The organism is Rahnella bruchi, from assembly GCF_003614975.1.
GTDB classification, from domain to species: domain Bacteria; phylum Pseudomonadota; class Gammaproteobacteria; order Enterobacterales; family Enterobacteriaceae; genus Rahnella; species Rahnella bruchi.
The window spans coordinates 1-57,671 of record NZ_QZWI01000022.1; the positions used below are offsets into that span (position 1 = coordinate 1).

34 protein-coding genes and 1 tRNA gene (1 of these 35 running past the window's edge) are annotated in these 57,671 nt (G+C 48.8%); 14 read left to right on the forward strand and 21 right to left on the reverse strand.

What is annotated here, in order from left to right; all coding sequences use genetic code 11:
* Positions 1 to 747 precede the first annotated feature (747 nt).
* The 3 genes from D5398_RS23450 (at position 748) to D5398_RS23460 (ending at position 3,297) form a co-directional block, all read left to right on the forward strand.
* Positions 748 to 1,809: a DUF4331 family protein gene (locus D5398_RS23450; protein ID WP_120509769.1), complete on the forward strand. Its 1,062-nt coding sequence runs from the start codon at positions 748 to 750 to the stop codon at positions 1,807 to 1,809.
* A gap of 70 nt (positions 1,810 to 1,879) precedes the next feature.
* Positions 1,880 to 2,716: a DUF4198 domain-containing protein gene (locus D5398_RS23455; RefSeq protein WP_120509770.1), complete on the forward strand. Its 837-nt coding sequence runs from the start codon at positions 1,880 to 1,882 to the stop codon at positions 2,714 to 2,716.
* On the forward strand, positions 2,713 to 3,297 hold the full coding sequence (locus D5398_RS23460; RefSeq protein ID WP_120509771.1) for a HupE/UreJ family protein: 585 nt from the start codon (positions 2,713 to 2,715) through the stop codon (positions 3,295 to 3,297). The genes D5398_RS23455 and D5398_RS23460 overlap by 4 nt, the downstream gene beginning before the upstream one ends.
* Positions 3,298 to 4,137: 840 nt before the next feature.
* Here D5398_RS23460 and D5398_RS23465 read toward each other — a convergent pair.
* A tRNA-Thr gene (locus D5398_RS23465) sits at positions 4,138 to 4,213 on the reverse strand.
* Between the two features lie 60 nt (positions 4,214 to 4,273).
* Entirely contained in the window at positions 4,274 to 4,522 is a 249-nt protein-coding gene (locus D5398_RS23470; RefSeq protein WP_120509772.1) for a GlsB/YeaQ/YmgE family stress response membrane protein, read from the reverse strand.
* Positions 4,523 to 4,764: 242 nt separating this feature from the next.
* On the opposite strand from D5398_RS23470, the gene lysM reads away from it, so the two are divergent.
* The 5 genes from lysM to D5398_RS23500 all read left to right on the forward strand — a co-directional run bounded on the left by lysM (position 4,765) and on the right by D5398_RS23500 (position 14,763).
* Positions 4,765 to 5,217 (forward strand): peptidoglycan-binding protein LysM, encoded by a 453-nt coding sequence (gene lysM, locus D5398_RS23480; protein WP_162940829.1) that lies wholly within the window; start codon positions 4,765 to 4,767, stop codon positions 5,215 to 5,217.
* 19 nt (positions 5,218 to 5,236) lie between these two features.
* Positions 5,237 to 5,638 (forward strand): YidB family protein, encoded by a 402-nt coding sequence (locus tag D5398_RS23485; RefSeq protein ID WP_120509775.1) that lies wholly within the window; start codon positions 5,237 to 5,239, stop codon positions 5,636 to 5,638.
* Positions 5,639 to 5,740: 102 nt separating this feature from the next.
* Positions 5,741 to 6,121, forward strand: a complete 381-nt coding sequence (locus tag D5398_RS23490) for a hypothetical protein (RefSeq protein ID WP_120509776.1) — start codon at positions 5,741 to 5,743, stop codon at positions 6,119 to 6,121.
* Positions 6,122 to 6,708: 587 nt separating this feature from the next.
* Entirely contained in the window at positions 6,709 to 9,834 is a 3,126-nt protein-coding gene (locus D5398_RS23495; protein ID WP_120509777.1) for an Ig-like domain-containing protein, read from the forward strand.
* A gap of 399 nt (positions 9,835 to 10,233) precedes the next feature.
* A complete protein-coding gene (locus tag D5398_RS23500) occupies positions 10,234 to 14,763 on the forward strand; it encodes an Ig-like domain-containing protein (protein ID WP_120509778.1) in 4,530 nt (1,509 codons plus the stop codon).
* 191 nt (positions 14,764 to 14,954) lie between these two features.
* Here the strand turns inward: D5398_RS23500 and murP are convergent, their stop codons facing one another.
* The 4 genes from murP to D5398_RS23520 are packed head-to-tail and all read right to left on the reverse strand — an operon-like array spanning position 14,955 to position 19,066.
* Positions 14,955 to 16,403, reverse strand: coding sequence for a PTS N-acetylmuramic acid transporter subunit IIBC (gene murP / locus D5398_RS23505; RefSeq protein WP_120509779.1), 1,449 nt, complete (start codon positions 16,401 to 16,403; stop codon positions 14,955 to 14,957).
* A 2-nt stretch (positions 16,404 to 16,405) separates the two neighbouring features.
* The gene (gene murQ / locus D5398_RS23510; RefSeq protein ID WP_120509809.1) at positions 16,406 to 17,314 is read right to left on the reverse strand and encodes an N-acetylmuramic acid 6-phosphate etherase; all 909 of its coding nucleotides are present in this window, start codon (positions 17,312 to 17,314) and stop codon (positions 16,406 to 16,408) included.
* A gap of 36 nt (positions 17,315 to 17,350) precedes the next feature.
* The gene (locus D5398_RS23515; RefSeq protein WP_120509780.1) at positions 17,351 to 17,938 is read right to left on the reverse strand and encodes a DUF2057 family protein; all 588 of its coding nucleotides are present in this window, start codon (positions 17,936 to 17,938) and stop codon (positions 17,351 to 17,353) included.
* 51 nt (positions 17,939 to 17,989) lie between these two features.
* The gene (locus tag D5398_RS23520) at positions 17,990 to 19,066 is read right to left on the reverse strand and encodes a porin (RefSeq protein ID WP_120509781.1); all 1,077 of its coding nucleotides are present in this window, start codon (positions 19,064 to 19,066) and stop codon (positions 17,990 to 17,992) included.
* A 235-nt stretch (positions 19,067 to 19,301) separates the two neighbouring features.
* Here D5398_RS23520 and D5398_RS23525 point away from each other — a divergent pair, with 235 nt between their 5' ends.
* Positions 19,302 to 20,159, forward strand: coding sequence for an SIS domain-containing protein (locus tag D5398_RS23525; protein WP_244216830.1), 858 nt, complete (start codon positions 19,302 to 19,304; stop codon positions 20,157 to 20,159).
* Between the two features lie 433 nt (positions 20,160 to 20,592).
* Here D5398_RS23525 and D5398_RS23530 read toward each other — a convergent pair whose 3' ends face one another.
* Both D5398_RS23530 and D5398_RS23535 read right to left on the reverse strand, forming a co-directional pair.
* Positions 20,593 to 21,489: a hypothetical protein gene (locus tag D5398_RS23530; protein ID WP_162940830.1), complete on the reverse strand. Its 897-nt coding sequence runs from the start codon at positions 21,487 to 21,489 to the stop codon at positions 20,593 to 20,595.
* Positions 21,490 to 21,711: 222 nt separating this feature from the next.
* Positions 21,712 to 31,161, reverse strand: a complete 9,450-nt coding sequence (locus tag D5398_RS23535; protein ID WP_162940831.1) for an Ig-like domain-containing protein — start codon at positions 31,159 to 31,161, stop codon at positions 21,712 to 21,714.
* Positions 31,162 to 32,237: 1,076 nt separating this feature from the next.
* Here D5398_RS23535 and D5398_RS23540 point away from each other — a divergent pair.
* On the forward strand, positions 32,238 to 33,269 hold the full coding sequence (locus D5398_RS23540; RefSeq protein WP_120509784.1) for a tyrosine-type recombinase/integrase: 1,032 nt from the start codon (positions 32,238 to 32,240) through the stop codon (positions 33,267 to 33,269).
* Between the two features lie 115 nt (positions 33,270 to 33,384).
* Here D5398_RS23540 and D5398_RS23545 read toward each other — a convergent pair whose 3' ends face one another.
* The 10 genes from D5398_RS23545 to D5398_RS23590 form a co-directional block, all read right to left on the reverse strand.
* A complete protein-coding gene (locus tag D5398_RS23545; RefSeq protein WP_120509785.1) occupies positions 33,385 to 34,347 on the reverse strand; it encodes a lysylphosphatidylglycerol synthase domain-containing protein in 963 nt (320 codons plus the stop codon).
* Positions 34,347 to 35,594: a cardiolipin synthase ClsB gene (gene clsB, locus D5398_RS23550; RefSeq protein ID WP_120509786.1), complete on the reverse strand. Its 1,248-nt coding sequence runs from the start codon at positions 35,592 to 35,594 to the stop codon at positions 34,347 to 34,349. Before clsB ends, D5398_RS23545 begins: the two co-directional genes overlap by 1 nt.
* A complete protein-coding gene (locus tag D5398_RS23555; protein ID WP_120509787.1) occupies positions 35,591 to 36,352 on the reverse strand; it encodes an endonuclease/exonuclease/phosphatase family protein in 762 nt (253 codons plus the stop codon). Before D5398_RS23555 ends, clsB begins: the two co-directional genes overlap by 4 nt.
* A 243-nt stretch (positions 36,353 to 36,595) precedes the next feature.
* Positions 36,596 to 37,861 carry a type II toxin-antitoxin system HipA family toxin gene (locus D5398_RS23560; RefSeq protein ID WP_120509788.1) on the reverse strand — a complete coding sequence of 422 codons (1,266 nt, stop codon included), beginning with the start codon at positions 37,859 to 37,861 and terminating at the stop codon, positions 36,596 to 36,598.
* Positions 37,851 to 38,171, reverse strand: a complete 321-nt coding sequence (locus D5398_RS23565) for a helix-turn-helix domain-containing protein (protein WP_120509789.1) — start codon at positions 38,169 to 38,171, stop codon at positions 37,851 to 37,853. The genes D5398_RS23560 and D5398_RS23565 overlap by 11 nt, the downstream gene beginning before the upstream one ends.
* Before the next feature lie 251 nt (positions 38,172 to 38,422).
* Complete coding sequence (locus D5398_RS23570) at positions 38,423 to 40,531, reverse strand: fimbria/pilus outer membrane usher protein (protein WP_244216831.1); 2,109 nt, start codon at positions 40,529 to 40,531, stop codon at positions 38,423 to 38,425.
* Positions 40,532 to 40,596: 65 nt separating this feature from the next.
* Positions 40,597 to 41,058: a DUF1090 domain-containing protein gene (locus D5398_RS23575; RefSeq protein ID WP_120509790.1), complete on the reverse strand. Its 462-nt coding sequence runs from the start codon at positions 41,056 to 41,058 to the stop codon at positions 40,597 to 40,599.
* 79 nt (positions 41,059 to 41,137) lie between these two features.
* Entirely contained in the window at positions 41,138 to 44,290 is a 3,153-nt protein-coding gene (locus D5398_RS23580; RefSeq protein WP_162940832.1) for an ATP-binding protein, read from the reverse strand.
* Positions 44,291 to 44,292: 2 nt separating this feature from the next.
* On the reverse strand, positions 44,293 to 44,910 hold the full coding sequence (locus tag D5398_RS23585) for a response regulator transcription factor (RefSeq protein ID WP_120509792.1): 618 nt from the start codon (positions 44,908 to 44,910) through the stop codon (positions 44,293 to 44,295).
* Positions 44,911 to 45,330: 420 nt separating this feature from the next.
* Positions 45,331 to 45,633: a hypothetical protein gene (locus tag D5398_RS23590; RefSeq protein WP_120509793.1), complete on the reverse strand. Its 303-nt coding sequence runs from the start codon at positions 45,631 to 45,633 to the stop codon at positions 45,331 to 45,333.
* A gap of 699 nt (positions 45,634 to 46,332) precedes the next feature.
* Here D5398_RS23590 and D5398_RS23595 point away from each other — a divergent pair.
* The 4 genes from D5398_RS23595 (at position 46,333) to D5398_RS23610 (ending at position 53,874) form a co-directional block, all read left to right on the forward strand.
* Positions 46,333 to 47,862: a catalase gene (locus D5398_RS23595; protein ID WP_120509794.1), complete on the forward strand. Its 1,530-nt coding sequence runs from the start codon at positions 46,333 to 46,335 to the stop codon at positions 47,860 to 47,862.
* Between the two features lie 38 nt (positions 47,863 to 47,900).
* Positions 47,901 to 48,443: an ankyrin repeat domain-containing protein gene (locus D5398_RS23600; RefSeq protein ID WP_120509795.1), complete on the forward strand. Its 543-nt coding sequence runs from the start codon at positions 47,901 to 47,903 to the stop codon at positions 48,441 to 48,443.
* A 403-nt stretch (positions 48,444 to 48,846) separates the two neighbouring features.
* Entirely contained in the window at positions 48,847 to 50,595 is a 1,749-nt protein-coding gene (locus tag D5398_RS23605) for an Ig-like domain-containing protein (RefSeq protein WP_120509796.1), read from the forward strand.
* A 363-nt stretch (positions 50,596 to 50,958) separates the two neighbouring features.
* The gene (locus D5398_RS23610; protein ID WP_120509797.1) at positions 50,959 to 53,874 is read left to right on the forward strand and encodes an Ig-like domain-containing protein; all 2,916 of its coding nucleotides are present in this window, start codon (positions 50,959 to 50,961) and stop codon (positions 53,872 to 53,874) included.
* Between the two features lie 186 nt (positions 53,875 to 54,060).
* On the opposite strand, the gene D5398_RS23615 is transcribed toward D5398_RS23610, so the two are convergent.
* The 3 genes from D5398_RS23615 to D5398_RS23625 form a co-directional block, all read right to left on the reverse strand.
* Complete coding sequence (locus D5398_RS23615; RefSeq protein ID WP_120509798.1) at positions 54,061 to 54,927, reverse strand: hypothetical protein; 867 nt, start codon at positions 54,925 to 54,927, stop codon at positions 54,061 to 54,063.
* A gap of 309 nt (positions 54,928 to 55,236) precedes the next feature.
* Positions 55,237 to 56,772 carry a DHA2 family efflux MFS transporter permease subunit gene (locus D5398_RS23620; protein ID WP_120509799.1) on the reverse strand — a complete coding sequence of 512 codons (1,536 nt, stop codon included), beginning with the start codon at positions 56,770 to 56,772 and terminating at the stop codon, positions 55,237 to 55,239.
* Positions 56,773 to 56,782: 10 nt separating this feature from the next.
* On the reverse strand, positions 56,783 to 57,671 hold the 3' portion of the coding sequence (locus tag D5398_RS23625) for an HlyD/EmrA/EmrK family protein (protein ID WP_120509800.1). 290 nt of this gene lie beyond the right edge of the window; 889 of the gene's 1,179 nt are visible here — the last part of the coding sequence; the start codon falls outside the window, past its right edge; it ends in the stop codon at positions 56,783 to 56,785.

Below are 57,671 nucleotides of genomic sequence, written 5' to 3' on the forward strand. Positions count from 1 at the left end.
GAATTCCAGTGTGTAATTGGGCTTGCCCATAAATTGCACCTTACTCAGTTAGTGTCCAACTTTTGGGGTGCAGTTCATTAGGGCGGGGAAGTTGCGCTTACTCTTTGCTAGCAAATGTCGAGCAGCGCGCTAGTCGTACCCACATTCACAGCAATTCTTAATGCCAACATCAATCATATTGCTTAATGAGACTGATGAAGCACATATTTGTTACCGAAAATCCAAAGAGAAATTGTTACCAACTTGGAAGGGATCAGGAAGTCAAATCAGTTTATTTAAAAGCACAATTCGAATTGTTTTCAGATACACAATTCACAGGTCGTTTCAGTGAAATATAAAAGCGTGCGAAACGAAACTGGTTTTTACATCTGGAGGCTGGGAGCTAAACATAAAATAACGAAGTATTATGCCAGGTTCATGGCGTTTGCAAAATAATTTACATCAGTTACTATCGATATGGCCTGCTTCCTGAGATATAAATAATCATACATGGATAATATTTTATATGAAGTATAACTCGATAAATCTACTCTTATAGAATTTTGGTGATTTCAATCGGAAATAACTTGCATATAAAAATGGCCTAATCCGTTCTGGCAATAGCATCGTTATATACGTAAATACGTTATTAACTATCCATATATACTCTATTTACACCTTTCCAGTTCAAGCAGGCGGGAATGTTATTTTCATTCATTTTGGTAGTCAAATAAACAGTTGAGCAAAACTTTAGGGATCGGAATATTTATGATTAACAGAAAGTTATACGTTAAAACAATGTTTTATGGCACTTTACTCGCTTGCTCTGGGAACGCTTTTGCCAGCCATCATTTTGAATCAGCCGCTGTGCTTCAGGATGCCACCATAAATCAGCTTGATAACTATGTATTCCAATCATCTCGGGCAGATTCAACATCATTTATTATGGATATTAACCCTTCGCCCAATGATCTCCCCGGTGGCGTTTTCAAGCCCGGCGCATTATACAATATCCATATTTCTGATGATGCCAAATTTAAAACCGGTCATACCTTTTCACTGATCTTTGATGATAAAGGCGGTTATACCGTCTATGAAGTTTCATCGCCCAATGCGCCGGTCGGCACAAAAGGTGAGGAGATCGGTAAGGGAGGAATGAGTCAATCATCCCAATTGAGCAATGGCGTTAAGGTTTGGGCTGGCGTTGTAAAAGATCCGTTTTTTGGTAACTCACCAGGTCTGCATATTTTGCGTCAGCAGCTAGCTAAGGGGACTTACGATCCAAATCTCTGGACCTCAGTTAAAGGCAAGAATATTTTTACCGGCCGTAAATGCGGAGCTATTGTTCTGGATATTCCTAACAAGATGCTGGGTAAAAGAATAGAAGTCTTTATGACCACGGCTGTTGAAAACGATAAAAACTGGAGGCAGGTACAATATTCAGCGCTTCCTTTATTCTCACATTCTATGCTGTTCGAAAATGAAGCGCTGAAAAAGGAGCATAATAAAAGCCGTCCTGACAACTCTGAAGATATGAAAAACTTCGTTTCAGCCCGTACAGCGCGCGCCAGTAGCTTTGCACACTCTCAGAAAGAACCTCAGGTCTATGGTGACAAGGTGGCTAATATGCTTGTTCCTGACGTTATTACCTATAACGTCGGAACACCGGCAAAGTTCTCTGCGTCATCAATTAACGGGCGTAGTCTGAGTGATGATGCCATGAGTGAAATGTTAACACTGCTTTTGGGTCAACCCACCGATCAGCACATAAAAAATCAAAAATTATATATGAAGGATTTTCCTTACCTGATCCCCTCCTCCCTTAAATAATCCCTAAGATATACATCAGCCATGTAACGTACATGGCTGATATTCTCTCTCTCATATGAAGGTTTGAAATGTGAAAACATTTATTTTCAACTTCTGCAATAAGATTAAAAAAAGATATAACCTCTTTGCGGCAATTATTTTTATTTTTAGTGGTAATGCTTTTGCTCATGATTTTTGGATCCTGCCTCATGACGCAATGACAACGACTAATAATGAGGTTTTTTTTGAATTACGTATTGGATCGGGTGTGCCTGGAAAGCAAACTCCTCGCCTTCCAGGTCTGATAGCCACATTCAATGCCTGGGATGCTCTTGGGCAGCAAAAAATTGAAGGACACGAGGGTGCTCTTGTCATCGGACACCTGAAAACACGTGTTTCAGGGGCTACGATTGCCTCCCTTACGACTAACGGAGCAAAGATTACTTTGCCTTCGGATGAATTTGAAGACTATTTAAAAGAAGAGGGATTAGATAAAATTATCGCCGCTCGCCAGGAAAATGGTGAATCCGGATTGCCCGGTATTGAATTGTTTTATCGCTGTGCCAAGGCCATCATTTTTGTAAATAACAAAAGTGATGGTTATGATAAAATTATTGGCCTTGAGCATGAGCTGGTCCCCATCACCGAACCACTGAATTATAAACCGGGTACGCCATATATCGTTAAGTTGTTGTCGGCTTCTAAACCATTAGCACATCTGCAAGTTAAGGCAGAATTAAACACCTCCCCTCCGACGATCCTGCGATCAATCACCGACGAGAAAGGTTATGCCAGTTTCATTTTGCCGGAAAAAGGGGAATGGCTGTTTAGCTCAGTTGATATGGATGTATCACCTTTAGAAGATGCTGATTGGAAAAGTATCTGGGCATCCGTGACACTTCCTATCGCTGAAGGAAAATCCCTATGAAAATTAACCATTCTTTGAAAGATTTTATATTCATATTGGGACCTTTATTCATCATGAACAGTGCTTATGCACATAGCAATGGTGAATCCTCAGGGTGGATGCACCCTCTGTCGGGTATGGATCATTTGCTGGCAATGGTTTCCGTCGGCGCCTGGAGCAGTCAAATTGGCGGTAAAGCTATCTGGATAGTGCCTGCCGCATTTGTTTGCTTTATGTTTACCGGGGGATTACTTGGCTTCGAACATATCGAAATTCCCGGCACCGAGGTGGGCGTTTCCCTCTCGGTTGTACTGCTCGGTTTGGCGATTAGTGTCAAAAAAATCCTTCGGATTTATCTGGCAGCTACAGTCACTGCACTCTTCGGTATTTTTCATGGTTATGCCCACGGCTATGAAATGCCATTGATGCAGAATAAATTGACGTATACCGCCGGATTTCTCGCGACTACGGCCATGCTACATGCTGTTGGCGCCATCGGGGCACACTATCTTTTGAAAACCGCTAACGGTGATAAGTTATTGCGGTTACTGGGATTAGTCAGCACCCTCTGCGGTTTATATCTGGTGGCAACGGTGACTTAACTATAACGTCATGCCAATTATGGCAAGCGATAGTTACATCGCCCCTCCCCCGGTAACCTCTGGAATACGACAGAATTGGCAGGACCCTCTGGGCTGGTTACTCAATGACTCAGAAATGCCTGTTAAGCCCTGGATGGCAGGCATTAACAACATTAAAATTATAACTTACTGATTTTAAATCATTTATAAACCCTCTCGTTCAATTTCGCCGTTCGTTTTTATGAGGGTGGTTTGTCACACTCGCTGCTACATCGCTCCTGTATCATGGAAAAAATGAGGGCAGCTTGTCACAGTTGGCTTTGAAAAGTACTCCGCTACAGCCCCGCCGCGCATTGAAATTCACCGAATATCGATTTTAAAAATTCAAAATACCGTCACTGAACTTGTGATGAGGGTGATTTGTCACATTTGGGCGCTTCAGGTCAACCAACTCGCATTGAGGGTAGTTTGTCACAGTTGATTGTGGTCATTCAGCAGGACGAGAACAGGCAGTAATTATGCCCTGTAAACTGAGGGCAATTTGTCACACTCAGTGCCAGATAGATGAATTCTGCACGGTCGCCTGATCGAAAACGTGAAGGGTTCTTCCCTGTAATCACCGGAGAAGAAGAGTAAGCCTCGTCAAGTCAATGCGCGGGATGGCACATGGACAGATGCGAAATAGGGAAGATACAAAGAGGGATAAAAAATCAGGCCGCAATGATACGGCCTGATTTACAAAGTTCTAGAGTGGTTGTATCCGGCAATGAACCCTGACGGATTCCCGGTTCAACATTTTCGCCCCCTGCCCCGGTTTTGGAGCATCGTAAGCAGAAGGGAAATACTGTCGCGTTAATTCAATGGTGCCGGCTACCGGAATCGAACTGGTGACCTACTGATTACAAGTCAGTTGCTCTGCCTGCTGAGCTAAGCCGGCGGAAATTATCATTCGTCAGGCGAACATTTTATATATGATATAGCGTGATTCAACGAACAATTATCTGGCGATTTTGCGGTAAATGAAAAGGACGATAATTGCGCCAACAACTGCTATAACCATGCTTTGAACATTAAACCCAGAAATATTACCGATACCAACCAGAGAGGCTAAATAACCACCAACTACCGCACCAATGATACCCAGAACGATCGTCATAACGAAACCACTATTTTCTCTTCCAGGCATAATAAACTTAGCAATAACACCTGCAATGAGACCAAAAACAATCCAGATCAAAATACCCATTAAACTCTCCCGATAATTATATTAACTTCCTCAAGGGGCAGTACACTATATAAATAAATCAACACGAGCAACGCAATAGTAATTTTTAATTTTACAAATACACCCAGAAAGTCATTTTTCCTTAGTGTAATTATGTGTTTTTTTCTCATCAGATTATCGAAATACTTATTTTTAATATCTTGCACCCATTAGGCGTCTTAACTTGTTAAAATAAAGAATGTAAATTTTATTCGGAGATGTGTATGAGTTTGTTTGATTTAATTAAAAACGTGGGTGGCAAAGTTTGGAGTAACGGCAAAAAAACCACTGGTGATAAAAACTCTTTATTACAAAAACATATTGCATCATTGGGGTTGCCTGGCACTAAAAATATTGAGTTTACGCTTGATAAGCAAGACAATATTACTGCATCTGGAACTGTCGTCGACCAGAAAACAAAAAATATAATTATTGCAGAACTTGGCAATATTGAGGGCGTCAGTGGTGTAAATGATAATCTACATATCGAACCATCATCTGTGGGTACACACTTTTACATCGTGGCCAGTGGTGATTCGCTGAGTACTATCGCAAGGCATATCTATGCGGATTCGAGTAAATATATGGTTATCTTTGAAGCTAATCAGCCAATGCTATCGCATCCTGACAAAATATATCCCGGCCAAAAATTGATTATTCCCGCTATTCAGGATTGAAAGAAGAGGAGCTTTTCGTATGTCTATTATGGATAAAATTTCAGGGTTAATTTCTGGACAAAAATCAAAAAATAACGAAATTGAAGCAGTATTATCATGGTTCGAATCACAAAACGGAATATCAAATATTCTGGATAAGATGAAAGAACATGGCCTGGGTTTTATTGTTGAATCCTGGCTGAGTGATAAAGAGAATCTTACCGTGCTTCCGGAGCAGGTTTTGTCGTTTGTGGATACGCCTGCCCTTGAACAATTGGCGAAGAAATGCGGTATTGACCTGCACTCAGCGGCTTCGATGCTTGCCAGATACCTGCCATCTCTGGCTGACGGGCTATCACATTCAGGATCACTCTCTTCGGCTGGTACGGAAAATTTCTTGTCGGCGGGAATGTCGATTCTGAAAAATAAATTTACTGCCTGATTATCATTTACCCTGGTTTACAGCATAAGCAAAATGAGTTGCTTACGCACTTCACCCTTTACAACACGATATTAAAAATATAATTTATAAGAGAGAATTGAAATGAGCTATACCCATATTTTGGTGCAAATGAAATCCGCTGAGAAAACAAAACCGGTTTTACATTTAGAAGCTGATCTTGATGAAAATTTTGTGGTTGAACATATCATTAAGCCCTATATTGGTGGTGAACGCATTTTCATTGATGGCTCACGAGCTGAAGCCTGCGATATTGCTAAAATTTCTGTCTTTGAAAGTGAGCAAACCAGCCAGGAATTACTGGATGAAGAAAATATGAAAATTCAGTCAAGCACAACTCGCGCCCGTGCCAATCGTATTTTCACTGGTAATGCAGGAAAGGCAACCCGACTGATGGCAATTAAAGGGGCTTCTTCTCAAAACGTTACCCGTAAACTGTTCAATCAGGCAATGGGTATTTCCTGAGAGTAACGTAGTATTTCTGTTCACACCGTTCTTGTCTAAGAACGGTGTGTCCCATCCCCGGCGAGATGACATATTCTCCTGATCCCACCTTGCTAGCGTAGTGGTTCGCGAACTGAACTCCGCTGAGATATTTTGAAACGTCTCGCGCTGATGAAAGAGAGCTTCTTCACTGCATGATGGCAAAATAACTAACTCAACAAACCTCCACTGTGGTCATGCAATATTATGTTTCGCTGTTCGCTATAATACGCACCCGTCCTTAAGCATAATTTCTTTTTTCATATTTAAAAATAACTATTTTATTTTCTGCAAAATAACGAAATTCTTCTATTTTGTATAACTTCACATCTATTTTTAACGAATTAATACCTTTCACCACGTTTTTTGTTAAAAGATGGTGATATTGTGATTTATAAAAAACAATATTTTCACAAGTGCTTATTCCGTGCTGCAAAGAACACAATTACACTCCACCACTGAAGTCAATATCACCTGCTGTGTGCCGTTTTCTCTTGTCGGGATGAGTTTTTTATCCTGATGTATGTGAAATTAATTATTAGAAATAAAATATTAAGGAAATAGACATTATGTCTGATACCAAAAATAATGACCTGACAACCAAATCGGTTGGCATCGATTATTCCACTCTTGTCAACATTGACACCATCACCGACGTGGTTGGCCAATCCACAGGAGCCGTCCTGAGTGGCGGCTTCACGGATGACCTGCAGCCTACGCTTAGCGGTCACATCCCGTATTCGGAAGGCTATCAACTGCGCGTTTTCCTGAACGGCTCAGTGGTGGGTTATAGCAAAGTCGACGGTGATGCTAACTGGAGCTTTACGCCGGAAACGCCGCTGGAGCCGGGCATGACCTGTGACTTCCAGGTGGTCCTGATCGATGCGGGCACCAACACGCTGTATCCGTCCACAATTTACACCATCCATACCACTGAGTTGAATCATGATACGCCGCCACACGCACCGGTTATCACCGAAGTGCATGACGATGCGGGCATGTATCAGGGCGATGTGGCACAGGGCGGTAAAACCGACGACAGCCAGCCACTGATTTCCGGCACCGCAGATGCGGGCAGCATCGTCACCGTGACGGCCCTGTCTCCGGCGGGTGTCATGATGGAACTCGGCAGCATCGTGACTGACAGTAACGGTCACTGGAGCTACCAGTTCGAAGGTAAACAAAATATCTCGCTTCAGGGTGAATGGACCTTTACCGCCACGGCGAGCAACGAAGCAGGTGTCAGTGCAGATAGCGCAGGGTACAGCGTTGAAAGCGTGGCTTCCAATGGCGATGCCTTTACTGCGCCGGTTATCACCTCCCTGACGGACGATGTCGGCCTGTATCAGGGGGAAGTGAACAATGGCGGTGCAACCGATGATAAAAAGCCGGGTCTTCACGGTACCGGCGAGCCTGGCAGCATTATTACCATCACCATGCACGGTCCGGTTAGCCATGAATTACACAACATTGCACAAGTAGAAGTCGGCAGGGACGGTACCTGGAGCTATCAGTTCACCGGTAAGCAGGCGCTGCAGAAAGGGGATAACATCTTCCACGTCTCTGCAAAAGACTCAGTGGGTCATGAGGCGACAGGCAGTGACTTTGTAGTAACCCTGACGGGTAGCAATCATGATGACATCACGCCGCCGGATGCGCCGGTTATCACCGATGTCTATGACGATGTGGGCGTACAGCAAGGGCCGGTCGCGAACGGCGCCAAGACCGATGACAGCCTGCTGTTGATCTCGGGGACGGCTGAAGCCGGCAGTACCGTTACAATCAGCCATGTTTATGAAGTGACAGGCGTGGAATATCCTGATGGCACGGTGTTGGCTGACGCAAGTGGTCACTGGACTTTCCAGATGACCGGACCCTTCCAGCCCTCGTTCGGCAACCGGACTATCACGGCTACCGCGACGGATGCTGCGGGCAATGTCAGCGTCGCCAGTGACAGCTATGTGGTCAATTATGTCGAGGCCAACCGTGAGGACACCACTGCGCCGGATGCACCGGTTATCAACAGTTTCTATGATGGTGTAGGCCACATTAAAGGAAACATGACCAGCGGAAAATATACTGATGACACCACGCCTACCCTGAATGGTCATGCAGAGGCGAACAGTGTGGTGAAGGTGTACGAAGGCAGCACGCTGGTGGGATCGGCTACCGCAGACAAGAACGGGGACTGGAGTTTCACGTCAACTGGGCTTAATGAAGGTCATCACTCTTTCACTGCTACAGCGACAGATATTGCTGGCAACGTTAGTAAGATGTCCGGTCAGATAGAAATTAATATTGACACGCATATTTTTGCGCCTGTTATCACTCAGGTTGTGGATGATCAAGGCACTACGACAGGTCCGGTGGCTCAGGGAGGAAAAACTGACGACACAACACTGACACTTCATGGTACGGCTGAAGCGGACAGTGTTATCTCTCTTTGGGTAAGAGGTCCGCAGTGGGGGAAACACAGTTTAGGTACCGTGATTGCCGACCATGACGGGAACTGGACAATCAATCCAACATTACCGAGTTCGAGTTCCGGCAAATGGAGTTTCTATGCGACTGCTACGGATCCAGCAGGTAATACCAGTCTGAATAGCAGCTCCTACGTCGTTCGCTTAACTCATAGTGGTTTGGATGACATTACAGCGCCGGATGTTCCTGTTCTCAATGAAGTGCACGATAACGCAGGCGTTATTCACACGGGTGCACTCATTAATGAAACCACACCCGTGCTGAATGGACAGGCAGAAGCTAACAGCACTGTGAAAATTTATGATGGCAATAGCGCTATAGGTTCTGTCACTGCGGATGCTAAAGGTAACTGGAGCTTTACGCCGGCACCTTTGAGAGACGGCGAGCATAACCTGACTATCACAGCTACTGATGCTGCCGGGAATGTCAGTGGGAAAACGGCAGGTTTTCTCATTAATGTTGATACTGAAAATGCAACGCCGGTTGTTCTGGGTCTGGACGATGAAAGAGGGACATTTACGGGACTTGTGGAGGATGGCGGGAAGACTGACGTATCGCAGGCGATGCTGACTGGCACGGCAGAACCGGACAGCATTATCCATGTAAAACGCCAGGGTCCACAAACGGCCATTACCTACAGTGTACAAACAGACCATGACGGTCACTGGCAGCTTTCACAGGAGTTTAGCTATCAAGGCACATTTACCTATGCTGTCTGGTCGGCGGATACTGCTGGTAACAATAGCGAACATACACACTATACTATTCATCGTGTTCACTATAACCAAGATGGAAGCTCCGCAACCCTGAGTCTGGAACATGCAGTACTTCCTGAATCCTTGCACACTACGAATCTTGAACAGGCGCATGTCACCACTCCTGCCAGTTTGACTGAAGCTCAACAGCAGATGCTGGAACAACATTCGCAGATTGATCTGCATAATGGCGTTCAGGATAAACTGGTACTGAGTCTGCAAGACATTCTGAGCGAAGCACACAGCAATCTGTTCACCGAGGACGGCAAACAACAGTTAGCTATCACCGGCGATCAGGGCGACGTGGTTGAACTGAAAGTTGAAGACCTTTCCCATAACACCTGGCAGGACGCCGGTCAGGTTACAGCTGGCGGTATTCAATATGAGGTGTATCAGCACACAGCAGCTGATGTTGAATTGCTGGTTCAGCACGGTTTGGAGCTGCATCAGGTCGTCTAAGTTTTTCGTTTTAGCATAAATCTATCCCTGGCTTCGGCCGGGGATTTTTATTTCTACGCTGCCAAAATATTTTCGAAATTAATGCTTGTCCATCATGGATAAATTTATTCATCATTCTGTATTTTTTATTTCCACGCCCTCATTTACATATTTTTTAGTGCCGGCCTCGTTTGTTTTTAAGTAATCCCTCATAAATACAGAATAACTAAATTCAAAAATTTGAATCGAATAAAAATAATATTAACGGTTTGTTTTTTATAAATAAAATTGTGTTTATTTGTCATTCATTTTTTTGAAAATTGCGTTTTTAAAATACAGCATTCCTATCAAAACATTTAGGCGTTATTTTAATAAAAGTGTCCCTGACAGGGCTTAATACGTAATGATAAAGGAAAATCAATGAGTCAATATAAAATTACCACGAATGAAGCTAATCGGTCACCCGAGGTCTTCAATCTGAAAGCGGTTACTTCTGCCGAAGACATTATTGCTGTTCCTGCAATTGAGACAGGTTATTACCTTATTGAAGATGGTGAAGGTAACCAGCTGACGGAAGGCCTTTCTCTCAGTCGCCATAATGACGCGCTGCATATTCACATTGATGAATCTTCTGCACCTTCTGCGATTATCCCTGAATATTATCGCTCTCCGGCTCTGCTGACTGTGCCAGGAAATGGCGCGGTGCTTCAGGCCCTCGATATGGCTCAGGTACAGCCTGACCACGCTCCTGTGGCCCTTTCCCTGCTTGCTGACAGCCCGATTATTCCCTGGGCACCAGGCATTATTATTCCTGAAGGGGCTACAGACGATAGTATTCCGGACCAGCCTGCTGAAATCAGCAATCATGGCGGTACATCTGACCTGACTCCTGAACTGCACGGTACCGCTATTCATGCTGAAGGCTATGTCCTTAACATTTATGCGAATACGACTCTCCTTGGCACCGCTCAGGTGGATAACAATGGGGAGTGGAGCTTCACGCCGCCAGAAGGCGCGCTGAGCTACGGTTCAAACTATACTTTCCAGGTTTTGTTGCAGGATGCCGCTTCTGGCGTGGTTATGATTGCAATGCCATTTACGTTGTCTGAAACGGCAGATGGTCATGCCTCTGATGACCTGCCGAATACAGGTGAAGATCACGTTGTAGTTATTGATCATCTTGATGATGATTTTGGTATCCACCAGGGTGATGTGGCTAACAATGGCGTAACCGATGACCTGAACACAGTTATCCAAGGTACATTGTTTAACGGCCAGGGCCTTGTTCTGGAAATTTTTGCTAATACCATGTCGCTGGGTACCGCCAAGGTGGATCTCTCTGGCCACTGGTCCTTTGATCTGTCCGGTCTGGAAGATCATGCGCAATACACCATTCAGGCATTGTTGGTGGACTCTGCCTCAGGCAGCACATTTATTTCCCTGCCATTCGTCTTCACGACCGGTTTTGATGAAAACCCACCTACTATCACGACAGTTACAGATGATGTGGGCACGGTTAAGGGTGATCTGGCTGACGGTCAGCCAACAAATGACACCATGCCAACGATCAAAGGTAACGCAGAAGCGGGTGCTATCGTCAATGTTTACGACGGCTCAACCCTGCTGGGCTCCGCGCTGACAGATGAAAATGGTAACTGGACGTTTACACCAGAAACCCCACTGTCAGGAGAGGGTACTCATCTTATCTCTGCAACGACAACAGACGGGACCAGTGAAAGTATTCACTCAGGTGATTTTGATCTGAATCTGGATACAGTTATTGAAAAACCGGCCATTACTGGTGTTCTGGATACTGTAGGTCTGACACAAGGTAATGTAGAAAATGGTGGTCTTACTGATGACTCTAAGCCATTACTGAGCGGTACCGCAGAAGCGGGCAGCACTGTATATGTCAAATCAATCGGTCAAAATGGCTTTAAAACAACAATTGGTTCAGTGACGGCTGACGAGAATGGTCACTGGGAATTCAAGCCAACATCAAGGCTTCCGGGTGTATACGTTGTAGGACCTCGTGAACTCTACGTGGTTTCCGAAGATGCTGCAGGCAACGCTCGAGGCAGTGACCATTACAAAATCACGATCACCAATAGCGATAAGGATGATGTAACTCCGCCAGATGTTGCGACTAACCAGCAGCTTACGGATGATGTTGGTCCGGTAACCGGCCCTATCGCGAATGGCGACATCACCGATGATACAATGCCAACCTATTCTGGTAATGCCGAGCCTAATGCCGTCGTCATTATTTCAGATAACGGTGCAGTAATTGGTTCCACCACTGTTGATGCCAGCGGTCAATGGAGCTTCACCCCAGCCAAGGCTCTGGCAGATGGCGATCACAGCTTCTCTACTGTCGTTAAAGACAGTAACGGTAATGCAAGCCCAGCGTCAGATCCTATCAACTTTACGATCGATTCTGCGGTGCCGACTGTCACCATTGACAGTGTTGTGGATGATGTCGAACCCGTGACTGGCAATATCGATAACAGTGGTCACACTAACGATACTCAGCCGACGCTGAATGGTACAGCCAACGCGGACAGTGTTGTTGTTATTTATGACAATGGCGTCCAGATTGGTTCAGTGATGTCCGATGCAAATGGTGCATGGAGCTTCACGCCAGAAACTGCACTGACTGAAGCAGAGCATGACTTCACTGCCACAGTAATCAGGCCTGCAAGTGGTGAAAGTGATCCGAGCCCGGTTTGGGTCATTATCGTCGACACTACCGCTCCTGCGCCTATTGATATCACGGCACCTGATAACCTGCTGGTAACTGATGACGTGGGTCCTGTGACCGGCCCGGTTGCGCAGAATGGCACCACCGATGACAGCGAGCCAACCTTCTCCGGCAAGAACCAGCCGGCGGGCGACACCGTCACCGTCTACAGCGACGGCGAAGTGCTCGGCTCAGCACTGGTTGACGCAGACGGCAACTGGTCGTTCACGCCTGACACGGCCATGGCTGACGGTCAGCACGACATCACCCTGATCCTGACAGACGCCGCGGGGAAAACCAGCGCACCGTCGGCGGGCTTTGACTTCACCATCGACACAGCGACGCCTCCGCCAATCGACATCACCGCGCCGGACAACCTGCTGGTGACCGATGACGTGGGTCCTGTGATGGGTCCGGTTGCCCAGAACGGCACCACCGATGACAACGAGCCAACCTTCTCCGGCAAGAACCAGCCGGCGGGCGACACCGTCACCGTCTACAGCGACGGCGAAGTGCTCGGCTCAGCCCTGGTTGACGCAGACGGCAACTGGTCGTTCACGCCTGACACGGCCATGGCTGACGGTCAGCACGACATCACCCTGATCCTGACCAACGCCGCGGGCAATTCCAGCGCACCTTCTGCTGGCTTTGACTTCACCATCGACACAGCGACGCCTCCGCCAATCGACATCACCGTGCCGGACAACCTGCTGGTGACCGATGACGTGGGTCCTGTGATGGGTCCGGTTGCGCAGAACGGCACCACCGATGACAACGAGCCAACCTTCTCCGGCAAGAACCAGCCGGCGGGCGACACCGTCACCGTCTACAGCGACGGCGCGGTGCTGGGCTCAGCGCTGGTCGACGCGGACGGCAACTGGTCGTTCACGCCAACCGAGGCCATGGCTGACGGTCTGCACGACATCACCCTGACCCTGACCAACGTCGCGGGCAACACCAGCGCGCAGTCTGCTGGCTTTGACTTCACCATTGCGGCGGATGTACCTGATGCAGCCACTGCCATTGATGTTATCGATGACGAAGGCGATCAGCAGGGCAAAGTTGTACCTGGTGGTGCAACGGATGACACCACGCCGACCATCGAAGGCGATGCAACTCCAGGCGATATCGTTATTGTCCGTGATAACGGCGACGTTATCGGCTCCACTACAGTGGATCCTGATGGTCACTGGAACTTCACGCCGGACGTGCCACTGGATAACGGTGCACATTCCATCGATACCGTGGTGGTAAATCCGGATACAGGTGCGACCAGTGAACCAAGTGATCCAATTGATTTCGCTGTAGTTTCCACCGGCAGTGATAACTTCGAGGGGATCGAGCTTGGTCACGATGCAGATGGTAATAGCTATGTTACCAGTGCGCTGGAAACGGGTGTTGCCCGTACGCTGGACTCCGGAATGACGATCACTGTCCTCAAGGAAGGCAGCACCAGCGCGTCTTCTGAGAATGAGATCGGGACGAAGGGTACTTTTCTGTTTGCCCCGAAAAGTTTCGGCAATGTTGACATGGAACTGGCAGCCAACTCAGAAACCCGTTTCGACTTTAACGGCGAAACGAATGCTGTCAGCTTTGATACAGCAGCAGTCCTCGGTTCTGGTGGCGCTGCGCATTACTTTGATGCTGATGGTAAAGAGCTGGGTAGCGTGGATATCCTGGTCCTTGGTAAAACCGGCGTGGGCAATATTTCGTTTGAAGCACCGGAAGGAACGTTTATCTCCTACATGACGATCGATGTGGGTCCTGAAAACGGCGGCGGTACTATCCGTCTGGATAACTTCTCATGGGGTGAAACACAAGTTGCACCGGCTACGGAAAATGTGGCTGCGCAAGCTGTCCATCCGGACGTGGCGTTGATGGCTATGGCCACAGCAGCACATCCGGCACAAGCGGATACGCATCACGCTACGGCGAACACACATGATGCAGCGCAGGGTCATCTGACTCTGTCGCTGGATGATGTGATTAGTCAGGGTGCGAACAGCGTACTGATTGATGACGGCAAAACGCAGTTTGCGATAACGGGTGAAGCAGGCGAACACGTTGATCTGACCGGCGTGTCAGACAGCAGCCTGGCGCACACCGGTGACGTAACCAGCGCTGGCGTGACGTACGATGTGTACTCAGTGCAAGGCAGCAACGCAGAGTTGCTGGTACAGCATGGTCTGGAACTTCACACTATGTCATAACCCCTGACTGAGGGTATCAGCCAAAAGTACAATGCCGGCCACTGATGTGGCCGGCATTTTTATGTACGAAGGAGTATCAACAGAGGACAAGGTATGAAATTAAAGGAAAAGGTGTTGGAGACAAACAGAAGGTGTGAACAGGAGAAAATTGAGCAGGTGGTAAGGTTTAGGGGGGGCCACCTGCCCTGATCTTAAGTCAGATCAACATCTTTATGGCCAAAGAACCACGTAAGAATAAAACCACACAGATAGGAAATCAGAACACCCGCGGCATACACGGCCATACCCGCATAAATACCCTGGTTCGACGTCATGAGGGGTAAAGAAACCAGTCCTGAAGGCCCGAAAACGGTGTTCAGACCGACTGGCAAACCCAGCCAGGCAACCAGCCCAATAAAGAAACCCCCACAGGCGCCGCCGAGGCAGGCAGTAACGAAGGGTTTCACGCGCGGTAAGGTCACGGCATAAATTAACGGCTCACCCACGCCCAGCAGGCCTGGAATAATGGCGCCTTTAACTTGATTGCGGAGCACCGAGTTTTTTGGCGAACGGAAATAAAGTGCCAGCGCCGCACCCACTTGTCCTCCTCCTGCCATTGCCAGAATCGGAAAGAGAGAATTAAAGCCCTGAACATCCATCAGTGCGAAGTAGACCGGAATAAAGCCCTGATGCACGCCGAACACAACCGCTATCAGGAACAGCCCTGCCAGAACAGCACAGCCAAACGGATTACCATTCAGGTGCAAGAACAACCAGGACATACCGTTAAACATCTCGCCGCCAAAAGGCATAATGACGGTAAATGTCAGCGCGCCGGTTATCAGAAGCGTCAGCAGCGAGGTGAGGATCATATCCAGATTGTCAGGAATGATTTTGCGGATCTGCCGTTCAATCCATGCACCCAGAATTGAGGCAATCAGTACACCGATGATGTTTCCTCGCGGGTCGATGGCCATGCCAAAGAAATGATCGATACCAGAGAAATAACCCGTGGTTGCTGCCGGGTTGTAACCCAACAGGAACAATGAGGCGATAATCGCCCCGTTTACGCCAGAGCCGCCGAAGGCTTTCTGAGCGTTGTACCCGATAAGAACCGGCAGGAAGGTAAATAACCCTTTGCCGAAAATTTTCATGTATCCGACGATTTGTACCAGCGTGGCATTCTTTTCAGCCACACCACTGAGCAGACTCTGTTCAATTAACGTCGCGAAACCCAGTAACATCCCCGCAGCGATGAACCCCGGGATCAGTGGCGTAAATATCGTGGCAAACTTAGCGAGGAACTGATGAACCGGGCTGGTTTGTTTTGCCTTCAGCTTCTGTTTCGTCTCAGATGCAACGTCGCTGATACTGGTTTGTCCGGCAGCGGGTGAAGCACTTTCACCGTTAGCCAGCATGGTGTTCATCATCTCGGCCGCTGTTTGTGCTTTTCCAGGCCCAAGAATGATTTGTAGCTGGTCTTCCGTAGTGATAACGCCCAATACGCCGGGCAGCACCTTGAGTTTGCTCTCTTCGACGAGCTGCTCATTTTCGAGTGACAGGCGCAGGCGGGTCATACAGTGACCGCAGTTTCTGATGTTATTTTTACCGCCGACCCGTTGCAGAATAGTGGCAATCAATTGCTCGTTAATCTTCGCCATGACTAAATATCCTTGTTGGCGAGTGCACGGCGAATAAATCCCCCGGCCTCATTTAAAAGCTCGCTGGCCTGCTGCTCATTCAGGTTTGCCAGAACCATCACGATGGCGGTTTTGCAATTCCTCTGACAGGCTTCGAGCGCCCGAGCAGCGATAGCCGGATCGCAATCCGTGGCCTGCATGACAATGTTAATCTGCCGCTGAACCAGTTTCTGGTTAGTCGCTTCAACGTCCACCATCAGGTTGCCAAACACTTTACCGCTGCGGATCATCGCACCCGTCGTCAGCATGTTAAGCACCAGTTTTTGCGCAGTACCTGCTTTCATACGTGAAGATCCTGTCACCACTTCTGCGCCCACCACCGGCATGATTGCGATATCTGCAATTTGCGTGATGTGACTGCCCTGGTTACAGGTCAATGCCACTGTGGTGGCGTGTAAACTGTTTGCATAGTTAAGTGCGGCGACAACGTAAGGGGTACGGCCACTGGCGGCAATACCGACCAGCACATCATCCGCACAAAACTGAATGTTCTTCAGGTCTTCAACGCCAAGTGTCAGGCTATCTTCCGCATTTTCGACCGCTTGCAGAATAGCCTCATGGCCACCGGCAATCAGTGCGACAACCTGCTCGCGCGGCGTGCCATACGTTGGTGGGCACTCACTGGCATCCAGGATCCCTAATCGGCCAGATGTGCCGGCACCACAATAGATCAAACGCCCACCTTTCTGAAAAGCAGCAACAATGGCATCTACGGCCAGAGTGATAGCAGGGATCACCTTCTCAACCGCTAAAGCCACTTTCTGATCTTCGGAATTAATGACTCTGAGCATCTGTTCGGTAGAAAGAATGTCTATATTTTCGCTTAAAGTGTTACGACCTTCGGTGGTCAGGACAGATAAATCGATTTCCATCATTGTCTCGCTTTTCATACTTGCCAGCTGGCAACGTTAAAGTTCCAGCGCCCAGCGCAAAAAGGCTTTGCGTTGTGTTGCGCTTAATTTCAAAAATTCGCTTTGTGTCTGATGTAAAGATCCCGGCTGTGCTTTCTGCGCACTAGCACTGGGGTCCGCCATAGTGGAAGACGTCAGGGAAGATGGCGGCAGATACTCACTGTAATCCGTCATTAAAGATTCCTGTGAAACAACGACCGGCTTGCTGCTCATCGCAATAACGGAGCCCGTGCTGCTGCTCAGTGAAAAATGAGGATTTTTCGCCGCTTTTCGCGTGTCGTTTTCAGTGCGTGGCGTCTGCGTGGAGAGCGTTAACTCACCGGATGCCGGAGGGGTAAACGTCAACAGAAACGCATCTGAAGTGACGCGCCCCTGACTTTCGTTTGCCGAGCCAGGGTCTGTCGGAGCATCAAAACGCACAATCATTGCCTGCTCTCCTGAACCCAGAGTGACTGACTTATCCAGAGGCCTGAGCTTTGCATTGCGCACTGCCAGAACGTTGACGTTGTCACCCACATTAAGCGTGGCGGCCACGCTGAAGCCGGACACCGAAAGTAGCAGAAGAGTTAATAACGTTTTGTACATCTGACGCTCCTTTTAATGCCAGGGAGAGGTTCTGCCCTGGCTTATTCACATTTAGAATTCGTAACGCAGGCCGGTGTGGTAGAAGCTTTCAGACGCTGAGCTTCCGCCAAACGATACGCTTCGGCCTGTCATGCGGTTGGTACCGTTCTGCCCGTTACGGAAGATATAAGCCGCATACAGAGAACTGTGAGATGTGAGCTTGTATTGGGCTTCGAACGTGGTGTCGCGTAACTGCAATTCATCCCCGCCTTCATTATCAAGGTGACGATAGCCAGCGCGTACCGCCCAGTCGCTGTTGATGTTGTAAACGGCAGTGAACTCGACGTCTTTATCTTTGCTGTCGGCAAGGCCGTTGGTGTAAGTCACCGTATCCTGAGAATAAAGCAGACCAAGCATCAGATCGTTGAGGTAGTAACGGGTACCGACGCCGCCATAGGTAAAGGTATCTGCCCCATCGGTACGGCTGTCAGCGCTTTGATTCGCGCGGGTTTTCTGGAAGGCAATAACAGGTGCCAGTTTACCGGCAGCCCCCATATCCAGCGTATAACGCAGAGCTGAGTTATAGCCATAATCCAGATCGGAAGTGTTGTTGCCGATGATGTATGCCGTGGAAAAATCGAAATTACCGAAAGTGTTCTGATACTGAACGGTACCATCCTGACGGAAGACCTGGACTGCCGTCGGGTCGATATGTCGCGCCTGACGGCCCGTGGAAACGTCGGAGCTGGCAAATACATCCCCAATGTCGGTGAACATAATCAGTCCGGAAGACACACGACCACCCGTTATCTTCCCGTATTCCGACATATCCAGACCTGCCCAGACATAACGAGCGGTCAGACTGTCATTTTCGCCTTCCACGTTATTGGCGTATTCGGCCGAGTTGACCTGGTATTGCGCTAAACCAATCACTGAAACGGTATCATTAACGTACTGACGACCGCTTACGCCCAGACGCCCGTCGAAATCTCCCTGCGTGTCACCGGTTTTCTTATCGGAGATGTTAAAGCCCAGTCGCCCATACAAATCAACGGTAGAACCATCTTTAGCCTTATATATTTCAGCAGCTTGCGTAGAGAAAGTCGTCATCATAACGAGAAGAGAAAGGGCGCAAATTCTTGTGTTCATTATCATCATTCCATTAGCGAATTAATTATTTGTACTTGTCGGTCTGGTGCCGCGGTGGAATAATTGATTATTAATGACTACAACAAAAGGAATAAATTATTCTTTGTTGTTAAATGTGACCAAGTTCATACTCTGAAGGAAGAAGAATCGACAAAAGGAATTTGAATGGAAAGGTGGGTTGCCTTTAGGTCAGTAGAAAGCGATGATCATGCCAGTCTTTTGTGGAGAAACCCCGGTGCTTTACCGTCAAAAATTGATTGAGAACTTGTCGCGCTATACCCCAAACGAGCGCAGGATTGCCGATTTTATCATCAGCAGTCCGGACGCATTGAAAGAGTTGTCTTCGCAGCAGCTTGCTCAGAAACTGGGTATCAGCCAGTCAGCTATTGTGAAGTTCGCGCAGAAACTCGGCCTCCAGGGTTTTACTAAATTCAAAATGGCGCTGGTGGAAGAATGGGGACAACAGGTTTCAGAAAGAAAGCAGCAATCTTCTCATTTGCATAACGATATCAGCAGCCAGGATCCGCTTAACGATGTGGCTCATAAGCTTCTGCATGAGAAGTTGAATGCTCTGAGGAAAACGACGAATAATCTGGATATTCTTGAAGTTGAAAAGGTGATTAACTGTCTTCAGGCCGCCAAACGTATTCATATTGCTGCAATCGGAGGATCATCCCTGGTCGGCAAAGATTTGGCATGGAAACTCATGAAAATTGGTTTTCATATCATCACGGAATACGATAGCCACGTACAGCTGACCATTGCCCAAACGCTGACAGAACAGGATGTACTGATTGCCATCTCCTTTTCCGGCCAGCGTAAAGAGGTTCTGCTGGCCGCTGAAATCGCCAAAAAGAAAGGGGCCGTTGTCGTTGCAATCACGTCGTTGCAAGACAGCGATTTGCGGAAACTGGCAGATTACACCCTTGATACCGTATCGGAAGAACAGCAGTGGCGTAGTTCTACTATCTCATCACGTACAGCTCAACTGTGCGTCACGGATTTGCTGTTTATGGGTTTGCTTCAGCTGAATGAAAGCGAAGGGATGAAAATGATCCAACGCAGTCGGGATGTGGTGGACAAATTAACGTAAAGGCGATGTAAGTTGATGAAGCGTGACTGAGTCACCTTTATCCTCAGAATTGAGAATAAAAATGAAAGCGACCAGGCCTTTCTTTTGATGTTCGATAATTCACGCTGCTTTGAGAATTATCGCAACGAAGGACTTCTGGTCGCAATAAGTTAATTAAAACTTAAAAGTTGAAGAGTACCAGAGCGCTATTCCTAAGGTTGCGTTTTTATCCGTTAATTCTATGCAACGAGTCACTCTGGCGTAATGCAAAGTAACACTCTCTTAGCGAGATGAAAATCAAATGAGGTATTCTAAATTTTAGAATATTTATATATGTCATAGAGCCGGAACAGATAATCACGAAAAACCAACAACAATAATCATAGTTACGCGTCAGGCAGTATGGGCTCATTTCTGACAGGGGTAATTGCTGAAAATGCCTGCTACAGGTAGTTTATAAAGATATGCAGCTTTTCCAATTCTGGTTTTGCAGGCTATAAAAAAACTCACCCCTCTGGCGCAGCCTGTCATACCTTTCAGATCGTTCATGTCTGTTTTTCCAAACCGGATCGGCAAAGAAAAGATCTAAACATGGATTAGGAAATTGCGCCCTGGCGGCATCTGAAAGATTCACCTGTACAAAACCAACCTCATTGCTGAGCCATTCTTCAAAAACATCGAGTATAAAAACTCCCCATTCAGCGGGCGTCACTGATGACGCCTTAACACCCATATCTGTTTCATCAGGCCCCAGGAAGGGAAGGAAGTTTATAAAGTGAACGCCGACATAACGTGTTAAAAATGCGTATATCTCTTCGGCATAGCCCGCGCTGATACTGTTAATGCTCACTCTGGCGTTAAAGAGCAGCTGATAGCGCTGAAGTGCATCAACTGCCAGCATCGTGCGTTGATAGTTTTTTCTATAGGCTTTGCCATAGATTTTTTTCGGACCTTCCAGCGAGATCCAGACAAGAAAATTATGTGCATCGAGTAGCTCAGCCCATTCACTGTCAATAATTAAATAATTTATGTAAATGTCATTTTTAATTATATTACCGGATGGGTGATACTTCTTCTGGATCGCAAGGATTCGTCTGAGAAAGAGGATATTAGTAGCCAGGTAGTCGCAATTTACCCATGAAAACAGAACATCTTCACAGCCCCTCTCCTCAATATTTTCTCTGAAGAAAGTTTCCATAAGTTCATTGCTTTCATACGGGCAATGTCGGGTGACAGTATCACTCCACCTCAGCTGATAGTCTGAATCAGAGAGCATTATCTCGACAGAAAATGACTGACTTGCTGTCGGGTGGGGTAAAGGTGACTCCACGATATTGTTTGTTTTTATCATTATAAATTCCCGTGACTAACGTCAAACATTACGTTCAAAATAATGACCTGAACGTAAGGAGTCTTCATGTATAAGATACGCATACTTGCCGTATTTAGACATAAAACCCAACGGTAACCCTGAGAAAACAATATTCTGAATTATGAAAAGTAGGAGCATGATGCTTCCTTGTTGATATAACAAGAAAACATCATGCTAAAAAATATTAACTTAACGATTCAATTAATAGACCTGTTTCCATTTACTACCATCCGAATACCAGGTTGTATTAGATCCGGCCGGCAGAGTAGTAAATATAGCTCCGTCAGTTTTAATTCCGGTAGTCTGGCTGCCATTAATAGCTATATACACGTGTGCATTTTTATTCGCCGACGAGGGGGTGGGCAGTACAATACTCTTTACGGAGTTAGCCGGCGGGTTAGAAATAATCAACACATTGTTGTTAGTACCCAGCAGGGAGCTAACGACGTCAGCCGTTATCGCTTCACCATTGGACTGCGGTGTATAGGTTGGCGTGCCCGCAGGCGCTGGCCATTGCTGTAAAATAATCGAATAGGCCACGCAATCACCGACTTTAGTACTATTTCCAGCGGCATCCGTTGATTTCGCCTGGAAACTGAATTCCCCCGACCCCTCGAAAACGCTATCGTCCGTTACTGCAAAACTCCAGTTACCACTCGCATCTGCGGTTGTGGTACCCAACACTCCGTATACACGGTCGGCCATACGTAATATGTAAACATTTACCGTCGATCCTGCCTCTGCCGTACCCTCGATAACCACGTTTTCCCCGGTGGTGGTATCGCCCTCGGCGACGACCATTGAGCTATCCATAACGCGGGTCACTTTCGGTGTCGGGATAACGGAATCCAGATTCAGAATAAAGGCATCTGTTGGCAGGGATTCAGGGCTTTCAGGCGTTAACGCCGCCGTTACGGTGAGGGATTGATTACCCTGAACGGTGAGCGGTGAATCGGGTTTTACGCTCCAGTTTCCGCTGTCATCCACGATGGCGCTGCCAACTAATTTGCCATTGCTGTATAACCTGATGGTCGCGTTTTTGTCCGCCGTTCCTGTCAGCACAGGCGAGGCTTCGTTCGTCAGTTGCCCGCTTTGTATCTCACCTACGATGCCTTCTGTAACATCATTCACAGCGGTAATGACCGGAGTCCGGACAGCAACAAATGACACATCCACGCTCTGTTTGTTGCCGCTGATGGTTGCCGTTATCTGACTGATGCCAGGCTCAAGCGTGGTGATATTCGCCGTCACCAGCCCCTGAGCATCCGTCGGGATGACATCCCCTATAACCGCGCCATTGGTTGCGCTGAAGCTGACAAGCGCGTCACTCACAATATTCCCATACGCATCGGTAACGCGGGCCTGAACCTGGTTTGCTTCCACGCCGTCGGACAGTGCGTTGTTTTTGATCACTATAAAATCTTCCGCGGCTACGTGGGCGGTGGCGGCGTCAGTGATAAAGGTCATGGTCTTGCTCTGCGTGCTACCATTGACCGTCGCAGTGAGGGTGGCGACACCCGCTACTGTTGAGGTGACAGGAAGAGTGATCTGACCGGCACTGTCTGTGATGGCCGTTGATGCCACAGTCGCCCCTGTTGCCGTGAAGCTGACGGTTTGATCAGGCACCAGATTATTATTGGCATCCTTCACAATGACCTGAATCTGGTTAGCCTTCACCCCGTTTGCCACAGAGTTATCGGTCAGCACCTTAATGTCGCTGGCAGCGATATTGGCTGTAGCGCTATCGGCAATAAATGTCGTCGCCATTGACTGGCTGTTTCCATTCACTGTCATGGTGACTGTGGTCGTGCCCGCACTGAGGTTTGTCAGCGTTACCGCCACAGAACCGTCTTCCGAAGATGTCCCGCTGGCGGCGATGCTTGCACCATTATCCGCGCTGAAGGATACCACCGCATCTGGCACAACGTTGCCCTGCCCGTCTTTGACTATCGCCTTCACGCTGTTTGTGGCAATGCCATTGGCAATCGCGTTGTCGTCAACCACAACCAATGAGCCGATCGTTGCAGTTGAAGGGTCATTTTTGAAAATCATCTTCACGCTCGTGGTACTGCCGTTAATGGTGGCAGTGATGGTGCTTTCACTGGCAACCGTACTGGTGACCGGCACACTTAACGAACCCTCAGCGTCGGTAACCGCCGTTGCTACAATTTTAGCGCCATTGTCCGCCGTGAAGCTCACGGTCTGGTCCGCCAGCGCATTGCCATTGGCATCGGAAACCGCCAGCTGCACACGGTTGGTCTCCACGCCGTTCGCGACAGCGTTATCTTTCGTAACCGTCATACTGGCTGCGGTGATCTGCGCGGTGCTGCTGTCAGCAGTAAAGATAACCGTAGCGGACTCGCTGTGGCCGTTGACTTGTGCATTGACCACGGTGCTTCCCGCAACCAGGCTGGTTAGCGTCGCGACGGCTTCACCTTGCGTATTGCTGATGCCGGTTACGGTGATCTTCGCGCCGTTATCTGCGCTGAATGCCACTGCAACATCAGGAACAGCATTACCCTGGGCATCGAGAACAATCGCTTTGACACTGTTCGTCGCTGCGCCGTTCGCCAGCGCATTATTATCCATGACGCTCAGCGTACTGACGGTGGCCGTTTCAGCGTCATAGCTGAAGCTCATCGTCACGCTCTGGCTGCTGCCGTTTATTGACGCCGTGACCTTGTGTTCCCCTGCTACGGTACTGGTGACCGGTACCGACAGCGTGCCGTCAGAACCGCTCACGCCAATAGGTGCAATGGTCGCGCCGTTATCTGCTGTAAAGGCCACTGTCTGGTCTGCCAGTGCATTGCCATTGGCATCCGTAACCTTAAGCAGGACTGCGTTGGTTTCCGTGCCGTTGGCCAGGGCGTTGTTCCGGGTGACCGTCAGAGAGCCGCTGGCAATCTGCGCCGTCCCGCTATCCGGTACGAAGTTCACGTTGACTGACTGAGATTGCCCGTTCGCTTCTGCTGTGAACTGGCTTGTTCCTGCTATCAGACTTGTCAGCGATGCGATGTACTCGCCGTTAGCATCCGTTGTGCCTGTTGCCGCCACTTTCGCGCCGTTACTGGCACTCAGGCCCACACTCATATCTGTCGCAAGGTTGCCATTTTCGTCTTTTATCAATACGCGAACGCGGTTCAGGTCTGTACCATTCGCCACAACGTTGTCATTGAGGATCGTGAGTTTGCTGACCGCGGCCGTACTTTTGTCATAGACAAAGTTAACGGTGACATTCTGACTGCTGCCATTTATCGCGGCGGTGACGATACTTGCACCCGCCACGGTGCTGGTGACCGGCAGGCTTAATGCCCCGTCAGCATCCGTCGTCGCCGTTGACGCTATCGTCGCACCATGACTGGCGGTGAAGCTCACGGTCTGGTCCGCCAGCGCATTGCCATTGGCATCGGAAACCGCCAGCTGGACACGGTTGGTCTCCACGCCGTTCGCGACAGCGTTATCTTTCGTTACCGTCATACTGGCTGCGGTGATCTGCGCGGTGCTGTTGTCAGCAGTAAAGATAACCGTAGCGGATTCGCTGTGGCCGTTGACTTGTGCATTAACCACGGTGCTTCCCGCAACCAGGCTGGTTAGCGTCGCGACGGCTTCACCTTGCGTATTGCTGATGCCGGTTACGGTGATCTTCGCGCCGTTATCTGCGCTGAATGCCACTGCAACATCAGGAACAGCATTACCCTGGGCATCGAGAACAATCGCTTTGACACTGTTCGTCGCTGCGCCGTTCGCCAGCGCATTATTATCCATGACGCTCAGCGTACTGACGGTGGCCGTTTCAGCGTCATAGCTGAAGCTCATCGTCACGCTCTGGCTGCTGCCGTTTATTGACGCCGTGACCTTGTGTTCCCCAGCGACGGTACTGGTGACCGGTACCGACAGCGTGCCGTCAGAACCGCTCACGCCACTAGGTGCAATGGTCGCGCCGTTATCTGCCGTAAAGGCCACCGTCTGGTCTGCCAGGGCATTGCCATTGGCATCCGTAACCTTGAGCAGGACCGCGTTGGTTTCCTTGCCGTTCGCCAGTGCGTTGTTCCGGGTGACCGTCAGAGAGCCGCTGGCAATTTGCGCCGTCCCGCTATCCGGTACGAAGTGCACGTTGACTGACTGAGATTGCCCGTTCGCTTCTGCTGTGAACTGGCTTGTTCCGGCTATCAGACTTGTCAGCGATGCGATGTACTCGCCGTTAGCATCCGTTGTGCCTGTTGCCGCCACTTTCGCGCCGTTACTGGCACTCAGGCCCACACTCATATCTGTCGCAAGGTTGCCATTTTCGTCTTTTATCAATACGCGAACGCGGTTCAGGTCTGTACCATTCGCCACAACGTTGTCATTGAGGATCGTGAGTTCGCTGACCGCGGCCGTACTTTTGTCATAGACAAAGTTAACGGTGACATTCTGACTGCTGCCATTAATCGAGGCGGTGATGATACTTGCACCCGCCACGGTGCTGGTGACCGGCAGGCTCAATGCCCCGTCAGCATCCGTCGTCGCCGTTGACGCTATCGTCGCACCATGACTGGCGGTGAAGCTCACGGTCTGGTCCGCCAGCGCATTGCCATTTTCATCGCTGACTCGCAGTATCACCCGGTTGGCCGCCGTTCCATTGGCAGCGGCACCATCATTTAATTTTTTCAGGCTTCCCGAAACAATCAGTGCGGTATGGCTGTCTGCCACAAAGTTGGCATTTACCTGCCGGGTACTGCCATTAACGGTGGCAACAATCACGCTTGTTCCGGCAGTTTTACTGGTCAGGGTTACTGTCACTTTACCGGTGATATCCGTCGTGCCGTTGGCAGCGATGAGAGCATTATTGCTGCCGCTGAAGCTGACCAGTTCATCAGGAACAGGATTCCCGCTGGCATCGGTCACTGTTGCCTGTACGCTGTTGGTGGCAATGCCGTTTGCCACAGCGTCGTTAGTGATCATCACCAGTGAACCTTCAGTGATTTGAGCTGTGTCGCCATCAGCTTCAAAGCTAACGGTAACGCTCTGATGGCTACCGTTAAGGGTGGCGGTAATGACGCTGTCACCCGCAACCGTACTGGTCACAGGCACGATAAGTGTCCCGCTCTCGTCTGTTTTTTTCGTTGCCGGAAGGGTTGCGCCATTACTCGCTGTAAAGCTGACGGTCTGATCACTCAGCGCATTACCAAAGGCATCGGTCACATCGACACGGACACGGTTTTCCATGATGCCGTCTGTGGCGGCGTGATTAACCTCAATGCTCATTGCACCGCTGGCAATCTGCGCTGTTGACGTATCGGCAATGAAGTTCGTCTCCACCGTTTTTATCGCGCCACTGGCTGAACCCGTCACCGTCGAAATCCCGGCGCGGGTATTGGTCAGCGTGGCTACCGCAATGCCGTTGGCGTCAGTCGTTACGCTGGACGTAATGTTGGCGCCGTTATTGGCGGAGAAGCTGACAGGCTCATTCTCAATCGGGTTACCATTTGCATCGCTTATCAGCGCTTGTACGCTGTTTGTTGCGCTGCCGTTGGCTACCGCGTCATCCTGCTTCACGCTCAGTACGCCTGTCAGCGTAGATTTGTCCGCTTTGAACGTCGTACTGATGGTCTGGCTGTGGCTGTTAACGCTGGCCGTCACCAGGCTGTCGCCCGCTTTCTTGCTGGTTAACCCGACAATGACCAGACCTTTGCTATCCGTCGTGCCGCTGGTTTCAATGACTGCACCGTTTCCTGCGCTAAATGTCACCGTCTGCGCCGGTACTGCGTTCCCCTTCGCATCTGTCACTTTGACCTGCACCTGATTGCGGGCGCTGCCATTTGCGACAGAGTCGTTTGTCACGATACTCAGGTCGCCAGACGTAATCGTGGCAGTGCCTGTATCGGCAACAAAGGTGACAGTTTGCTCAAGGGTCTCGCCGCTGTCCGATGTCGCGGTGATCTGGCTGCTCCCTGCGACAAGGCTTGTGAGGTCCGTGCTGGCTTTACCCTCACTGTTTGTCACACTGGTGGCGGTATTCACTGTCGTGCCATTGGTTGCGCTGAAGGTGATGCTTTCACCGGTGACCGGATTATTCCCGGCATCCAGAACCACCAGTTCAATACTGTTGGTGGCGATGCCATTGGCGATAGCCCCGTCTTTGGTCACAGTCAGGGTGCCTTGTGCAGTCATTTTATCGGCGATGAACGTCGTCGTTACCGTCTGGCTTTGACCATTCAGGGTCGCGGTCACTATGCTGTCGCCCGCTTTCAGGCTGGTCAGCCCGGCGGTGGCCAGACCCTGGCTGTTGGTCGTGACGCTGGTATCGATTTTCGCCCCATTATCCGCGGTGAGGCTGACAGTCTGTGCGGGAACAGGATTACCCTGCGCATCCGTCACTTTTACTCTGACCTGATTTTGTACGCTGCCGTTAGCCACGGAGCCGTTCGTTACCACAGACAAATCCCCGGCAACAATGGTCGCCGTACCGGCATCTGCAATAAAGTTAATATTTGCAGTCAACTGCTCGCCGCTTGCCGATTTTGCCGTGACTTTACTGATCCCGGCGACGGTGCTGGTAGCAGTGGTGCTGAGCTTACCGTTTTTATCCGTGACGCCACTGGTGGTAGTGACTTTCGCGTCGTTGGTCGCGCTGAACGTAATGCTTGTCCCCGGAACCGGATTGCCGCCCGCATCCTGAATAGTCAGTTCAACGCTATTGGTCGCCACGCCGTTGGCGACAGCACCGTCCGCTGTGACGTCCAGAGTACCTTCAGCCGTGGCGTTATCGGCAACAAACGTCGTATTGACTGTCTGGCTATGGCTGTTAACGTTTGCCGTCACCAGGCTGTCGCCTGCTTTTTTGCTGGTTAATCCGACAATGACCAGACCGTTGTTGTCCGTCGTGCCGCTGGTTTCAATGACTGCACCGTTTCCTGCGCTAAATGTCACCGTCTGCGCCGGAACTGCATTTCCTTTCGCATCTGTCACTTTGACCTGCACCTGATTGCGGGCGATGCCGTTTGCCACCGAGTCGTTCGTCACGACGCTCAGGTCACCAGACGTAATCGTCGCAGTACTGGTATCTGCGCTGAAGGTGGTGGTTGTATTTAACACCTCACCGCTGGCCGTTTTCGCCGTGACAGTGCTTGCACCGGCAACCGTGCTGGTCAGCGCGGTACTTAACTTACCGGCTTCGTCGGTCACACCGCTTGCGGTGGCAACGACTGCCCCATTAGTCGCGCTGAAGGTGATATTGATCCCTGCAACCGCATTGCCTTGTGCATCTTTTGCTTCGAGCTCAACAACGTTGGTTGCAATACCATTGGCAATCGCATTATCGGCGGGGACACTCAGCTGGCCGCTGGCGGAGGATTTATCCGCAATAAAATTAACCTGGACGTTCTGGCTGCTGCCATTCACCGTTGCCGTTACCGTCACTGCGCCTAGTTTTGTGTGAGTGATCGGAACTTTCACTATCCCCTGCGCGTTAGTCACAGCACTTTGCGTAATCGTGGCTCCGGAGGTGGCGGTAAAGGCGACGGGCATATTAGCAAGCGGATTGTCACTGGCATCCGTGACGAGAGCCTGAACGATAGCCGCAGAAACACCGTCGGCTTTCACATTGTTGGTGATGACAGTGAAATCGCCCGGATTGATGCGTGCGCTGCTTACATCGGGAGTCAGCAGGACAGTGGTGCTTACGCCTTGCAGATTTTTCCCCGCTGTTTGCGCTGTTACGGTGGCGGTGCCAGTCTGAGATCCGCTCAGGGTTGCGGTGTAAACACCCGCAGATGTTTCTTTTACGGCGCTAAGACGAGTGCCGTCCAGACCTGAAACGTTGAAGCCCACACCGGATAAACCGGTAAGCGGTTTATCCTGGCTGTCGTGAACGGTCAGCATCAGCGTGGTGGTTGCCACATCGTTAGCAGCGATGCTTTCCGGAGATGCCGTCAGTGAAGAGTGGGCAGCATCGGCCTGCGAATCTGCAAAATGGATTTTTACTTCACTGCTTTCGCCACCGCGGAGCGTAGCAACGACTCCGGCCTCGCCGGAAACTGCACTGACAACATCAAGCGGCGTATTACCACTCGCATCCGAGATAACCTGCTTGGTCGCTTTACTGTTATCTGCCAGAGTCACTGTCAGTGAGACCGGTTCACCTTGCAGCGGTTTTTTATGGTCATCAACTACGTGGAATACCACGTTCACCGGGGATACGCCGTCCGGCGCCGCATTGTCACCGTTAACGGTCACATCATTGCCAAAATGCGCCTGCGGTGGCAACACTTCAACGGTCAGATGAGACGGTTTTGATTTATTCCCTTTGCTACCTTCCGCGACAGCGGTAAGCACATAGGTGTTCAGAATCCGACTTGCATCGCTGGATCGTATTCCACTTTTATGAGTCGATGCAGCCTGCGCTTCCTGAGTCACTTTCCAGGCCGGAAGCGTCAGTTCGAAGTGTCGGGAATCAATTGTTTTGATGGTGCCACCGGCCTGCAGATAACTACTGCCACTCCAGGCAATATTTTTCAGACCATATTTGCTGTTGACCTGAGCGGTCAGAGTCTGCTTACTTTGGCTTTCTCCCTGCAACTTCTCGGGAGCCAGATGCATCTTAATGACCTGCTGTTTGCGGTATTCGAGAACAATATTATTGTTACGCTCAACCAGATCATAGCGGCTGCGGGCGAGCTTACGCATGGCATCCACGGCCGCAGGAGAGGCATTTTGTTCCCAGGATTGATCGATTTGATAAGTCAGAGCCATGCTCAGGTTGAAATCATTTTTACCTGATTTGCCCATTTTTTGTTCGGCACTGAGGGACAGCATCGGGATAGGGGTATAATTCACGCCGACTGTGACGGCGTACGGATCTTCCTGAAGATCATCGCTACCAAACAGTGCTACCGCGTCGCCATAATATTGTTCATACATTAACTTACCGCCAAGCTGCGGATAAGCAGGCAAGAAAGCATTAACCTGGAGATCGAAACCGTTTGCCGGACGCTCGTCGTAATCTTCAAGATCGCGCGAATCATGCCAGCCGGAGAGGCGCTGATAACCATTAGCGGACATCTTCAGATAATCCATCCAAAGTTCTCCCCCTAATCCAAGACGGGTGTTATGTCCGGTAATATCATTATCAAAGAATGCATTGGTGCCGATCATCCACGTGTCGTCAGGGAAGAAGCGCACCCCCGCTCCGACGTTGATCGTTGTCCGGCTATCTTTACGACGCGCCCCCAGCTGGCTGAACAATATATTTCGCGGGGAGTCGTAAAGGGGGACCAGCATATCGAGGCTGCTTTCACTCAGAGAAAAGTCATTCCCCAGGTTGATTTGCGATCGCACGGTGCCAAACTGGCTAAGCCAACCTTCAACCGTGCTGTTAACGGCACTTCCGGCCTGACTGCGCGCATAATCTGACAACGCTTCGGAGGAACTACGATCCTCGTTCGAAAATGTGCTCCCGATAGCAATCGCACCGGAGGCAAGATGTTGGTCAAAAGGATTTTTACCTTCAGTCGTTGCCGGCGCAGAGGGCAGCATGTGCTCTTGCGAGGCGATGGCCGGAAAAGCGATTGCAAGGCCAGAGATAGGCGGAATAAGCTGGAGATAAATACAGACCCAGGTAATCAGTTTTTTTCGTAATGAGGGTGAGTTTTTATCATCTGAGAAATTCATGTCTATCCTTGGCATTGTTTCTTAAAAAATAAATAAACGGAGGCTTGGCACGTTCAATGACCTACAATGATCCATAATATGATCTGCAATTGACAGTTATTTAAATAATGGAAAATGCTTATTTAAGCCTGAAGTGTAAGTAACTCACTATAAATACAAAATATTTAAAGGTTTTAAATAATCGATTTAAATTTATTGAATGCGTGCCTGCCGCACATTAATGTATTCACTAATGTCAGGTCTTGTATGAGATTTGAACAGATTTCCATGATGAGAAAACGGGGGCTAACATCGTTTACCAAACGAAGTTTTAAGTATATCAATATGTTAAATATGAAGTTTTTTTATGGATTTAAAATCGGTCTTTTGCCCGCTCATTTGCAGAAATCCATTGCCGGTAAATCGATAATGGTCAGAGAATAAGTCGTGGAGTATTTAAATTTAATTTAAAATATATCCGATCATAATTTAACAAAATACAGCTCTGGAGTATTTCACTATCAGGCATATTGAGAATGCAAATCAGAAGTGTTCTGGCCACGATTTTTTATATTACATTCCAGTTTGGCAATTTCACGGCCGTGGAAATTAGCGTATTAGACAAGGTTTGTGAAGTGGGATTTCATTATTACCATAAAGATTAATCACTGCATGAATTATATCCCCGCATAGGAAATCCACAATTTGTTAAGCTGAAGGGACTTCTTATCTGGAGTGACAGAATCTGAAGTTGTTATTTAGGGATCCTGTTGAATTGTATATAGACCTGCTGATCCAGTCCCCTCTTTGCGATGAAGACGATAATCCTCACCAAAAATGCTCTCACAAATCTGCGCACTTCTCCTTTGCTCTGTGAGCATCTTTTTCAATTTCTAACTTTATATAATGGGACTTATATAAAGTTAGCCTTCAAAAGACGGAGCGGGTAATCTATACAGCAGTGACAGTGGGAGATGATTTTCACCGCGAATTTATGCAGATATCGCTACGTGAAATCTGTAAGGTAACGCCCCTGCATCTTTATCAGAATCGACGTAGCGTTGTCAGAATTCAGGAGTTCGCTTTTAAAGCTATTTATGGGCAAATTATCACCCACTCACCAGATACTGCCTGTTATTCAGGCGGAGGAAGAGGTTCTGGCCAGGCTCAAGGAGTTTGTTCAGGACAAGGAGGCATTTTCACCCAATACCTGGCGACAGCTGATGAGCGTTATGCGGATCTGTCATCGGTGGTCGGCAGAGAATCGCCGTCAGTTTTTGCCTATGCTTCCGGCAGACCTTCGTGACTATTTGAACTGGTTGCAGGAGAATGGCCGGGCCTCTTCAACCGTCTCAACGCATGGTTCTTTAATTTCCATGTTACACCGTAACGCTGGCCTCACCCCTCCTAACACCTCACCGCTGGTATTCCGCGCTGTCAAAAGGATAAATCGTGTTGCGGTTGTCACGGGGGAACGAACGGGTCAGGCGGTGCCTTTCCGTCTTGAAAATCTTCTAGAGCTCGATGCGTTATGGTCTGACTCGAAATTGCTTCGCCAAAAACGGGACCTTGCATTTCTTCATGTTGCTTACAGCACGCTGCTGCGTATCAGCGAATTAGCCCGCCTCCGGGTTCGTGACATCTCCCGGGCGTCCGATGGCCGAATCATCCTCAATGTCAGTTATACCAAAACCATTGTTCAGACAGGCGGCCTGATTAAATCTCTTAGCTCGCAGTCCTCACGGCGATTGTCTGAATGGTTATCGGTGGCAGGTATCAGCACCGAACCCGATGCTTTTCTCTTTTGTCCGGTACACCGCTCGGGGAACGCGACTCTCTCCATCACCCGTCCGTTGAGCACGCCAGCGATAGAATTTATTTTTTCTACGGCCTGGCATACGGTTGGCGTTTCTGAAACCATCACCCCAAATAAAGGGCGCTATACGCGATGGACCGGCCACAGTGCCCGTGTCGGCGCTGCTCAGGATATGGCGGGCCGTGGCTACGCTGTTGCCCAGATTATGCAGGAAGGGACATGGAAAAAGCCTGAGACACTGATGCGTTATATCCGTAATCTGCAGGCACATGAAGGGGCGATGGTCGATCTGATGGAAAGGAATAGTAAATAAAGCACGCAGAAATTAATAATTCATACTTAATAAATATTAATTACCATCTTCTTTCTCCGCGATGGCATTAAGGCTCACGGAGCATGCCCGTAAGCCATAGCCAGCAGTCTCAGGCTCATTTCGCCATTGCCTTCTCGTTCTTCGTTCGCAATTTTTTCGCCCGACTTTCAAGTAGCAAATAACACACAAGAGCGAGCAGCAACGGCAGGAAGTAGTAGAGCAGGCGATAGGCCAGCAGTGCGGCGATAATCGTGCCCTGCGAAGTATGTTCACCCGCCAGCAGCGCGATAAACACCGCTTCCAGCACACCGATCCCCGCAGGAATATGCACAATCACCCCGGCGATACTGCTGACCAACAGCACACCCAGTACAAAGAAATAGTTCACATCCTGACCCAGCAGCAGCCAGATAATCGCCCCCATTGCCATCCAGTTAGCGCTTGAAATTACCATCTGGGCCAGCGCGAATTTAAACGACGGCAGCACAAGCTTTTGCCCCTTAACCGTCATATGGCGGTGTTTAGCAAAGGCGCAGAACCACACGTAAACCGCCACCATCGCCAGCAGCCCAATGCCTACAATGCGCAATGTGCTGGCGTCGATATACCAGTGCGAAGGCAGTTCGACGACACCGGCGGTGAAGATGATTCCACCCAGCAAAATATAGCCAAGCCAGTTAGTGGTTATGCTCAGCGAGAAAATGCGGGTGATCGTGCCGCCGGGCAGACCCAGCCGCGAGTAAAGCCGGTATCGCATGCCAATGCCGCCAACCCAGGTACTGAGCGTGAGATTAAAGGCGTAGCAGATAAATGACACCAGCATCACCTGACGTGCCGCGAGTTTGTGTCCGCAATAAGCGCGTGCGAGCAGGTCATAACAGCCATACAGGAGATAGCTAAGGATCACCAGCGCCACAGACATCAACAGTGACGTGCGGTTGTAATGACGAATGACCTTCCACACGTCTTCCCAGTTGACCGTGCGGGCATAAACCACCAGCAGTACGGCTATGGCGATAAAGAAAATACCGGTGAGGATTTTTTTCGCCAGACGCCACTTTGGATGCGATGTGGACATCAGGGTTTCACCTCCGATTTCTCTGACGTCACCCGATCCTGCGTTTCAATTTCGGGCTGTACGGGCGCTGTTACCAGAGAAAGCCTTGGCGTGTGTGCCGGTAGCCAGCCGACCATTGCCGGGAATTTACGCAGGAAGTGGAAAACGACCACGTTTTTCGCCAGGTTCCACCAGGTGCGTTTCGGGGCCATGGTTTCATCCACACGCTGGCAGTCATTAGCGATAATGCCGTTGAGATTTTCACGCAGCGTCTGGTTAAACGTGCGGTCATGGATAATGAGATTGGCCTCAAGGTTGAGCGACAAGCTCAGCGGATCGAGATTGCTCGAGCCGACCGTCGCCCAGTGAGCGTCCATCAGCGCGACTTTGCCGTGCAGCGGACGACGCCGATATTCATAGACCTGCACCCCGCCTTTCAGCAGATAGTTGTACAGTAGTTCCGCACCGACTTTGACAATCGGCATATCCGGTTCCCCCTGCACAATGAGCTTCACCCTTACCCCACGGCGGGCCGCATTACGCATGGCGTGCAGCAGACGGTAGCCAGGAAAGAAATAGGCGTTGGCGATAATCACTTCACGCTTGGCGCTGGAGAGCATTTTCAGATAGTGGCGCTCAATGTCATCACTGTGATCGTCGTTATCCCGCCAGACAAACAGCGCCTGCGCCTCGCCGGGATGACGATTTTCGGCCGCATGATAGCGGCGACGTTGCTGCCACCATCGGCGGGTTTGTGCATGGTCGGGCAGATTTTCCAACTCAAATTTTAAAATGTCATCCACCACCGGGCCTTCTACCCGCACGGCGTAGTCCTGTTTGGCCTCGGGGCCGTAGTCGGACATGTGCTCGGCGGAGTAATTAATCCCGCCGACAAATGCCAACTTATTGTCGATGACAACAATTTTACGGTGCATACGCCGGAACAAATTGGTTCGCATACCAAACAGTGGCCGCCGTGGATCGTAATAGCGAAAAGCGACGCCTGCCGAAGTCAGTTCGCTGACGAAATCATCGCTCAGGCCATGCGAGCCATACCCGTCGAGCAGCACCTGAACGTCGACACCGCGCAGTGCGGCGCGCAGGAGCACCGCATGCAAACGGCGACCCACGTTATCTTCAAACCAGATAAAAGTTTCGAGAATCACTTTACTCTGAGCGTTATCAATAGCGTCAAATAATGCCGGATAATATTCGTCGCCATTTTCCAGAAGCTGGATGTGATTCCCTTCCTGCCATGCTGTTTTCATAGGTGGATCTCCGCGCTTAACGGGGCATGATCGGACAGATGACGCCAGTTACGCAGCGGCAGCGCGGCGGGCGTGCTGGCATTGGCATTTTTCACGTAGATTCTGTCAAGACGCAGTAGCGGCATACTGACCGGGAAAGTGCGCGCCGGTCGACCTTTCGCACGGGTGAAAATCTCATCCAGGCCCGCCCGCATTTTAAGCGGATGGTTGGCCTTTTGCCGCCAGTCGTTGAAATCACCCGCGACCAGCACCGGTTCTCCCTCCGGGAAAGCGTTAACCCACTCGGCAAGTATGTTGAGCTGCGCCTGACGGTGCGCTTCGCGCAGGCCAAGATGTACGCAAATCACATGGACAGGAAAATCCAGCTGGGGAGGCACAATGCGGCAGTACAACAGACCCCGGTTCTCACTACCCGCAACCGACACGTCGCGATTCTCATAATGTTCAATGGGATAGCGAGATAGCACGGCGTTACCGTGATGACCTTCAGGGTAAACCGCGTTGCGCCCGTAGGCAAAATCGTTCCACGTGGTGTCAGCAAGAAACTCGTAATGGGTTTTGTCCGGCCAGTTTTCAACCTGCAACGAATGCACTTCATGCGCGCCCATCACTTCCTGCAGGCAGACGATATCGGCGCTGACGGTGCGTACCGCGTCGCGCAACTCGGGTAAAATGAAGCGTTTATTAAACGCATTGAAGCCCTTATGTGTATTAATCGTCAGTAGCTTTAACGAAAAGTGCCGGGTGTTTTGGGTCATTTACTCTCCTGCCAGTGTCACTATCTTGATGAAAATAAAGTATAGTTTCTGTCACGAAAAGCGGAGCAGTTATGGATTTTTCCCAAAAGTCCGGTCTTTCAGGGCTGCGCTTTCCGCGCAACTTTGCAGATGCAGCCGGGATAAGGCAGGTCGTGGTTATGCCATTTCTCAGATTGCGCAAAACAACAAATCTAAAATCAGAGTGTTACAAATAGCACACTTCATACTTGTGAAATAGTACATCTATTTGAGCAGACGTTTGATGTTCATATCGATGTCATTCTGAATGGATTTCTGCGTTTCGGAAGTGATCTGTTCCCGGAACATATCCTTCGCTAAGTTTGCAAAACCGGCCGCCGCATCGCAGATTTTCTCTATGATCAAACTTGCCTGAATTGGCGTTAATTCTGCTTCTTCCTTTGCAAGAGTCAGGATGTGTTTTCGGTCAATTTCCAGCGCCTCTCCCATGACATCCATTTGATGATAACCCCCTGGGCCTTCGCAATACGTGACATCGTATGCTGGAGCCAGTGTCCATTTGCCGTCAGGCGACATCAGATATGAGAAGTTTTTTGGATGATCATCGCGGTTATTGAACGCAATGTTGAAAACTACACGCTCAAAAGCCAGCACCTTCTCACGGGCATCATTGGTGCACATCTGCGTCGCGCGCAGGAAATTCGTATAGTCGAGTGCGCCAGGGGACTGGTAATTGGCACCTGTGAAAGCGGCAAGGCTTTGCATGGGCACCCTCATCCCCTTTTCCCGGTCAAAGCGTTTTGTGGCGAATGCCGCCTGGCCATCAGGCAGACTGAAATACTGTGTGTCTGGCGTCTGGATGCCGCATATACGCAGGCATTGCGAATAAACCGCTTCGATGGCGCACACTTCCGGATGCTCTTGCTTTGCCGGAAACTTAATCAGCCAGTTTTCCAGCCCTGCCGCAGGCCGGGTCGTGAATGTGCCTGAAAGCGGATCACGGGAAAGCAGCGCTTTCGGTCGGGCACCCTGAGGCGATCCCCCCATTTGCAGTAACCGCTGCAAAAACGCCCCGCCTTCGCCATCGAGAACTTCCTGAACTTCAGAGGCAAGTTGTGTAAGCGGAATGTCTTCTTTTAAAGCCGATGCTTCAGGTTGTGCTGGCTGGAATGACATCGCCCCCATGGCGTTGGCACCAATATAGGTTAACCTTTCCAGTGGCCCGATCCGGGCGACACTCAAACCCCGCTGTTTGAACAAACGATCCATCAAAAGCATCCCCCAGCCATCGGGGAGAGAATCATAAACTGGCCCGGGTAAACCTAACTGATGTTGTGGAAAATCTTGTCTTAGTTTTCCACCGCGCAACGGTAAGGTGTACGCAGACAATTCCAGACCTTTTCGTAATGCCTCATCGCTGTATTCGAACATGATGAGCGGACGACCTGTAAGAGCGGTTGAGGACACAAGTGTTCCCCACAGCCAGTGTTCACCCCAGCCCTCATAGTACACATCGATTTTATTCGGCATCGTCAGTTCTCTTCCTGATTCGTTGGCGTTTTAAGCTTTTTTCATACTTAAGGATGTCATCCAGAGTGTCCACCTTCGGCTTGAAAAGGGCCTCCAGCTCCCTGAACCGACCCAGCACCATCGCAACTCTCACTACATTTTCAAACCCGACATTCTTCCCTGATTCAAGATTCGACACGGTGTTCACACCGATACCGGCACGGGCAGCGACTTCGGCCTGAGTCATCTGCTGCGAAAGCCTTTCCTTGCGCAGCCGGTCGCAGAGCAGTTTAACAACCTCGCCAGGCTTGGTAAGACTTAAATCCATCATGCAGTGTGTTATCCACGATAAAAGCGTTTAATACACTCTATTATAGAGTTAAGTTTTTTTATGGCAATGTCATTAAGACCCTAAATTTGGGATTTATCAGGCATTAAAGAAGATAATTCATGCTATAGAAGAGTTATCAGGCCAGGCTGGCATCCTTCCTGGGCTGAAGGACGAGCCTTAACGAGTCAGTGTGTAACAGGTGATTGATCTTAAGTTGCGTAACGTTTGTCCGGAAACCTCAAAGACAGGCATTAGTTAACCGGAAGAAAACTGCGTTCAACAATTGCACCCTCAGTAGGTACCACTTCGAGTTCATCATTTTGCAGATGTACATTGTCTGGCAGATTTAAGCTGTCTACCGTGATCGTATTGACCCGCCAGGGGGTCATATAGCTGACCAAAAGATCACCGTCGTCATTTGTTTTCGCACCAAACTGATTATAAAAACTGACTCCGGCGGTGTGCGGTACTCGTACCAGTGCGGCGGTATCCCCCAGTTGCTGACCGAACGTGACCCCTTTGCTGTAAACCAAAACACTGCCACTCACATCCGCATGATAGACACCCTCGGTACTGTTGCGTGTCACACCAAAATTGGCTTCACCCGTATTGTATTGGTACCCCGTCGTGGCTTCTAACTCATCGTCACCATGGATCGTGTGTTTTGCTGTCACGTCATACGTCAGACTGTAGTCATCCATTGCTGCACCGTAGAGATTAACACCGTTACTGTTTTTATCCCGGCTGGACAGATCGGCCAGATATCCGATATTTGGCGTTTGGCTTCCCATTGAAAAGGGAATGCTAATGCTAAAACCGAAGACAGATTCTGTCGGGTCGTCCAGATCCCTTTCTCTGCCGGCATACATGCTTATATCCATGTCGTTAAAGCGGGTGTCTACATTAAGCGTGAGACTTTGATGACTGCCATGCCGCATCCGCGAGCGCGTCCAGTCCCAGCTCAGGCTCAGCGTGGAGTCTTCGCTAAAGTTCTGATTTACCTCGAACTGTCCCCGGACTGCGCGCCGTACGGTGTCATCATCCCAGCCGTAACGTAACGAATCAGCACGATCTATTTTCTCTTCCATAGTCCGGTACTGACTACCGTGTGGCCAGGCCTGTAGCTGAGCGTTGAGGTGTGTCTGGGTAGTTAAAAAAGCTTTCGAATAGCGAAGCCGCCACACCGTTCCGCTATTGTTTTCACCTTTCTGGCGATAGCGTGCTGCACTGAAATCAACAGAAAGTGCGCCGAGCGCATAGAGATCTTTACCCAGCCCGACAACCTGACTTGCATAGTTTTCCCCTTGCTGCCCCCCGGCATACAGCGTCAAACCTGGCCCCGCTCCCCAGGAAAAAGTGGACTGTATGAAGCGATCCTTGTCGCTATCATTACCGGTATAAGGTTGAAATCGTCCTGCAACCAACTCATAACTGACTATATTTTCACCGGTAAGGTTCGGCATGACGGACCACGGTATAATTCGGGTTTTCTCGGTGCCATCATCCTCCTGAATGGTGATTTCCAGATCACCCTGCGGATCGGGCGGGTAAAAATCTTTAATCGAAAAAGAGCCTGCCGGCACGTGGATACGGTACACGCGCAGTCCGTTTTGATGAATCGTGACTTCTGCGTCAGTGTGCGCGTAGCCATTAATCCAGGGTGAGGAAGGCCGCCAGCGATCGGGAAACATTGCCTGATTGCTGGCTAATGAGATACCGCGAAAGCTGAGAGCCTCAAACATTGCCGCCGAGGTTGTCCCGTCACCCAGGGTGAAGCGGGAACGCATCGACTGAATACTGCGCCACAAAGAATAGGAACGGGTGTAAGAACCCTGGTCTCCTGTCTGCTCGTGCCAGAAGGTATTCTGATAGCGTAAACGCCACGCGCCAACATTCAGGCCGCTATCCAGATTGAGAGAAGCATCATTCCCGAGTGTATCCCACTGACTTTTCGTATTCAGGTGGTCCAGGTCAACACGGTAATTTGTAAAAAATGCATTGATACCGTCGTCCCAACGGCTGGTTACTACGCCATTTTGCTGAGGAATGATGGTGTTTTTGGGGAACAGCAGTGTCAGAAGACCCGCAGATTTACTGTACCAGAACTGAAAATGAAACTGCGTTGCTGACTTGCGGGTCAGGCATCCTGCTGCATTCCAGGCAAGACGTGAAACGATCTCTTTACGTACCCCCCACTCTTCCAGCAATGAATGGGTCAGGCAGGGGTAATCTCCGCTGATATCCAGAGATATAGCGCCTTTATAAGTGTTATTGAAAATAATAAATGTTTTATCCGCAGCGTGGGCTGGCCGGACAAAAAACCAGGAGAGGAGAACAATAAACAGAGGGATATGTCGCACAGGTTAGGGGCAAAAAACCGCTAAGCGAAGACAGGTTTTCCTGACTCCGCTTAGCAGATTTATTACTACTGCAGACGAGCGAGTTTAGCGCGAGCCTGATTCAGGTCCTGCTGTACTTCACGGACATCATTCTGTTTTTCAACCAGTTTACGCTGGTATTTAGAGATTTTCTGACGGTCACCGCGAGCCTGGGCCTTGTTCAAATCGGCCTGCACTTCGTTGACGTCTTTTGTTTTCTCAGCCAGTTTCTTCTCAAGCTTCGAGACATCCTTCTGGGCATCAGAGAGATTGTTGTTGTGATTATTATTGTTGTTATTGTTGTGATTGTTGTTGTCGTTGCAGTGTGCCGTCACTTCAGCCAGACCCTTTTTCAGGCCCGCAACTTTGTTGGTGTTGCCATACTTCTGAGCAATCGAGATTTGTTTTTCCAGTGAAGCACGCTTTGATGCGCAGTTGTCTGATGCGTGAGCAGCGGTGAAGAAACCTGTCGCCATGATCAGAGTTAAAGCTGTTGTTAATTTTTTCATTGTCGATCTCCTTGGTCAGTTACATGCCCAATACCGGGGCCCTAATTTCTGAACAAAGTGTAAAATCACGCAGTGGCGTTTACGACGCGTCCGCTTCCTCATTTTCGTGTAGGACTGTCTCCAGCTTCTGTAGGCTTACTTTCAGCGTTTCACAAAGATAAATCAGCGCGCTTTCCAGTTCCGCCAGCTCAGGCTGCGTGATTCGTTGTTCGAGCCGGATGCACAGCGCCTCAATCTCGGGAACACCCAGTAACTGCAACCCACCCCGCAAGCGATGAAGTTTTGATGGCAATTCCTGCTGGTTCATCCCATTGCTTTGTGCGAACCAGCGGAGCATCTCTTCCAGTTCGTTAATTTGCAGGGTAAGAAAAATGCGGCCATTTTTACCTTCCAGCAACGCGGCGGGTAAGTTAATTTTGGGCGGGTCATTTGTGAATGTCAGACTCTGAATACCATCGGTTAATTGCTCTAAAGTGATGGGTTTAAACAGACATCCATCCATTCCTGCGGCAATAGCCGCCAGGCGCGTGTTGTCACGGGCATCAGCCGTAACGCCGAGCAAACGGATGTCGGGATAATGCTGGTGAATGTGGGTGGCAAGCTCAAAACCGTCCATTTCCGGCATATTGCAGTCAGTAACGATCAGATCAGCGTGATGATGTTCAAGATGCGCGATTAACGCTTTTGCGCTGGCAAAGCTGGTTGCATGATGTCCAAGGTGAATAAGTTGATGTTCAAGCAGCATTCTTCCTGCACTGTTATCGTCGACGATGAACACCTGCAAGTGGTAAGGCCGGAAGACTTCTGCTGGAGAGTTACCGGCAAGGGTATCAATTGCTGCGGGCAAAAGAGGCAAGCACAAATGAACGGTGACCTGCGTTCCTTGCAGTGGCTGGCTTTGCAACACCATTTCCCCTCCCATCTTTTCGATGAGCTTTCGGCAAATGTACAACCCCAGGCCGCTCCCCTCGCCAGTTCGCTTATTCTCGCCCTGAGAAAATCGCTCGAAGAGCCCCTTTTGAACGTCAGGCGAAATTCCTTTGCCGGTATCTTGCACATCGATCTGCAGGTTTATCCTGTTGTCAGTCTCTGCCAGATGGTGAATCGCCCTGAGCGTTACACTACCGGAAGGCGTGAACTTAATGGCGTTACCGAGTAAGTTTGAAATGATTTGCCGCAGACGAAGAGGATCGACGAACACGTCATCTTTCAGCTCGCTGTCCATTTCCAGATTAAACTTCAGCCCTTTTTGCGCCGCCACCCCCTCAAAGAGCAAGGCAATGGATTCAAGCAGGGTAAGTAGTGGTGTTCTGCAAGGATAAAGCGTCAATTTCCCTGCCTCAATGCGCGACACATCCAGGATATTACCAATCAGCGACAGCAAAGATTGCCCTCCCTGCCAGGCTGCCTGAATGCGTTTCTGATTATCTTCTATATCGTGAGGGCGTTTCATAACCAGTTCAATCAGGCCAATGATGGCACTGACCGGCGTCCTCAATTCATGACTCATTGTTGCGATGAAGTGGCTTTTGATCTCATTCGCATTATCAGAGACGATTTTAGATTTTTTTAATATTTTCATCCTGCGTTGCAATACGACTAAATACCAGCAACTGAGCGCCGACAGCCCCATAAATATTACAGCCAGAGAAATCCACAATGCTTTGTGATCAATAAAAAGATTAGTCGCCGATACCAGATGTTGATTGATGCTGCCGCTATTGCGAGTGATGGCGTGAAATTCTTCGGGAGGAATATTAATAAGTGCTTTGTTCAGAATGGTTAACAATGGGTACAAGTCTTGTGAGACGCCCAATGAAAAACGCATGGGTGCGGTATCTACGCTGCCGAGGATTTCTAATCCAGAAAATTCATCGGCACTTAACCAGTCATTGGCCACCAGAAGAGGGACAAGCATGATGTCACAATGCCCCTGCAGCACACACATAAGACCTGTTCTCCAGGTGTCCGTTCTGATGACATTCCCGTCATCATGCATTTGCAGCCAGTCTTTAGGCCGCTGATCGCGAAGTGCGACAATGTGTGGGGCCCGCATATTCATTCGGGCATTTTTTTTGCCTACCATGACCCAGGAGTTGTAAAGCCAGGTCCGGGTCGTCAAAAGATTATGCTGCCATATATTTTTCTGAATCGCTCCGGCAACAAGATCACTTTCTCCGTTCTCGACTGCCTTCAGGGCAGCATCAAAATTCGGATAGGGTTTAATCTCAAAATGAAAACCGGTGCGTAATCTTAATGCGGTAAGGAGGTCCGCCATAATACCGTGGAGCTGACCAGCTGCGTTAATCCACGAAATAGGACTATTGCCTTCAATCACTGCAACGCGAATTTTAGGATGGTCTTCAATCCACTTATGCTCAAGAGGGGTGTATGCGGGACGCTGCTCACTCAGCGAAAGGGGAAATCCTCCATTCCAGCGTCTGTGAATTTCTACTGAGACATTGTCGGGTAAGGCTTCAAGTATTTTATTGATAACCTCAATCCAGGGCTTATTCTGCGGTAATGCCGCAAAAGCAAAACCGACAGCCTTAAAGGAACGATCAACAGGTCGGGTGGAAAGATTGCTGAAATTCGACTGGCTTATCAGATATTGCGTTGTGGTCACATCGCAGATAAAAACGTCGATATGCCGGAACATCAGCGCTTCTAAGGCAAGACGGTTGGAGGAAAATGTTGCTAACTGCGCGCCGGGGAACTGTTCCAGAATAGCTTTGCTGTTGAATTGAGGGCATATTGCAATCCGCCGCGTATGCTGATGGGAGGGCGAATCAATATTCTCAACCTCTACTGGCGTATTAATACTATAAGGTCTGCTCAGCACCATATGCTTATCGAGCTGACTTTGGCCTGCCTGAGCGATTAAATCTGCTTTGCCATTCACCAGTGCAGACATTGCATCATGGTAACTGGGGTAGCGAAGAACCTCGATATTGATATTGAGATTTTCAGCAATTAACCCCAAAAAATCGGCATTGATGCCACCGTAATCGTTTAATCCGGTCGTGATGTCATAAGGCGGGGACATAGGTAGCCAGACTGCAAGCCGCAACTGGCGATGTTCACGCACCCAGCGCCACTGTTCTCCACTTAAACCAGGGTTTTCGAGAGTAAATTTACTGCGGGCCAGCAACTGTAATTCATTCTCTGAGGCGAAAGCCTGCCCGAAAAAAATACTCATTACGTACCAGACAATCATCCACCACCTTAACATGCTCATATGTCCTCAAGCAGATTCATAAGGATATCAAGGCTTTTAACATTACACTTTTCCAGCATTCTGACTTTATAAGTACTGATCGTCTTATGGCTGAGGAGCAATATATCGGCAATTTGCTTATTTGTTTTTCCTCGCCTGAGATACTGCAAAACAGTCAATTCCCGGTCAGACAAGCGGGATAGCAAATTATCCTGAGGTTGTGGTGATTGTAATTTTTGGCGGATAAACCCCATCACTTCTGCCGGGAAAAAATGATAATTTGCGAGGATTAAACGGCAAATAGGATCCAGTTCTTCGAGATCAATATTTTTATTTACAAAGCCATCAGCCCCGGCCTCTAACGTTCGCTGAGCATACACTTCGGCGGATTGGTTGGTATAAATCAGGATTTTAAGGTTCGGGAAATGTTGTTTAATACGAGGTAACATGTCAAGGCCGTCACTTCCATTCAACTCAAGATCCAGCAGGAGCAGGTCGGGTGTGCTTTGGTGTATTTGTTGGAGTAATCTGTCTCCATTAGAGCTGGTTACACAAAAATCGCCTTTGTTCTCAAGCGTAATTTTTAGTGCGAAACAAATTGCAGGGTGATCGTCGACAAGTAAAATCGGAATCATAATGTTTTGTTTACGCCTGTCAATTTATTGTCTGTAATGCAGATACTATACAAATTTATTTTATAATGTACCTTTCCTTTGCAACGCAGTATAAATTGGTTTTTTATTTAAAAAATAGAATGTCAAATTTAATAAAATGAATTTGTGTGCGCGGCATAATAGTAGCGTCATGTTTTTGTTGATGTGACTGAATAATCAGGAGGCTAAACTTACATCCAAAATAGAATTATTTGGTGACCAGAAGGGAGAATTGACAAGCAACGTGCTGATGGAACGCTTACGGGGGAGTCTGAAACATGAGTAGCTGCAGCTTGTGCCACAGCCTGTCCGTGCGATGTGAACAAAGTACTGAGAAAAAAGTGCCCTGCTTAACCTGGGAAATCTATTCATCTGAGGTTCTTAAATCAGGACACAGGAGACTCAGTAATGTCCGGTCACAGCCGCCGCAGTAAGAGGATGGTCAGAACCTGCAATAACCATCGTGCGGGCGACAGGATGTGCACCATTACCATTCGTCGCTGCGGCCATTGCTACAGGATGGTCGGATGAAGCGATTGCAGCACCGCGGGCAACAGGGTGTGCTCCATTACCACTGGTCGCTGCCGCCATGGCAACAGGATGGTCGGATGTAGCCACAACAGTTGCTCTGGCGATCGGATGATAATGAGCAAATGCCGGGAGACTAACGGCCGCAATGGTTAATGCCAGAATGATTCTTTTCATCATATTACCTCTAAAAACTAAGAACATTATTTACAGCATGGAACGACAATTAACGTATCTGTTTCGGTCAGATTCCAATGCGTAGCAAAACCTCATCTAGGAAGTTCAATTTTCACACGCCATCATCAATGCATATCAAATAGTTTAAAAGTATATTTTTGTTTATATTTAAATTTATATAAAATAACTGGCATCGGATTGTCGTTGTTTTTCAATTTCGACCCAATGATTGATGTTATGACATAGTGACTATGTCTCTGGAGCAGATAGCTACGCCGCGACAGCTCCTTTTTATTAGTCACCCTAAAATGAGTGCATTCATTTTGTATTTTTAACATCGATCCATAATCCTCTGTCATCCCATTAAAATGCAGAGTTTATGTTTTTATTGTGATCGCGATCACTCAAATATCCCTAATGGCTTTAATTCGCACTAACCTGACCAATTCCACTAATAGGTAATGGCTATCCTTTTTAGTTATGTGATTATTCTACTCTGGTTTCAATTTTAACCTGCAAGCGGCTGTCACTCTGGTTTTTTAAATATATGAAATTGCATTTTTTAAAAAGTATTTTACCCGTAAAGTCTGGAGGATTGCTTGGGAGTAATTTTCACTTAATTCTCAAGTGTGATAAAACAAAAAAGGGCTATATCCAATGCACCAATGCAGGTATCAAAAAATAATTAGGGAGAAGAGAATGAATAAAGTCGTTCTATCCAGTGTTGTTTTGTTATTTATGTCACCACAATTTTCTTTGGCGGCCACCAATAATCAAATGACGCAAGATAATGGCGCCCCTGTTGGGGACAATCAAAATTCACAAACTGCCGGACCCGCAGGTCCAACTTTATTGCAGGATGCCCATCTGCTGCAGAAACTCCAGCGGTTTGACCGCGAGCGGACACCTGAACGGGTTGTGCACGCCCGTGGAACAGGAGTCTTTGGGGAGTTCAAAGCAGAAAAGAACATTTCGAACTTAACGGTCGCGAAGGTCTTTAGTGCGGGCACCACAACGCCTGTGTTTGTTCGCTTTTCAACGGTTATCCATCCGAAGGGGTCACCAGAAGAATTGCGCGATCCGCATGGTTTTGCCATGAAATTTTATACCTCTGAAGGTAACTGGGATTTAGTGGGATTAAGTGAACCCATATTCTTTATCCGCGATGCGATGAAGTTCCCCGACATGATTCATTCGCTCAAGCCCTCTCCTGTTACCAATGTGCAGGACCCGAACAGGTACTATGACTTTTTCAGTCATCAGCCTGAAAGCACGCATATGTTGACGCGTATTTTTTCGTATCAGGGTATCCCGTCGTCCTATCGTAAAATGGATGGTTTTGGCGTACATGCCTTTAAGTTTGTAAACGATAAAGGCGAAGTGACCTATGTTAAATTCCATTTCAAAAGCCGTCAGGGTGTCGCCGGTTATAGTGGCACGCAGGCTAAAGAACAGCAGGCGAAAGATTTCAATAATCTGACTAACGATCTGTATAACACCATTAAGGCCGGTAAATATCCGGTCTGGGATTTATATATAAAAACGCTTAAGCCGGCGCAGCTTAATAATTTCAAGTTCAATCCCCTGGATGACACAAAAGAGTGGCTCAACGTCCCTGAAACTAAAATAGGCACACTGACGTTGAATAAAGTACCTGACAATTTCTTTGAAACCACGGAGCAAGTCGCATTCGACCCGTCTAACCTCATTCCCGGAATAGAAGCATCGGAAGACAGAATGTTACAAGGGAGGCTTTTCTCCTATGCGGATACGCATATGTACCGCCTCGGGGCAAATTATCAAAATATTCCAGTTAACCGCCCGAAAGTCGAGGTGCGAAATTATAACCAGGATGGCAGTGGTCATCAGGGCATGACCTCCGGGGATGTGAATTATCAGCCTTCAGTAGCTGACAACGCCGTGAAGGATAATCCGGCATACAAAAAAACCACCCCAACACTCGAAGGCACGGTGCAACAAGCAATCATTGCGAAAACGGACAACTTTGAGCAAGCCGGTATTTATTACCGCTCAATGACTCCGCAACAGCAAAACGATCTTATTGACGATCTGGGCAATGACTTAATGCAAGTTAAGAACGAGCAGGTACGACACACAATGCTGAGCTATTTTTATCGGGCCGATGCGGAATATGGAAAACGTCTTGCTGAACATACAAAAGACGATCTTGCGATGATTCAAAAAATGGCAGAAAAATTAACCGATTAAATAAGGAGCCTGCCTGCGTAAACAGGCAGGATATAACGATGAAGATAATTAAATGCGCCGTGTGCTTTTGCTTTCTTTTATTTATTCACTCAGCAATGGCGAAATTAACTCCCGGAGTCATTGATGCGGCACGCTACGGAGAGGTTAACATCCTCAAAAAAGCAGTTGCCTCCGGTTTTGATATTAATCAAACAGACGATCATGGATACACTTTGCTGATATTAGCGACCTATCATGGCCAATATGACACCGCCAAATATCTGTTATCACAAGGCGCTGATCCGTCATTGCTGGATAACCACGGTAGAAGTGCACTGATGGGCGCCGCATATAAAGGCGACATTAACGCTGCAAAAGTCATTCTTAGCGATCCCCGGACGAACATCAATCAGCAAAATGAGGTTGGCCAGACTGCGGCTATGTATGCCGCCCTCTTTGGACACAAGGCGTTCCTGACCTACATGCTAAAACAAGGTGCTGACCTCAGCCTTTCGGATAAGCAAGGGAACAGTGCGGCAACGCTGGCAAAACAGCAGGGTAATACGTCGTTGTCCGACTGGATCACCTCGCAGAGCAAATGAGCCAATGAGAGCCGGGGCCTGCTGAACAATACAGACGCGTACCGTGAATAAGGTTTACGTTGCATGGATGATAAGTGATATACACCTGTCATTCAGCAAAAGTTACATTTATTCAATAAGAAAATCATTAGCCTTCGACCATGAAATTAAAAAGTATTCTTTACCTCATTATCTCAATAAATCCGCTCGCCCCGCCTTAATTATTATCATCTTTAAATTCCTGGTCGAAGTGATGTTATAAGTAAGTTGTGATTATATTAAACACATTAGGATTTGATTTTTAGATATTTCTATTTCGTTAATTACAGGATGATACAGGTTAGACTGCTTGGGATTCATTTCAGAATTGCTCTGTGGCTTAAGCCGCATAATATATTTCAGGAAATTTAACTCAGGTATTTATATGATGAAGAGAAATAACCCTCTGCCTCTGTCAGCCGCGCTGAATGAGAGCGAACTGGTGCCAGCGCTACAAGAACAAACGTTGGCGAATCATTATTCTCAGCCATTAAATGAAAACGAAGCAGATACCACTGCGCCAATTCCGCCAGTAATTAACTGGGCCTATGATAACGTCGGAAAAGAAACAGGCTATACCTTTAATGGTGACACGACAGATGATACTACACCGATGCTGCTAGGCTATGCTGAGGCGGGTGCTATCGTGAAAATTTATGATGGTAGCCTATTGATAGGTTCTACGCTCGCAGACCGGCATGGCAGCTGGAGCTTTACAACACCCGTGCTTAGCAAGGATATGCATTCACTTACATCAACTGCGACAGATGCTGCAGGAAATGTCAGTGCACACTCCACGACTTTATCCATCAATGTCGACATCCCGGATGATGCCTCAAACGTAATACCTGTTATTAATCATGCTATTGATAATTTTGGCGATTCCACAGGTACGCTGGTAAACAACAGTACAACTGATGACGCCACGCCTTTATTGCAGGGTTCGGCTGAAGCTGACAGCATTGTCCTTGTTTCCGTCTGGAGTGATGGATATGGCCACTTATTGGGCAGCACGCTCGCTGACAGCCACGGAAACTGGACATATGATCCGGCATCATCATCCGCATGGGCTCAACGTGACGGAACCTATACCTTTTCAGTCACCAGTGAGGATGCTGAAGGTCACAGCAGCATGGCCAGTAATCGATTCACTTTGAATATCCAGAGCCCGGATACGACAGTGCCGGATACTCCTGATATCAACTGGTTTTACGATAATGCAGGGAGCAGCAAAGGATATAACTTTTACAATGATACTACTGACGATACGACACCAACGCTTATCGGTTCTGCAGAGGCAGGAAGTATTGTTCAAATTTATAATGGAAGCCATTTGATAGGCTCTACCGTTGCAGACGCGTCCGGGGGGTGGGATTACACCACACCGCCTCAGGATGATGGAGTAAATTCATTCACGGTCACTGCAACGGATAGTGCAGGTAACATCAGCGCACATTCAGAAAATTTTGTGATCAATATTGTTAGCCCTGCTCCTGAAGTCTCAGGTATTAAATATTACTTAGACGACTCAGGAGATAGTCATCATTATTATTATAGTGATACAACTTCAGAGGATACCACCCCTACATTATTTGGTCAGGAAGCACATCAAAGCATCATTAGTATTTATGACGGGAGTCTCCTCATCGGTTCTGTGAGTACTGACACCCTGGGTTCATGGCATTACACAACATCAGCACTGGATACGGGGTCGCACGACTTTACGATAACCACAAGCTTTGATGGTCATACGAGTTCTCATTCTGCAGATTTCCTGATAAATATTGAAACACCCGCTGCTTCCGATGAAAATATTATCAGTGGACAGGATGATGGAATTTATCTTGGGTCGGCTATCAATCTGCAAAATGGGGAGCAGGATACCCTTAATATATCGCTGGGTGATGTTTTTAACCACGCCAGTCCGGATATTTTTGTTGATGATGGCAACCGACAGCTCGCCATTGCAGGTGATGCTAATGATACGGTTAATTTTGAAGTGGGGAATATTAATAACTGGCATGATATGGGGGAAACTACGTCAGGTGGCATCACTTACGACATTTATCAAAATGCGAATGCTCATACCGATTTTCTTATCCAGCATGGGACTGAACTGCACCTGGTGATGTAGTTCTATGATTTTCTGCGAGTGTAGTGGCCATTTAAATCCGACCACTACATTCGTATTTTTCAGAGAAGTTATTTATGGTTTTCTGCATACCCGAGAATAACGTATTTTGCCGAACTGTGCCGCTGATGATGCATTGTTACTAAAGGAGTTTTAGCCACACATTAATAAGATCCATCCCTATTATTTTTCTGGAAAGAACTCTTCTATATTCTGCTGTTCTATTGCTGTCTGCACATCTTTACCTTACCCACAGCGGGTAACTGGCTGAGTGATATCACCTTTCCCGTTTTTGGGTTCCGGGCGCTCCACTGCACAACTGGGATGCACTGACACATCATTCAATCATAAGGATAACAGACACCTATGTCTGACTCTTTACATAATAATGTCTTGCTGGCAGCACAGCTGGCCAGCCTTCCCCTCGACGGTAACGGCGGGCTTATTCCCACCCCGGCCGAATCTGGCATAGCGCGCATTGATTCCGCAAACGATAACCAGGGCCTGCACACCGGAGATATCGGACAGTTTGGCTACACTGATGACCTGACCCCGACCCTCGGGGGTATGCAGGAAGACTTCACCGCTGGCCTGGAAATCACCATTTTCTGTAACACACAGGCCATCGGTACCGCGATTATCGGTAATGACGGGCGCTGGTCCTTCACCCCGGACATTCCGCTTGAGTCTGACCACGAATATATCTTCAACACCGTCGTAACGGACTCCGCGACCAGCAACTTTCTGATTTCCCTGCCTTACACCCTGTACACCACAGAGCAAAACGGGGATCTGCCCCCGGATATCACACTCGACTCCGCAGTGGATAATGTCGTTGGCTATAAAGGCTTCACCGGTGCCCTGCACAGCGGTGATCTAACCAACGACAGCCGTCCGGACTTGTCCGGCCACGCCAATGCCGGCGCTCTGGTCAACATCTACGACAACGGCGAGCTGATGGGTTCGACCACGGCGAACGGTCAGGGTATCTGGACCTATAAGAGTGCCGAGCTGAGCGACGGGGTGCATTATCTGAGCGCCTCGGTGTTTACCGCAGCCGGAGAAAGCCACCGTTCCGCGTCGTTTGGTATCACAGTGGATACGCACGTTGAAAAGCCGTTTATTGTGACAGCAACGGACAACACCGGACTGCATACAGGTTTTGTGGCCAACGGGGGAGTAACGGATGACAGCCGTCCGGTCCTGAACGGCCACGCTGAGGCGGGCGCCCGCGTGGATATCCACGTCGTGGGCCCGAACGGCAAGGAGCTGTATTTCGAGACGGTGCATGCCGATGAGAATGGAGAGTGGACGTATCAGCCCCAAGCCTTCACCAGCTACGGGACGTATTCTTTCGGCATCAGTTCCGTGGATGCGGTCGGGAACGCCTGGTATGACTTCGGTGATAAATTTAGTGTGAACTATGTTGGCAGCAATGCCGACGGCGCCGTGCTTCCGGCCATCACCGGAATCACTGACGATGTGGGCGTACATACGGGCAATATCCCTGACGGCGGCAAAACGGATGACAAAGCGCCGGCTCTGCACGGTACGGGAGAGCCGGGCGATATCGTCACTCTGACGATGCACAGCGATTCCAAAGGAAGAACCTATCATATTGCCACTCTCGAAGTCGGCAAAGATGGCACCTGGAGCTACCAGTTCCATGGCACACAGGCGATGCTGAATGGCAATAACATCTTCCACATCACGACCCAGGATGTCGAAGGGAATACGGTAAGCGGCAGCACCTACACGGTGGACCTGGTGGGCTCAAACCAGGACGTTGAGCGTCCGGACGCCCCTGTTATTATCGAATACTTCGACAATGTGGGTGACGCGAGCGGTGAATTCAAAAATGGTACCACCACAGATGACACCACGCCTACGCTGAAGGGACATGCACAAGCAGGCAGCGTGGTGAATATTTACGAAGGCAGTTCACTCCTGGGCTCCGCCACTGCAGACAAAGACGGGGACTGGAACTTTACGCCGTCGGCGCGTACTGAGGGAAAACACACCTTCACGGCAACGGCGACGGATGCAGCCGGTTATGCCAGCGACACCTCAGCAGACTTCGTGATTTACATTGATGCGCCCGATTCTACGCCGCCGGATGCGCCGGCTATCGACAATTACTATGATGATGTCGGGACATCAAAAGGTTACGACAATAACGGCGGCACTACAGATGACACCACGCCACGCCTGAACGGCCATGCCGAAGCCAACAGCATTGTAAAAGTGTATGACGGCAGTTCACTGCTGGGCTCGACTACCGCCGACAGCGATGGAGACTGGAGTTACACGCCGTCTGCGCGCGGTGAAGGGGAACACACCTTCACGGCCACGGCGACGGATGCAGCCGGTAACGCCAGCGGGCATTCCGGTAACTTTGTGGTGAATGTAGAAACCTCCAGCAGCGGGAGTGAAAACTTCGACGAATTATCTATATGGTCCGCAAGGATAACCGGAGAATTCAAGCTGGAGTCAGGACTTACGATCTCAGATGTTAGCAATATAGGGAGTACCTATATAACTAACGCATGGAAATGGGTTGATTTTTTCCGGGATCCCACTAATGAGAACTCTCTTTATATTGATTATTCTGAGGTGAAAGTAAGTTTAAGCGGTGGTGGTGCTGAAACTGTAAAACTGGATGTGAGCGCTCAGGAATACTTCGATGTGAATAATAGAGTCAGCTATTATAATTCAGAAGGTGAATTACTTGGCACTCAGGTTCCTGCGGTACAACCCTGGTCTTGTCTCTTTAATCTGGATCATATGATGTTTACTGCCCCGGTTGGTGAGAAAATATCCTATTTTATTATTTCATCACCTACTGATTGCTGTGGCATTTTGGTCGATAATATCGAATGGGGTGCGAGGGATAATCTGGCTGCAAACTATATCGCAGAAAAGTCAGCTGTTGACGAAGTCAATCATCCACTAATACTTTCACAGGTCATGACAGAAAGTAATCATTCGGTAGTGCATGCAGACCTGACAAATAACCAACAGGATAAACTGCACCTGGTATTGAATGACATCCTGAGCGAAGCCCATACTAATCTGTTTATTCAGGATGGCCATAAGCAGTTAGCCATTACCGGTGACCAGGGAGATGTGGTTGAGCTCAAAGTGGACGATCTTGCCCATAACACCTGGCAGGACGCAGGTGGTGTGACATCAGGCGGGATTCAATATGAGGTCTATCAGCATACCGGCGGTGATGTAGAACTGCTGGTTCAGCACGGTCTGGAACTGCATCAGGTCGCGTAAGCTTTTGGTGTTGTAACCTAATCGGGTCCCTGGCTCTTGTCAGGGACTTTTATAAGGTGGTCATTTTTGGAAGAGGAAATTATTTTACGTTAAGAGAATTATTTGAATACTCATGTAAGAAACTGATTACTTTGATACCCTGAGCCTCTCATCTGATTAAAAGAGTAATACCCTGCTGTTATTAACTTAAACGAATTTCAGTAAAAAACGCAACGGTTTTATATTCAAAATGTATTGCCATAGGCGTCCCAGGTCCACAACGCCCGCCTGTGATAAGATAGCGAGTGTAATTATCAATATTGACAATGAAATTACTATCATCAGGCGCACAATGTTTTTTTGCATTTTAATTTGCTGAGTGTCGCGGATATCTTCTTTTTCATGAGCAACAATAGTTGAAATAGCCTTTCCCTCGATAAAGTAACGTTCATCTTTCAATGACAAATCTTCTGTGATTACAAGAGACTGCAAAATAAGCTTGATTTTGCGGCGGAATTCTTCATTGCGAATGTGCTTATACCAAAGTTTTCCGTACAATAAGTCAATTACTTCATTTTCGGAAATACCACTGATTACCTGTGAAGGAGCTTGTCTTATATATTGAGTTAACAACAAATCAAGTAACATTATCCTGTCACGACTTCGCACCTCTTTTCTGGATATAAGTGCAGATGAGAGTAGCCCTTTAGTACGGCTAATAAAGTTTTTAACGTATGCAATTCTTGTATAATAATGCAATGAAAAGAGAGTGATAGAATTAAATCGCAACGGCCCGTGGCGACGAAAATGAATAATTTCTTCCTGCATGGCCAACAGCTCTTGCGCGGGAACCGTCACGTATTCTGACCAACTATGCAGAACAGGGTCCCATTTCCCTAGTGTAACGACATTCTCATTATACCCGACCAGATTGTATCGAAAGCCATTAACATCTAAAAAATAGACATCATAATAATCGTAAGGATTTCCATTGGTTACGGAGAAACGTGTAAATAGTGGCAGTTTGTTCTTCCATAACTTTATTTTCAATCTGACGAAGTATTTTTTCAACATGACAACCCCTGTTAATAATTATAGGACTAACGTGCTGAATTAAAAATACGGATTAATTTAATCTAAATTTACCCTCATGATGAGTTTAGCTTAAGAATAGCTAAATTATCGTCAAAAAAGGGGTGTGGCCAGAGATCAGTTTTCCCGGCGGTTTCTTTACTGGACATCAATTAGCAAAAGGACGTGGGTCAGAGGGCGGCATGTATGCCACCCTCTCTGGACACAGAACATGGAAAGGTGCTGACCTCATCCTCCCGGATAATCGATATGTCTGCACCCTGTTGGCTGCTTTTAATTGTACCCTTTCATTTAGTGCCCTGCTGCCGGTGCTCCCGGTGCACCAGAACGACTAAAAGGTGGCCGCGTGAACCAGATCACCACAATCAGCGCCATAAAGCCCCAGCCTAATATCCAGAAGTAGTCGATGGTCGACATCATGTAGGCTTGCTGCTCGATGGTTTTATCGATTAACGCCATATGTTGCTGCGAGGCGCCTCCCAACTTGTCAATATAATCCACCGCTGCCGGGTTATACGTGGAGACGCTCTCCGTCAGATTGGCATGGTGAAACACTTCCCTGCGTGACCAGATCCAGGTCGTCAGCGACGAGGCGAACGACCCACCCAGTACGCGGAAGAACGTCGCCAGACCGGAACCCTCGGCGATTTCTGCACCGTTAAGATTCGACAAGACGATGGTGGTAATCGGCATAAAGAAGAACGCCACGCCAATCCCCATGAACAACTGCACTTCTGCGATGGTGCGGAAATCGACATCCGTGTTGAACTGCGCACGGATGAGACAGGATGCCCCCATGGTCAGGAATGACAGTGAAGCAAGAATGCGCAGATCCACTTTGTTGGCATAGCGGCCAATAATCGGCGTCATCATTAACGGCAGCACGCCCATCGGTGCCGCGGCGAGCCCCGCCCAAATCGCCGTGTAGCCCATCTGCGTTTGCAGCCACTGTGGCAGAATAATGTTGATGGCGAAGAACGCGGCGTAACCCAGCGTCAGCGAGAGCGTACCAATGGCAAAGTTGCGCTCTTTGAACAGGCGAAGGTTAACAATCGGATGACGTTCCCCCAGTTCCCAGATCACAAACGACACCAGTGAAATCACGGAAATTACCGTCATGACGATGATTTGCGTTGAGGCAAACCAGTCGAGGTCGTTGCCCTTATCCAGAACAACCTGTAACAACCCAACGCCCATCACCAGCATCGCGATGCCGATATAGTCAATTGGCACATGACTGGTCGTTTCTTCACGGGCACGCATCTGGGTCCAGACCACGAGAGCGGCAAAAATGCCGATGGGCACATTGATGTAGAAGATCCATGGCCATGAATAGTTATCGGTGATCCAGCCGCCGGTAATAGGCCCGACGATAGGTGCAACCACCGTCACCATCGACAGTAACGCCAGGGCCATGCTGCGCTTGAGCGGCGGGAAGATCACCAGCAACAACGTCTGACACATCGGGAACATCGGGCCTGCGAAGAAGCCTTGCAGGGCGCGGAAGATAATCAGCTCGGTCATGCTGTGGGCGAAACCGCACAGGAATGACGTCAGGGTGAACATCACTACTGAACCGATGAACAGCTTTAACTGCCCGAACCGACGGGTAAACCAGCCGGTCAGCGGCAGCGCGATGGCGTTACACACCGCAAACGAGGTGATCACCCAGGTTCCCTGATCTGCACTGACGCCGAGGTTACCGGCAATCGTCGGCAACGCCACGTTGGCGATGGTGGAATCCAGCACCTGCATAAATGTCGCCAGCGAAAGTGCGAGCACCGCCAGCCACATGCTGGGCGGCGTATACGCGGCCTTATCTTGCATAACGTCTCTCTTAGCGGCTGCCTGCGGCTACCGTTTTGCTGTTGTCATGAAGGATTTTAGCCACCAGCTTATCCGCCTCGGCCAGCGGGTTCTGATACACGTCCGTGGTGAATCTCGGGGTGCTAACGGCTTGCTGCGGCAGCAGGTGACCACCGTCGTCACGGATATCAACGCGAACGTTCATCGATAGGCCAACGCGCAGCGGGTGCTTCTGCATATTTTGTGGATCGAGCGTGATGCGTACCGGCAGGCGCTGGACAATCTTGATCCAGTTACCGCTGGCGTTCTGGGCTGGCAGCAGAGAGAACGCGCTGCCGGTGCCGATACCCAGGCTTTCGATAGTGCCGTGGTATTCCACGTTGTCACCGTAGAGATCTGCATTGAGCGTGACTTTTTGTCCCAGGCGCATGGTGCTCATCTGGCTTTCTTTGAAGTTGGCATCCACCCACACTTCGCGAAGCGGCACGATGGCCAGCAATGTGGTACCGGAATCCACACGCATACCCAGCTGCACGGCGCGTTTAGCAACATAGCCGCTAACCGGTGCGACGATGGTGGTACGGGCGTTGTCCAGAAAGCGCTGGCGCAGTGTGGCGACTGCACTTTTAATTTCCGGATGGCTGTCAATAACAGTGTCATCAACCATCGCGGTGTTGGTACGTAATGCTTCCTGCGCGGAGGCTAAATCGCTCTGCGCGCTGGTGACTGCATCACGATAGTGGGATAAGTCTTCCGCGGCGATAGCACCGGAAGCGAAAATTTTCTGACGGCGGGCATAGTCATTCTGCGCCGTTTGCAACGCAACTTTTTTGGCCGCAACCTGGGCACGATAGTTATCCGCCGTGCTGTACAGTCCGCGAACCTGACGAACGGTGTTAGCCAGGTTGGCTTCCGCCTGT

Excerpts from the sequence above, each read along its gene's own strand:
- D5398_RS23600 (WP_120509795.1), top strand. The coding sequence starts at position 47,901 with ATGAAGATAATTAAATGCGCCGTGTGCTTTTGCTTTCTTTTATTTATT.
- D5398_RS23605 (WP_120509796.1), top strand. The coding sequence starts at position 48,847 with ATGATGAAGAGAAATAACCCTCTGCCTCTGTCAGCCGCGCTGAATGAG.
- D5398_RS23610 (WP_120509797.1), top strand. The coding sequence starts at position 50,959 with ATGTCTGACTCTTTACATAATAATGTCTTGCTGGCAGCACAGCTGGCC.
- D5398_RS23575 (WP_120509790.1), bottom strand. The coding sequence starts at position 41,058 with ATGAAAAAATTAACAACAGCTTTAACTCTGATCATGGCGACAGGTTTC.
- D5398_RS23470 (WP_120509772.1), bottom strand. The coding sequence starts at position 4,522 with ATGGGTATTTTGATCTGGATTGTTTTTGGTCTCATTGCAGGTGTTATT.
- D5398_RS23620 (WP_120509799.1), bottom strand. The coding sequence starts at position 56,772 with ATGCAAGATAAGGCCGCGTATACGCCGCCCAGCATGTGGCTGGCGGTG.
- D5398_RS23490 (WP_120509776.1), top strand. The coding sequence starts at position 5,741 with ATGAGCTATACCCATATTTTGGTGCAAATGAAATCCGCTGAGAAAACA.
- D5398_RS23560 (WP_120509788.1), bottom strand. The coding sequence starts at position 37,861 with ATGCCGAATAAAATCGATGTGTACTATGAGGGCTGGGGTGAACACTGG.
- D5398_RS23555 (WP_120509787.1), bottom strand. The coding sequence starts at position 36,352 with ATGACCCAAAACACCCGGCACTTTTCGTTAAAGCTACTGACGATTAAT.
- D5398_RS23585 (WP_120509792.1), bottom strand. The coding sequence starts at position 44,910 with ATGATTCCGATTTTACTTGTCGACGATCACCCTGCAATTTGTTTCGCA.
- murQ (WP_120509809.1), bottom strand. The coding sequence starts at position 17,314 with ATGGAAATCGATTTATCTGTCCTGACCACCGAAGGTCGTAACACTTTA.
- D5398_RS23515 (WP_120509780.1), bottom strand. The coding sequence starts at position 17,938 with ATGTACAAAACGTTATTAACTCTTCTGCTACTTTCGGTGTCCGGCTTC.
- D5398_RS23485 (WP_120509775.1), top strand. The coding sequence starts at position 5,237 with ATGTCTATTATGGATAAAATTTCAGGGTTAATTTCTGGACAAAAATCA.
- D5398_RS23545 (WP_120509785.1), bottom strand. The coding sequence starts at position 34,347 with ATGTCCACATCGCATCCAAAGTGGCGTCTGGCGAAAAAAATCCTCACC.
- D5398_RS23580 (WP_162940832.1), bottom strand. The coding sequence starts at position 44,290 with ATGTTAAGGTGGTGGATGATTGTCTGGTACGTAATGAGTATTTTTTTC.
- D5398_RS23450 (WP_120509769.1), top strand. The coding sequence starts at position 748 with ATGATTAACAGAAAGTTATACGTTAAAACAATGTTTTATGGCACTTTA.
- D5398_RS23530 (WP_162940830.1), bottom strand. The coding sequence starts at position 21,489 with ATGATAAAAACAAACAATATCGTGGAGTCACCTTTACCCCACCCGACA.
- D5398_RS23500 (WP_120509778.1), top strand. The coding sequence starts at position 10,234 with ATGAGTCAATATAAAATTACCACGAATGAAGCTAATCGGTCACCCGAG.
- D5398_RS23590 (WP_120509793.1), bottom strand. The coding sequence starts at position 45,633 with ATGAAAAGAATCATTCTGGCATTAACCATTGCGGCCGTTAGTCTCCCG.
- D5398_RS23535 (WP_162940831.1), bottom strand. The coding sequence starts at position 31,161 with ATGAATTTCTCAGATGATAAAAACTCACCCTCATTACGAAAAAAACTG.
- D5398_RS23520 (WP_120509781.1), bottom strand. The coding sequence starts at position 19,066 with ATGAACACAAGAATTTGCGCCCTTTCTCTTCTCGTTATGATGACGACT.
- D5398_RS23595 (WP_120509794.1), top strand. The coding sequence starts at position 46,333 with ATGAATAAAGTCGTTCTATCCAGTGTTGTTTTGTTATTTATGTCACCA.
- D5398_RS23565 (WP_120509789.1), bottom strand. The coding sequence starts at position 38,171 with ATGATGGATTTAAGTCTTACCAAGCCTGGCGAGGTTGTTAAACTGCTC.
- lysM (WP_162940829.1), top strand. The coding sequence starts at position 4,765 with ATGAGTTTGTTTGATTTAATTAAAAACGTGGGTGGCAAAGTTTGGAGT.
- D5398_RS23495 (WP_120509777.1), top strand. The coding sequence starts at position 6,709 with ATGTCTGATACCAAAAATAATGACCTGACAACCAAATCGGTTGGCATC.
- D5398_RS23540 (WP_120509784.1), top strand. The coding sequence starts at position 32,238 with ATGGGCAAATTATCACCCACTCACCAGATACTGCCTGTTATTCAGGCG.
- D5398_RS23615 (WP_120509798.1), bottom strand. The coding sequence starts at position 54,927 with ATGTTGAAAAAATACTTCGTCAGATTGAAAATAAAGTTATGGAAGAAC.
- clsB (WP_120509786.1), bottom strand. The coding sequence starts at position 35,594 with ATGAAAACAGCATGGCAGGAAGGGAATCACATCCAGCTTCTGGAAAAT.
- D5398_RS23460 (WP_120509771.1), top strand. The coding sequence starts at position 2,713 with ATGAAAATTAACCATTCTTTGAAAGATTTTATATTCATATTGGGACCT.
- murP (WP_120509779.1), bottom strand. The coding sequence starts at position 16,403 with ATGGCGAAGATTAACGAGCAATTGATTGCCACTATTCTGCAACGGGTC.